The organism is Ruegeria sp. CL3 (assembly GCF_056536505.1).
Map to the genome: position 1 here is coordinate 1 of NZ_JBQFPT010000009.1, position 55447 is coordinate 55447.

General features: G+C 60.2%; 57 protein-coding genes and 1 pseudogene (1 of these 58 cut by a window edge). 26 read left to right on the forward strand and 32 right to left on the reverse strand.

Annotation, left to right across the window (positions count from 1 at the left end; genetic code table 11):
* Together gcvT and ACR0NO_RS14150 are read right to left on the reverse strand one after the other, a co-directional pair.
* Positions 1-121: pseudogene (gene gcvT, locus ACR0NO_RS14145) on the reverse strand (glycine cleavage system aminomethyltransferase GcvT); the annotation flags it as partial.
* Between the two features lie 287 nt (positions 122-408).
* Complete coding sequence (locus ACR0NO_RS14150) at positions 409-1605, reverse strand: Zn-dependent hydrolase (protein WP_480724402.1); 1197 nt, start codon at positions 1603-1605, stop codon at positions 409-411.
* A gap of 135 nt (positions 1606-1740) precedes the next feature.
* On the opposite strand from ACR0NO_RS14150, the gene ACR0NO_RS14155 reads away from it, so the two are divergent.
* The 4 genes from ACR0NO_RS14155 to ACR0NO_RS14170 are packed head-to-tail and all read left to right on the forward strand — an operon-like array spanning position 1741 to position 5229.
* Complete coding sequence (locus tag ACR0NO_RS14155) at positions 1741-2391, forward strand: histidine phosphatase family protein (RefSeq protein ID WP_480724403.1); 651 nt, start codon at positions 1741-1743, stop codon at positions 2389-2391.
* Between the two features lie 10 nt (positions 2392-2401).
* The gene (locus ACR0NO_RS14160) at positions 2402-3016 is read left to right on the forward strand and encodes a glutathione S-transferase family protein (RefSeq protein WP_480724404.1); all 615 of its coding nucleotides are present in this window, start codon (positions 2402-2404) and stop codon (positions 3014-3016) included.
* 14 nt (positions 3017-3030) lie between these two features.
* Positions 3031-4083: a saccharopine dehydrogenase gene (locus tag ACR0NO_RS14165; RefSeq protein WP_480724405.1), complete on the forward strand. Its 1053-nt coding sequence runs from the start codon at positions 3031-3033 to the stop codon at positions 4081-4083.
* A 3-nt stretch (positions 4084-4086) separates the two neighbouring features.
* Entirely contained in the window at positions 4087-5229 is a 1143-nt protein-coding gene (locus ACR0NO_RS14170) for a saccharopine dehydrogenase family protein (RefSeq protein WP_480724406.1), read from the forward strand.
* Between the two features lie 103 nt (positions 5230-5332).
* Here ACR0NO_RS14170 and ACR0NO_RS14175 read toward each other — a convergent pair whose 3' ends face one another.
* From ACR0NO_RS14175 to ACR0NO_RS14190, 4 genes are all read right to left on the reverse strand, one after another.
* A complete protein-coding gene (locus tag ACR0NO_RS14175; RefSeq protein ID WP_480724407.1) occupies positions 5333-5464 on the reverse strand; it encodes a hypothetical protein in 132 nt (43 codons plus the stop codon).
* Positions 5465-5592: 128 nt separating this feature from the next.
* Entirely contained in the window at positions 5593-5820 is a 228-nt protein-coding gene (locus ACR0NO_RS14180; RefSeq protein WP_170379288.1) for a DUF1127 domain-containing protein, read from the reverse strand.
* A gap of 139 nt (positions 5821-5959) precedes the next feature.
* Positions 5960-6277: a DUF3775 domain-containing protein gene (locus ACR0NO_RS14185; protein ID WP_170379290.1), complete on the reverse strand. Its 318-nt coding sequence runs from the start codon at positions 6275-6277 to the stop codon at positions 5960-5962.
* 87 nt (positions 6278-6364) lie between these two features.
* A complete protein-coding gene (locus tag ACR0NO_RS14190; RefSeq protein WP_480724408.1) occupies positions 6365-7135 on the reverse strand; it encodes a DUF1365 domain-containing protein in 771 nt (256 codons plus the stop codon).
* Between the two features lie 291 nt (positions 7136-7426).
* Here ACR0NO_RS14190 and ACR0NO_RS14195 point away from each other — a divergent pair, with 291 nt between their 5' ends.
* Genes ACR0NO_RS14195 through ACR0NO_RS14205 form a run of 3 tightly spaced genes read left to right on the forward strand, consistent with a single transcriptional unit; the run spans position 7427 to position 9053 of the window.
* A complete protein-coding gene (locus ACR0NO_RS14195) occupies positions 7427-7942 on the forward strand; it encodes a sigma-70 family RNA polymerase sigma factor (RefSeq protein WP_425084919.1) in 516 nt (171 codons plus the stop codon).
* Between the two features lie 10 nt (positions 7943-7952).
* A complete protein-coding gene (locus ACR0NO_RS14200; protein WP_170473205.1) occupies positions 7953-8603 on the forward strand; it encodes a ChrR family anti-sigma-E factor in 651 nt (216 codons plus the stop codon).
* Between the two features lie 45 nt (positions 8604-8648).
* The gene (locus ACR0NO_RS14205) at positions 8649-9053 is read left to right on the forward strand and encodes a hypothetical protein (protein ID WP_170379296.1); all 405 of its coding nucleotides are present in this window, start codon (positions 8649-8651) and stop codon (positions 9051-9053) included.
* Between the two features lie 4 nt (positions 9054-9057).
* On the opposite strand, the gene ACR0NO_RS14210 is transcribed toward ACR0NO_RS14205, so the two are convergent.
* The 7 genes from ACR0NO_RS14210 to ACR0NO_RS14240 all read right to left on the reverse strand — a co-directional run bounded on the left by ACR0NO_RS14210 (position 9058) and on the right by ACR0NO_RS14240 (position 17745).
* The gene (locus tag ACR0NO_RS14210) at positions 9058-10383 is read right to left on the reverse strand and encodes an adenylate/guanylate cyclase domain-containing protein (RefSeq protein ID WP_480724409.1); all 1326 of its coding nucleotides are present in this window, start codon (positions 10381-10383) and stop codon (positions 9058-9060) included.
* Between the two features lie 28 nt (positions 10384-10411).
* Positions 10412-11641: a DNA recombination protein RmuC gene (locus ACR0NO_RS14215; RefSeq protein ID WP_170459724.1), complete on the reverse strand. Its 1230-nt coding sequence runs from the start codon at positions 11639-11641 to the stop codon at positions 10412-10414.
* A gap of 57 nt (positions 11642-11698) precedes the next feature.
* The gene (gene mutL, locus ACR0NO_RS14220; RefSeq protein ID WP_480724410.1) at positions 11699-13561 is read right to left on the reverse strand and encodes a DNA mismatch repair endonuclease MutL; all 1863 of its coding nucleotides are present in this window, start codon (positions 13559-13561) and stop codon (positions 11699-11701) included.
* Between the two features lie 288 nt (positions 13562-13849).
* Positions 13850-14779, reverse strand: a complete 930-nt coding sequence (locus tag ACR0NO_RS14225) for a metal ABC transporter permease (protein WP_480724411.1) — start codon at positions 14777-14779, stop codon at positions 13850-13852.
* Positions 14776-15981, reverse strand: a complete 1206-nt coding sequence (locus ACR0NO_RS14230; protein WP_480724412.1) for a metal ABC transporter permease — start codon at positions 15979-15981, stop codon at positions 14776-14778. Before ACR0NO_RS14230 ends, ACR0NO_RS14225 begins: the two co-directional genes overlap by 4 nt.
* A gap of 3 nt (positions 15982-15984) precedes the next feature.
* A complete protein-coding gene (locus tag ACR0NO_RS14235) occupies positions 15985-16788 on the reverse strand; it encodes a metal ABC transporter ATP-binding protein (protein ID WP_170679364.1) in 804 nt (267 codons plus the stop codon).
* A 3-nt stretch (positions 16789-16791) separates the two neighbouring features.
* Positions 16792-17745: a metal ABC transporter solute-binding protein, Zn/Mn family gene (locus ACR0NO_RS14240; RefSeq protein WP_480724413.1), complete on the reverse strand. Its 954-nt coding sequence runs from the start codon at positions 17743-17745 to the stop codon at positions 16792-16794.
* Between the two features lie 202 nt (positions 17746-17947).
* Between ACR0NO_RS14240 and deoC the strand changes: the two genes are divergently transcribed.
* The 3 genes from deoC to ACR0NO_RS14255 are packed head-to-tail and all read left to right on the forward strand — an operon-like array spanning position 17948 to position 22162.
* Positions 17948-18946 (forward strand): deoxyribose-phosphate aldolase, encoded by a 999-nt coding sequence (gene deoC, locus ACR0NO_RS14245; RefSeq protein ID WP_480724414.1) that lies wholly within the window; start codon positions 17948-17950, stop codon positions 18944-18946.
* A gap of 47 nt (positions 18947-18993) precedes the next feature.
* On the forward strand, positions 18994-21327 hold the full coding sequence (locus tag ACR0NO_RS14250; protein WP_480724415.1) for an aldehyde dehydrogenase family protein: 2334 nt from the start codon (positions 18994-18996) through the stop codon (positions 21325-21327).
* A gap of 25 nt (positions 21328-21352) precedes the next feature.
* Entirely contained in the window at positions 21353-22162 is an 810-nt protein-coding gene (locus ACR0NO_RS14255) for an SDR family oxidoreductase (RefSeq protein ID WP_480724416.1), read from the forward strand.
* Between the two features lie 52 nt (positions 22163-22214).
* Here the strand turns inward: ACR0NO_RS14255 and ACR0NO_RS14260 are convergent, their stop codons facing one another.
* The 8 genes from ACR0NO_RS14260 to ACR0NO_RS14295 form a co-directional block, all read right to left on the reverse strand.
* Entirely contained in the window at positions 22215-22379 is a 165-nt protein-coding gene (locus ACR0NO_RS14260) for a hypothetical protein (protein ID WP_480724417.1), read from the reverse strand.
* A 208-nt stretch (positions 22380-22587) separates the two neighbouring features.
* Positions 22588-23892, reverse strand: coding sequence for a M16 family metallopeptidase (locus tag ACR0NO_RS14265; RefSeq protein ID WP_480724418.1), 1305 nt, complete (start codon positions 23890-23892; stop codon positions 22588-22590).
* Positions 23889-25229 (reverse strand): M16 family metallopeptidase, encoded by a 1341-nt coding sequence (locus ACR0NO_RS14270; protein ID WP_480724419.1) that lies wholly within the window; start codon positions 25227-25229, stop codon positions 23889-23891. The genes ACR0NO_RS14265 and ACR0NO_RS14270 overlap by 4 nt, the downstream gene beginning before the upstream one ends.
* Before the next feature lie 82 nt (positions 25230-25311).
* Entirely contained in the window at positions 25312-25827 is a 516-nt protein-coding gene (locus ACR0NO_RS14275; RefSeq protein WP_480724420.1) for a DUF3035 domain-containing protein, read from the reverse strand.
* Between the two features lie 50 nt (positions 25828-25877).
* Positions 25878-26348, reverse strand: coding sequence for a signal peptidase II (gene lspA / locus ACR0NO_RS14280; RefSeq protein WP_480724421.1), 471 nt, complete (start codon positions 26346-26348; stop codon positions 25878-25880).
* Positions 26348-27937 carry a bifunctional phosphoribosylaminoimidazolecarboxamide formyltransferase/IMP cyclohydrolase gene (gene purH / locus ACR0NO_RS14285; RefSeq protein WP_480724422.1) on the reverse strand — a complete coding sequence of 530 codons (1590 nt, stop codon included), beginning with the start codon at positions 27935-27937 and terminating at the stop codon, positions 26348-26350. Before purH ends, lspA begins: the two co-directional genes overlap by 1 nt.
* A gap of 22 nt (positions 27938-27959) precedes the next feature.
* Positions 27960-29699: a heparinase II/III family protein gene (locus ACR0NO_RS14290; protein WP_480724423.1), complete on the reverse strand. Its 1740-nt coding sequence runs from the start codon at positions 29697-29699 to the stop codon at positions 27960-27962.
* A 90-nt stretch (positions 29700-29789) separates the two neighbouring features.
* Positions 29790-31046 (reverse strand): RsmB/NOP family class I SAM-dependent RNA methyltransferase, encoded by a 1257-nt coding sequence (locus ACR0NO_RS14295; protein WP_480724424.1) that lies wholly within the window; start codon positions 31044-31046, stop codon positions 29790-29792.
* 90 nt (positions 31047-31136) lie between these two features.
* On the opposite strand from ACR0NO_RS14295, the gene ACR0NO_RS14300 reads away from it, so the two are divergent.
* Positions 31137-31319 (forward strand): DUF1674 domain-containing protein, encoded by a 183-nt coding sequence (locus ACR0NO_RS14300; protein WP_170643653.1) that lies wholly within the window; start codon positions 31137-31139, stop codon positions 31317-31319.
* A gap of 4 nt (positions 31320-31323) precedes the next feature.
* Here the strand turns inward: ACR0NO_RS14300 and ACR0NO_RS14305 are convergent, their stop codons facing one another.
* Positions 31324-32178, reverse strand: a complete 855-nt coding sequence (locus ACR0NO_RS14305) for a LysR family transcriptional regulator (RefSeq protein WP_480724425.1) — start codon at positions 32176-32178, stop codon at positions 31324-31326.
* A 99-nt stretch (positions 32179-32277) separates the two neighbouring features.
* On the opposite strand from ACR0NO_RS14305, the gene tmpA reads away from it, so the two are divergent.
* The 3 genes from tmpA to ACR0NO_RS14320 are packed head-to-tail and all read left to right on the forward strand — an operon-like array spanning position 32278 to position 34666.
* The gene (tmpA, locus tag ACR0NO_RS14310) at positions 32278-33414 is read left to right on the forward strand and encodes a 2-trimethylaminoethylphosphonate dioxygenase (protein WP_480724426.1); all 1137 of its coding nucleotides are present in this window, start codon (positions 32278-32280) and stop codon (positions 33412-33414) included.
* Complete coding sequence (gene tmpB / locus ACR0NO_RS14315) at positions 33411-34001, forward strand: (R)-1-hydroxy-2-trimethylaminoethylphosphonate oxygenase (RefSeq protein ID WP_480724427.1); 591 nt, start codon at positions 33411-33413, stop codon at positions 33999-34001. Before tmpA ends, tmpB begins: the two co-directional genes overlap by 4 nt.
* A complete protein-coding gene (locus tag ACR0NO_RS14320; RefSeq protein WP_480724428.1) occupies positions 33998-34666 on the forward strand; it encodes an ureidoglycolate lyase in 669 nt (222 codons plus the stop codon). Before tmpB ends, ACR0NO_RS14320 begins: the two co-directional genes overlap by 4 nt.
* 3 nt (positions 34667-34669) lie before the next feature.
* Here the strand turns inward: ACR0NO_RS14320 and ACR0NO_RS14325 are convergent, their stop codons facing one another.
* Both ACR0NO_RS14325 and dapB read right to left on the reverse strand, forming a co-directional pair.
* On the reverse strand, positions 34670-35779 hold the full coding sequence (locus tag ACR0NO_RS14325; protein ID WP_480724429.1) for an NADase-type glycan-binding domain-containing protein: 1110 nt from the start codon (positions 35777-35779) through the stop codon (positions 34670-34672).
* Between the two features lie 94 nt (positions 35780-35873).
* Positions 35874-36683: a 4-hydroxy-tetrahydrodipicolinate reductase gene (dapB, locus tag ACR0NO_RS14330; protein WP_480724430.1), complete on the reverse strand. Its 810-nt coding sequence runs from the start codon at positions 36681-36683 to the stop codon at positions 35874-35876.
* 91 nt (positions 36684-36774) lie between these two features.
* Between dapB and rbfA the strand changes: the two genes are divergently transcribed.
* The 6 genes from rbfA to rpsO all read left to right on the forward strand — a co-directional run bounded on the left by rbfA (position 36775) and on the right by rpsO (position 40910).
* A complete protein-coding gene (gene rbfA, locus ACR0NO_RS14335) occupies positions 36775-37170 on the forward strand; it encodes a 30S ribosome-binding factor RbfA (protein ID WP_170379347.1) in 396 nt (131 codons plus the stop codon).
* Complete coding sequence (locus ACR0NO_RS14340; RefSeq protein ID WP_480724431.1) at positions 37167-37901, forward strand: phosphodiester glycosidase family protein; 735 nt, start codon at positions 37167-37169, stop codon at positions 37899-37901. Before rbfA ends, ACR0NO_RS14340 begins: the two co-directional genes overlap by 4 nt.
* Before the next feature lie 60 nt (positions 37902-37961).
* Entirely contained in the window at positions 37962-38867 is a 906-nt protein-coding gene (gene truB, locus ACR0NO_RS14345) for a tRNA pseudouridine(55) synthase TruB (protein ID WP_480724432.1), read from the forward strand.
* Positions 38868-38888: 21 nt separating this feature from the next.
* Positions 38889-39392 (forward strand): DUF1643 domain-containing protein, encoded by a 504-nt coding sequence (locus ACR0NO_RS14350; protein ID WP_480724433.1) that lies wholly within the window; start codon positions 38889-38891, stop codon positions 39390-39392.
* A 97-nt stretch (positions 39393-39489) separates the two neighbouring features.
* The gene (locus ACR0NO_RS14355; RefSeq protein WP_480724434.1) at positions 39490-40497 is read left to right on the forward strand and encodes a calcium-binding protein; all 1008 of its coding nucleotides are present in this window, start codon (positions 39490-39492) and stop codon (positions 40495-40497) included.
* Positions 40498-40640: 143 nt separating this feature from the next.
* Positions 40641-40910: a 30S ribosomal protein S15 gene (gene rpsO / locus ACR0NO_RS14360; protein WP_170379357.1), complete on the forward strand. Its 270-nt coding sequence runs from the start codon at positions 40641-40643 to the stop codon at positions 40908-40910.
* Positions 40911-41017: 107 nt separating this feature from the next.
* Here the strand turns inward: rpsO and ACR0NO_RS14365 are convergent, their stop codons facing one another.
* Positions 41018-42619 (reverse strand): BCCT family transporter, encoded by a 1602-nt coding sequence (locus ACR0NO_RS14365; RefSeq protein WP_480724435.1) that lies wholly within the window; start codon positions 42617-42619, stop codon positions 41018-41020.
* Positions 42620-43045: 426 nt separating this feature from the next.
* On the opposite strand from ACR0NO_RS14365, the gene pnp reads away from it, so the two are divergent.
* Together pnp and ACR0NO_RS14375 are read left to right on the forward strand one after the other, a co-directional pair.
* A complete protein-coding gene (pnp, locus tag ACR0NO_RS14370) occupies positions 43046-45193 on the forward strand; it encodes a polyribonucleotide nucleotidyltransferase (RefSeq protein WP_480724436.1) in 2148 nt (715 codons plus the stop codon).
* Positions 45194-45280: 87 nt separating this feature from the next.
* Positions 45281-45670, forward strand: coding sequence for a nuclear transport factor 2 family protein (locus ACR0NO_RS14375; RefSeq protein ID WP_480724437.1), 390 nt, complete (start codon positions 45281-45283; stop codon positions 45668-45670).
* 3 nt (positions 45671-45673) lie between these two features.
* Here the strand turns inward: ACR0NO_RS14375 and ACR0NO_RS14380 are convergent, their stop codons facing one another.
* The gene (locus tag ACR0NO_RS14380; protein WP_480724438.1) at positions 45674-46309 is read right to left on the reverse strand and encodes a DUF1326 domain-containing protein; all 636 of its coding nucleotides are present in this window, start codon (positions 46307-46309) and stop codon (positions 45674-45676) included.
* 200 nt (positions 46310-46509) lie between these two features.
* On the opposite strand from ACR0NO_RS14380, the gene ACR0NO_RS14385 reads away from it, so the two are divergent.
* Complete coding sequence (locus ACR0NO_RS14385; RefSeq protein WP_480724439.1) at positions 46510-47241, forward strand: glycosyltransferase family 25 protein; 732 nt, start codon at positions 46510-46512, stop codon at positions 47239-47241.
* 69 nt (positions 47242-47310) lie between these two features.
* Here the strand turns inward: ACR0NO_RS14385 and ACR0NO_RS14390 are convergent, their stop codons facing one another.
* Positions 47311-47961 (reverse strand): peroxiredoxin, encoded by a 651-nt coding sequence (locus ACR0NO_RS14390; protein WP_170459651.1) that lies wholly within the window; start codon positions 47959-47961, stop codon positions 47311-47313.
* Between the two features lie 203 nt (positions 47962-48164).
* Here ACR0NO_RS14390 and ACR0NO_RS14395 point away from each other — a divergent pair, with 203 nt between their 5' ends.
* Positions 48165-49604, forward strand: a complete 1440-nt coding sequence (locus tag ACR0NO_RS14395; RefSeq protein ID WP_480724440.1) for an aldehyde dehydrogenase family protein — start codon at positions 48165-48167, stop codon at positions 49602-49604.
* Positions 49605-49662: 58 nt separating this feature from the next.
* Here ACR0NO_RS14395 and ACR0NO_RS14400 read toward each other — a convergent pair whose 3' ends face one another.
* Both ACR0NO_RS14400 and ACR0NO_RS14405 read right to left on the reverse strand, forming a co-directional pair.
* Complete coding sequence (locus ACR0NO_RS14400; protein ID WP_480724441.1) at positions 49663-50097, reverse strand: glyoxalase superfamily protein; 435 nt, start codon at positions 50095-50097, stop codon at positions 49663-49665.
* A gap of 177 nt (positions 50098-50274) precedes the next feature.
* Positions 50275-51117, reverse strand: a complete 843-nt coding sequence (locus ACR0NO_RS14405) for a methylated-DNA--[protein]-cysteine S-methyltransferase (RefSeq protein ID WP_480724442.1) — start codon at positions 51115-51117, stop codon at positions 50275-50277.
* A 118-nt stretch (positions 51118-51235) separates the two neighbouring features.
* Here ACR0NO_RS14405 and nth point away from each other — a divergent pair, with 118 nt between their 5' ends.
* Positions 51236-51880 carry an endonuclease III gene (gene nth / locus ACR0NO_RS14410; protein ID WP_170379832.1) on the forward strand — a complete coding sequence of 215 codons (645 nt, stop codon included), beginning with the start codon at positions 51236-51238 and terminating at the stop codon, positions 51878-51880.
* Complete coding sequence (locus tag ACR0NO_RS14415) at positions 51877-52866, forward strand: adenosine kinase (RefSeq protein ID WP_480724443.1); 990 nt, start codon at positions 51877-51879, stop codon at positions 52864-52866. Before nth ends, ACR0NO_RS14415 begins: the two co-directional genes overlap by 4 nt.
* A 175-nt stretch (positions 52867-53041) precedes the next feature.
* Here the strand turns inward: ACR0NO_RS14415 and ACR0NO_RS14420 are convergent, their stop codons facing one another.
* The 3 genes from ACR0NO_RS14420 to ACR0NO_RS14430 all read right to left on the reverse strand — a co-directional run.
* A complete protein-coding gene (locus ACR0NO_RS14420) occupies positions 53042-53884 on the reverse strand; it encodes a DUF547 domain-containing protein (RefSeq protein ID WP_480724444.1) in 843 nt (280 codons plus the stop codon).
* Complete coding sequence (locus ACR0NO_RS14425) at positions 53881-55254, reverse strand: radical SAM protein (RefSeq protein WP_480724445.1); 1374 nt, start codon at positions 55252-55254, stop codon at positions 53881-53883. Before ACR0NO_RS14425 ends, ACR0NO_RS14420 begins: the two co-directional genes overlap by 4 nt.
* Positions 55255-55320: 66 nt before the next feature.
* Positions 55321-55447, reverse strand: the 3' portion of a protein-coding gene (locus ACR0NO_RS14430) for an RNA pyrophosphohydrolase (protein ID WP_480724446.1). It continues 359 nt past the right edge of the window; only the last 127 of its 486 coding nucleotides appear in the window; its start codon lies beyond the right edge, outside the window; its stop codon occupies positions 55321-55323.

Sequence of the window (55447 nt, forward strand, 5' to 3'; positions counted from 1 at the left end):
GCTCCCCCATAATCCCCAACGGATACTGAACAGGCATCTCCCAGCCCGCAAAATCAACCATCTTTCCACCCAACTCAACATGAAGAGAGTAAAGTGGAGTGCGATTCGGTGCGTCGGTCATGGCAGATACCTTTTCGTATCGAGTGGTCGGAACGCATACCCGTAAGTTTGCCCCAAGCTGGATCTAATGCAACGATTCAGCCTTGGTGTTTCGGCCCAGAACCGCAGCCAGAGCGGGCATGTATACGAGCGCATGCATCGGCAATGTTCCTATAGGAAACTTTTTTCCGTTAGGCAACAGACGATATTCCCTGCGCTGGTAACTGGCACATTTGCGAAGCTGCACATTTAACTCGGAGTTTGGCTATAGTCATGCAGACAATTGAGAATTTGTGTATTCGCTACAGCTCACTGCGGTTGCGACTGCAACCTTTGAACGGCGTAATCCAGCACATGAAGCCCGGCGATCAGGTCACTTTCGGCGGTATCCTCGGCAAAATCGTGACTGATTCCGTTGATAGACGGCACAAACAGCATTGCAACCGGCATCAAGCGCGAGACGTTGGTGGCGTCATGAAGCGCCCCCGAGGGCATCCTGCGCCACTTGCCGGGCGCGACCTGTTCCGCCCCATGCTCGAACGCAGCGCGGAGCGAGGAGTCCATGGCCACCGGCTCCAACCCCAGCATCGGGCCGTAGCTTAAGCCCACGCCCATCTCTGCGGCGATCTCGGCGGCTGTGGCGCGAATGACCTCCTCCATCCTTGCAAGACGGTCGGCATCTCCGTCACGCCATTGCATCGAAAACCGCACCCGACCCGGTACAATGGACGAGGCGTTGGGGTGCAGATCCACATGCCCAATGGTCCAGACAGTTTGCGGCGCAACCACGTTTCGGAACCGGTCGTTCAGACGGGTGTTGAACACAGACAGAGCCTGAAACGCGTCGCGACGCAGGTGCATCGGGGTGGTTCCGGCGTGGTTCTGCTGACCGTCGAACTGAACCACCATATCGCGTATGCCGACGATGTCGGTGACAACGCCGATTTGCTCTTTCTGGGTATCAAGCGTTGGGCCTTGCTCGATATGCATCTCGATGAAGCCTGTGAAACGGGTAGGATCGACAAAGCCCTCCGCCAGATCGCCCATCGCGCCCCGAGCCGCAGCAAACGGCACGCCTGCATGGTCGGTCAGTTTGTCCGCCTGATCCAAAGGCAGCCCGCCCGACCAGATGGCCGAACCTGTGGTGACGCCAAACCGTCCCTCTTCATCCTGAAAGCTGACGACCGAGACTGGCTGATCGCTACTGCGCGCAATCTCAAGCGCGGCGATCACGCCTAAAGCACCGTCGAGCCAACCGCCCTCGGGTTGACTATCGCTATGTGACCCCATCAGCAGGGACGGCCCTTCGGCCAAACCAAACAGGTTCCCGACCGGATCAAATTGCGGGGTCAGGCCCGCTTCGGCCATCCGGTTCGCCAGCCATTTCCGGGCGGCAATGTCGGCCTCGAAATAGGCAGGGCGGATGACACCTTTGCCCACGCCCGAGGCACCGAATTCGCGCAGCTTGTGCAGATCGGCCAAAAAGCGGTTTTCGTTGATTGCCATGAACTCCCCCCAAACGTCTTGCGCGGCCAACCATAGCGCCCGGGCGGCAACCTGCAATCACCCTTCGATTTTTGCCAAACCCCTCTGGCCCCGGCCCGGAACCTGCCCTAAGACTTGCCAGCAAGAGGGACCGCCATGTCACATATAACACTGGTTCGTCACGGTCAGGCCAACACGGCAGCGCGGGACGAGGCAAACTACGACAAGCTCAGCGATCTGGGCCACCAGCAAGCGCGCTGGCTGGGCGCGCATCTGCGCGACACGCGCGCGCATTATCCTCGCGTCTATTGCGGCACGCTGACCCGGCATGTCGAAACCGCCTCGAGCATGGGGCTGCCTGAGCCGGTTCGCGACGCACGCCTAAACGAGATCGAGTATTTCACCCTGGCGCAGCTGTTTCACGAACAGCACGGCGTGGCGATCCCGACTGATCGCGAAGGGTTTGTTGATCACCTGCCCCGCACCTTCGCTGCGTGGGCCGATGGCGACATCCAGGATGCGCCCGAAAGTTTCGAACAGTTTGAAACCCGCGTCAGTGACGCCCTGCATGAAATCGGAACCGAGGGTGGGCCGGCCATTGTTGTAACTTCGGGCGGGTTGATCTCGATGGTTGTGCGGCAGGCGATGGGTCTGGATATCCCGTCGATGGCGCGGGTGGCCCTTGCCATCATGAACACCTCGATGCACCGCCTCCACCCGATTGGAGCGCAGCTCAGCCCGGTTCTGTTCAACGCGACCCCGCATCTGGAAGCGCCAGACCGTCAGTTCGCCCAGACCCATCTGTAAGGAGGTCTCGATGCAGCTTTACTACGCTCCCCGCACCATCTCGGTCGCTGTCGCAATAGCGCTGGAGGAGGCCGGTCTGGAGTATGAGGCGATCCGGTTGGACTTTGCCAATGGCGAACAGACCAAACCCGCCTACAAGCAGATCAACCCCAAGGGCCGGGTTCCGGCGCTGGCGGTGGATGGCGGTATTCTGACCGAGACCGGCGCGTTGCTGGACTATATCGCAACTATCGCCCCGCAGGCCGGGTTGGTCCCCGAAGACCCGGTCATGGCCGCGCGGATGCGCGAGGTGATGTACTACCTCGCCTCGACCATGCATGTGAACCATGCCCACAAGATGCGCGGGCACCGCTGGGCCGACAAGAAATCCAGCTGGAAAGACATGAAGGACAAGGTCGCGCAGACCATGACCGCGTCCTGCAAATACATCTCGTCGAACGGGCTGCGCGGGCCGTTTGTACTGGACGAGACCTTCTCACTGGCCGATGCCTACCTCTATGTGGTGTGCAGTTGGCTGGAAGGCGACGGCGTAGACGTCTCGGCCTTTCCCAAGATTCTCGCCTTCCGCGAGGCGATGGAAGCGCGGGGTTCGGTTCAGGCGGTGCAGGCCGCCGGAATGCTCTGACAAAAGGAAATATGATGACACATCTCTGGGTCCGGGCAGAACAGCGCCCGAACGAAGAACGGGTCGGCCTGACCCCCGAAGGCGCCGCCGCGCTGATCGCGGCAGGCATCCGTCTGACGGTCGAAGAAAGCTCTGTCCGCGCCATCCCGCTGGACGGTTACAAGGACGCAGGCTGCGAGATCGCGGCTGAAAACAGCTGGCCCGAGGCCCCGCAGGACGCGATCATCTTCGGCCTGAAAGAGCTGCCCGAGGACGGCACCCCCCTGCCTCATCGCCACATCATGTTTGGCCATGCCTACAAGGGCCAACATTCCGGTCGGGCACTGCTAGAGCGGTTCAAGGTGGGCGGCGGCACGCTTTATGATCTGGAATATCTGGTCGACGAAAACGGCCGACGTGTCGCCGCTTTTGGCTATTGGGCCGGATATGCCGGGGCAGCGGTCACGCTGAAAACATGGGCCGCACAGCAACGCGGACAGGAATGCCCGCCCGTTGGCGTCTATGCCAACAAAGACGCCCTGAACGCCGAATTGCTGGCCGAGTTGGACGCCATTGGCACCCGCCCTCGCGCCATCGTTATCGGCGCGTTAGGCCGAGTGGGTAAGGGTGCCGCAGATATGTGCGAAGCGATGGGTGTCAACGTCACCAAATGGGACATGGCCGAGACCGCCAGCGGAGGCCCATTCCCGGAAATCCTGGATCATGACCTGTTCCTGAACTGCATTTTCGCGCGCCCCGGCACGCCGGTCTTTGTCCCGCGCGAGGCGCTGACCGCGCCGCGTAAGTTGACCGCCATCGGCGACGTGGCCTGCGACCCGGACAGCAACTATAACCCGGTCCCGATCTATGACCGCGCCACCTCGTGGGAGGCTCCAGCCCTGCGCGTCGCCACCGACCCGGTGATGGATGTGATGGCCATCGACAACCTGCCCTCGATGCTGCCGGTCGAAAGCTCGCAAGACTACGCGGCGCAACTGCTGCCGTCTCTGCTGACGCTCACCGATCTGGACAGCGGCGTCTGGGGTCGGGCAGAAGCAACCTACAAAACGCATATGAGAGGGATCTGAGCGATGACGATTCACTGGTGTGGTACCGGCCTGTCGGCCATCCCCGGCCTGCGCCGCCTGATCGAAGGCGGGCACAAGGTCACCGTCTGGAACCGAACCATCGAGAAGGCAAAGGCCGAGGTTGGAGACCTGACCGACGACATCCGCGCCTTTGACATCGACGCTCTAGGCGCGGTGCTGGAGAAGGGCGACGTGATCGTCTCGATGCTGCCGGGCGACTGGCACGCGCCGCTGGCGGAACTGGCGATCTCGAAAGAAGCGAACTTCGTCTCATCCTCCTATATCGCGCCCGAGATGCGCGCTTTGGACGAAAAGGCACGCGAGGCTGGTGTGGCTTTGGTCAATGAGGTCGGGCTGGACCCGGGCATCGACCATCTGATGGCGCATGCTTTGGTGGCCGACTACCGCGCCTCGGACGCTTTTAATGCGCAAAACCATCTGAGCTTTATCTCTTATTGCGGCGGTATCCCCAAGAACCCGAACCCGTTCCGCTACAAGTTCAGCTGGTCGCCACTGGGCGTCCTCAAGGCGCTTCGCTCACCGTCAAAATCGATCCGCGACTACGCCCCGCTGGACGTCGCCCGCCCCTGGGACGCGATCAGCAGCTATATCGCGCCGTTGCCTACCCCGGAAAGCTTTGAGGTCTATCCCAACCGCGACTCGCTGCCCTTTATGGCCGAATACCAATTCGAGGATCACTGGCCGGTCAAAGAATTCGTCCGCGGCACTCTGCGCCTGAACGGCTGGAAAGACGCATGGGCCGACGTGTTCACCGAAATCGAAACCCTCTCAGGCCCCGAAGGTGACGCGCGCCTGAAAGAGATGTCGGACCAGTTCTGGGCCGAGAACGCCTATGACGAAGGCGAGCCCGACCGCGTGGTGCTTTGCGTTGGCCTGAAGGCCGAGAAAGACGGCGTTGAGGTTTGGCACAAAACCTACGTCATGGATGCCTGGGGCGATGAACGCGGCACCGCGATGGCGCGTCTGGTGTCGATCCCGGTTTCGCTGGCGGTTGAAGCCGTCCTGAACCGCGCCATCCCTGCTGGCGTTCACGCGGCACCCAGCGATCCGAAACTGGTGCAAGGCTGGATGGGTGAAATCGACACGCTCTCGCAGCATCTACAAATCGTGGATCACTTGGGTTAACCAGCCGGTAAAAAGAAAAAGGCCATCCCAGCATGTCTGGAATGGCCTTCAATCTCGTATTTTTTCCATCTCTTAGTCTGGCTTTCCTTACGACGCCCGAGCGTCAGATGTATCGATTGATCGTGTCCTCGATATCGCTGCGGTTTATGCCCAACTCGGCCAACTGATTGTCGCTCAGGCCATCCAGATACTGCGCAGCACGCACAATTTCCGGACTTATGGCCCTGATACGCATTGCGCGATCAAACAGAAGTAGAGCCGTAGCGGATGGCGTTGGCTGATTCGCGGGCGGGATGACATCAAACATATTCGTTACCTCACTCATTATATAAACGGCGTTTGTGAACGGTCGCGGACCCTGTTTCATTGCCGAAGTGGGGCACCGTTGAAAACGCTCTCATAGGCGCGCTGTTTGATCTCGCTCCGATCAATCCCGATATCCGCGAGTTGGTGATCCGAAAGTCTTTCCAGATTGCGCACCGTGTTCGAGAAAATGCGTCTCCGAAAAAACTCGACCTTTGCGTCCGCGTAGTTCGAGAACAAACCGTCAAAGAGGCCAGTCCGGGCTTCTGCAGTATGTGTATGTGCCATTTCTTTTCCTCCTAAATTTGATTTTCAGTGCAGTACTGACATCAAATAAAGGGACGCTGCGTTAACCAAAAAGCAGCGTTCCATTAAAGTTTCTTTAGGAAGATGGAGCACGATGGCACGCGCTATCCGGAGCCTTTGGCTACATCAGATCGTTCTCGATATCCTCAGCCGATATGCCCAACGCATCCAACCCGTTCTCAAGGTGGTCCGACAGATGCGGTGTGCCGATCAGATAATCGGCGCAGGGGGTTGAGGCCTCGGATTTGGCGGTGGCAATGGCCTCGGCAAGATCCTCGGCGAAAAAGCTTTCGCGCCCGATCCACATGATGGCGACCAACTCGGCTTGCTCATCCTCGCTCATCCGGTCGACAAAGGCGCGCAACTCACCTTCGGCCCGTCCCAGCTCACGTCCCATCATGGCAACCTGAGCCACTTTCCTTGCCGAAATTTCCAACATGCCTTCAGCTCCTCTTGTTCGCGGTTTCGACACATCAGACCCCGACACGCGCCCTGAGTCTTTGATCTTACGCAAACAGAGGGGCAACTATCGCCGAACCCGCGACACCGGTTGATCCGGAACAGGCGCAGTGCGGAACGGACGAAAGCGGGCTTTTTTGATCCACAGCTTGATTGCCTGCCATACGATCAGCGCAAAGGTGCGCCGCGCACCAAACGGACGCCGCAACAACGACCATAGTATAGAGCGGTTGGTCAGCGGCTGACGCGGACCCGTCAGCGTGGCGATCAGCCCGCCTCCTTCCCGCCCATAGTCGATCCATACCCCAACACGGTCGGGGCGATAGTCGAAGCGGAACGTGTAATTCCCCTCAATCTTCTGGAAGGGCGACACATGCATCAGCTTGTCCGCCACCACCCGGTCCGAAGGGTCGATGACCGCGAAACCCGGCTTGTGGCAGACATAGCTGTGGCGCGTCCCGTAAGTGTTGGTAACCTCAGCGACCACGGCGTAAAACTGCCCATCCCGATCAAAACAGAACCAGAAACTGACCGGGTTGAAAACATGGCCCAGAACCCTCGGCTGCGTCAGCAACATGATCTGCGCCGGCTGGGGTACCTCGAGTTCCTCAAACCGGGCGCGCAGCCATGGGGCTCCGATCCCCTGCCCCGGTTCACCGCCATGATCTGACCTGCGCCAATTGGTGATGTTCACGCGGTCGACTGAAAAAAGCAGCGGCGTGGACAGATCGGCCTCGGGGTCCAGCAGGATGTAGTCGACCGAATAGCGAAAGGCGTTTTCAATCGCCCCTTTGCGACCGTGGTAGGTGTAACCTGCTATGTGGTCGATATTTTTCATTCCGCCGCGCGTCCTGCTTTGCCTGTAAATTGTTCGACTTGCGCCCTTTTCAGAAAAGAGACGTTATTTGAAATACGGAATCCACCCCGGTTTGGACTTTTTTTGTCGCATGAAAGTGATCCGCCTTGGTGCCCCCCGCGTAATCCGGTTATGTTTACCGAGATCAATACCGTGACCTTGGACGAACCTGCGGCCGAACAGGCCGCCCCTCAGCCTTGGCGCGCAAAGAAACGCATCAAGGGTAGACAGGTGAACGGAACGAACGGCAGTTGCGACACCAGGACCGAGTGGGTGGAACATGTCAGGCGCATCCGAGACGCGCAGGACCAGGCGGCTTTTGCCGAGCTGTTCCAGCATTTCGCGCCGCGTATAAAGGCGTTCCTGATGAAGTCAGGATCAGACGCCGCGCTGGCTGAGGAATGCGCGCAAGAGGTGATGGCGACCTTGTGGCACAAGGCCCATCTGTTCGATCCGTCACGGGCCACGGTGGCCACTTGGGTCTTCACCATCGCTCGGAACAAGCGCATTGACGTCCTGCGCAAGCAACGCCGCCCTGAACCCGAGGAACTGGGATGGGGCCCCGAAGCTGAGCCGGACCAGGACGATGTCCTTGCGCTACAACAGGAAACCGCGCAGCTGCGCACCGCCATGCTGGCGTTGCCCGAGGCGCAGAGAGAGCTGATCGAGAAGGCGTATTTCGGTGATCTGAGTCACCGTGAGATTGCGTCTCAGACCGGGTTGCCCCTGGGAACGATCAAATCACGTATTAGGTTGGCGCTGGACCGCTTGCGCCACGCGATGAACTGAGATGAGCAAGATGAGCCAGTCGATTAAACACCACCTGACAGATGAGCTGCTGATGGCCTATGCCGCCGGCTCTCTGCCCGAGGCATTCGACCTGATGGTCGCAACCCATCTGTCGCTGTGCGACCACTGCCGTGCGCGCGCCGAAAGTTATGAGGCCGTGGGCGGACATGTCCTGGACGCACAACCCGATGCTGTCAGCATGAGCGACACATCCCTTGCCGCCACGATGGCCCTGATTTCTCAAGGCGCACCGACCCCCAAGCCCGCTCGTCCGGGCTGCGCCATCCTGCCGACCCCCCTGCAAGACTATGTCGGTGGGACAGTTGATGACATTCAGTGGAAACCGATTGGCATGGGCGTGAAACAGGCGATCCTGCCGACCAGCAAGGAGGCCACTGCCCGCTTGCTGTTCATCCCTGCAGGTGTCGCCGTCCCGGATCACAGCCACAACGGTACTGAATTGACGATGGTTCTTCAGGGTGCCTTTTCGGATGAGGTTGATCGCTTTGCCCGTGGCGATGTCGAGATTGCAGATGAAGATCTGCATCACACGCCGACGGCCGACATCACCGAGGATTGCATCTGTCTGGCCGTTACGGACGCACCGCTGAAGTTTAGCAAACTGATGCCGCGCCTTTTCCAGCCCTTCCTGCGAATCTGATCGTGTATGGTTCGGATCAGAACTGCCTCTGACAGGAGATATTTCATGAACCGAACAAGCTTGATTGCGCTTGGCTTTGCGTGCTTTGCCACGATTGCGTCTGCCCAGATGAAGGCTGATGTGAAGTTCGAGCCAGGCAACTTTGGCACAATGGTCAACGGTACCGTGACCGGAGATGAGTATTTTGACTACTCGCTCGGCGCGAAAGCCGGGCAAGAGATGTTTGCCGACCTCAAGGTCAGCGATACCAACGGCAATGGTGTGGTCTATTTCAACATCCTGCCCCCCGGTAGCGATGGCGTCGCGATCTATAACGGCTCGATTGACGGCAACACCGCCCGGATCGATCTGCCCGAGGACGGGGACTATACGATCCGCGTGTACTTGATGGGCAATGACCGAGATACAGGCAAAACCGTGGGCTACAATCTGGACCTGTCGATCCAGTAAGGTGCTACATGGCCTCGCTGTCGACTTCGGCGTTTTCAGACCGAATGGGAACCCCCAACAGCTCTAACGCGCCGCTGCGGCCCTTGACCTCGATCGGGGGGATGCTGACCAGTCCGTCCAAGAGGCCCGGCCCTCCAGCCGCTGTCACAAGGTCGTTCGAGACGATCAAGTCCATTTCCAGATCGCGGGTCAGGCTTTCAAGTCGTGCGGCTATGTTCACCGCGTCTCCAAACACCGAAAACTCCAGCCTGTCCTGATCGCCTATCACGCCGAGAAAAACCTCACCCCAATGCAAGCCGATTCCGGTGCCAAGTGACGGAAGGCCCGCCGATTTGCGCTCGGCAGTCCAGCGGGCCATTTCGTCCAACAGTCCTGCGCCGCAGTTCAGGCAGCGTTTTGCGGCCTGCTCGCCGTCAAACACGATCATGACGGCGTCTCCGATGAACTTGTCGATGATACCATTTTCCCGACGCACGACGGTTGAGACCCGACGCCTGTAGTCTGAGACCAGTTCAGAGACCTCATCCGGCTTGAGCTGTTGCGACAGTGTCGTGAATCCGCGTAGATCGATGAAAATCAAACCGGCCTTTTGGCGGCGTCCGTTTTTCAAAGCTGCCAATCCGCTGTCGCCGAGGTCTTGAACGACCTGCGAGGGCAGGTAGCGCGTCAGGTTCGCGCGACGCTGCGCCTCAGTTATGGATTGGAACAGCAACTTGTGAACCCGCCTTGCGGCGACGATCAGAACCACCCCGGCCAGAGCGATCATGAAGACGCGGATCAGGTTGGGCGGAGGCGCCAAAAATAGCCAGATGGGGCTGTCTGTGTGGCCGCGCGCGGATCCTGCATTTATCCCGATCAGGAACAGAAACCCAAGCGACAGCAAGACAACCTGCATCAACATGACCTTGGGGTTGCCGCGCAATACTCCGAAAGCCAGGACTACAGGGACCAGCCAGACGGCGGGCAAAACGAAGACCTCGTCCCCGACAAGGCCGGTATTGAGCAAGCCCAACCAAACCGAGACAATCAGGAACACAGAATCCGCGCCCGACACAGGCCAGGCCATCCAACCCGAAAAGCGCCCCTTGCGGGCCGCGATCCATGTCACAAACCCAAGCAGGAAATAGGCAAAGAGGGTTCCGAACGCGAACGCCCATTGGCGCTCCAGAACCGCGTGTCCACTGTTTGAAACCGGTTGGATCGTGACGAGGAAAAAGACGCCAAGACCCGCTGCAACACCCATCCGCAACAGGCCAACGATCTGCTCCGCGTCCTGTTCGGCCGTTCTCAGCAGTTGGTCAATTTCAGGCGGGTGCGCCGTGTTTTTCATTCAGCAACCTGTCTGTCAGGATGCGCATTCAGCCCTCGTGCCGCGTTAAAGGGACGACCTCCGACGGGGCCTCTGGCGCCAGTTCCTCAAAATCAAAGTTATCAAGCCGTTGCGCCCTGCGGCCAGCTTTTTCCGCGCTGATCTTGATGTCCGAGATATCCTTGGCCGCCTGTCCGAAATGGCGATCCAAATTGGCAACGCGGTCGCCCAAACGCTCGACATCCTTGTGCAGCATCCCAAGTTCTTTGCGGATGGCGCCTGCTTGTTCGCGCATCCGCGCGTCCTTGAGGATCGCGCGCATCGTATTCAGCGTCGCCATGCAGGTGGTCGGCGACACGATCCAGACGCGTTTGGTGAAACTCTCCTGCACCAATTCGGGGAACTTGGCGTGCAACTCGGCATAGACCGCCTCGGACGGTAAAAACATCAGCGCGCCATCGGCGGTCTCACCGTCCAGAATGTACTTCTCAGCGATATCGTTGATGTGTTTGCGCACCGTGCTGCGGAACATCTGAACCGCCGCCTTCAACTCGGCATCATTGGTCGAGCCAATCAGCGCCTCATAGGCCTCCAACGGGAATTTACTGTCGATCACAATCGGCCCCGGAGGGTTCGGCAGATGAATCAGACAATCCGCCCTGCGTCCGTTCGAGAGGGTTGCCTGTAACTGGAAACTGTCATGCGGCAGCGCTTTGGAGACGATGTCATTCAGCTGAATCTCACCAAACGCGCCCCGCGTCTGTTTGTTCGACAGGATATCCTGCAGCGACAAAACATCGCCGGACAGCTTGGTGATGTTGTCCTGCGCCTTGTCGATGGCGGCCAACCGCTCCTGCAGCTGAGTCAGCGAGGTCGCGGTCTGCTTAGAGGACCCGTGCAGAGATTCCTTCATCCGCTCCTGCATCTCAGCCAGCGCGCGAGCTGATTTCATGGCATTGTCGGCCAGCCGGTCATTCATCTGCTGCTGTACCGAGGACAAGCGGGATTCGACCGTTTGGATCACCTGCACCTGCGCATTGGCCTGAGTGTCCGAGACGTGCTGCAGCCCTCCGCGCAATTGCTCCTGCCCCTGCCCCAAAGCCTGCACATGTTGCCCCAGATGCGCCATCTGACGCGCCAGAGGCTCCGCCATTCGCGCGGAACGCTGAGACGCCCGCAGCGACAGGAACAGCAACAAGAGGATCAGCGCCAGAACACCACCCGCAACGAGGATTACGGGGTCATTCAGTGCATATTGGGTGCCTGCAATCTCGATCATATAAACCTGTGTGTTCTCGTTTTGTTTCTATCTTCTTAAACGCTTCGCGAGACCGGATCAACTGCGCCCGAACAGGCGCTCGATATCGCTGAGTTTCAGTTCAACATAAGTGGGTCGCCCGTGGTTGCATTGGCCGGAATGCGGGGTGGCCTCCATCTCGCGCAGCAGGGCGTTCATTTCCTCGGCCCGCATCCGGCGGCCAGAGCGGATTGAGCCATGGCAGGCAACGCGGCTGAGGATCGCCTCAATCCGCGCCTGTACCATCTGACTGTCGCCCTGATCGGCCAGCTCATCGAGGATATCCAGGATCATCGCGCGGGCATCGACCTCACCCAGAATGGCGGGGGTTTCGCGCACGGCAATGGCACCGCCGCCAAAAGGCTCCAGCGTCAGACCAAGGCGCGAGAGGTCATCGGCCACTGCCATCAACCGTGCGCAATCGCCTTCGGACAGCTCGACGATCTCGGGGATCAGCAAAGCCTGCGCGGCGACACCGTTCTCGGCCATTTGCGTTTTGAGCTTTTCATAAACCAACCGCTCATGCGCCGCGTGCTGGTCGACGATGACCATCCCGTCGGCGGTTTGTGCGATGATGTAATTTTCATGCACCTGACCGCGTGCTGCCCCCAAGGGCAGGTCCTGAGGCGCGGGTTCTTCAGCGGTCACCGGGGTCACAACCGGGGTCGGCTCAACGATGCTGCCGCTATAGTCCCTTGCCAATTCAGCAAAGCCGGGGGATTGCGCCCGATACGCGGCTTGCCGGGCCGCCTGCGACGGCCGGTCCATCTGGTAGACCCGCGCAGGGGTAGGCTGCGGCGCCTCGGGCCGCATCGCGCCCAAAGTCGCGTTGGCAACGGTCGAGGACGCCCGATGTCCGGCTTCGGCCAGCGCGTGGCGCAGGGCGGATACGATCAAACCACGCGCGACGCCGGGATCGCGGAACCGAACCTCTGACTTGGCGGGATGCACGTTCACGTCCACCAGCGTCGGATCGCAGTCGATGAAAAGCGCCGCAGCAGGGTGGCGGTCACGGCTGAGAAAGTCGAAGTATGCGGCCCGAAGCGCGCCCGTGAGCATCTTGTCACGGACCGGACGGCCATTGACGAATAGGTATTGCGCGACAGCAGCCCCGCGCGAATAGGTCGGAAGGGCAGCATAACCGTACAACCGGATGCCTTCGCGGGTCGCATCGATCTGCAGGGCGTTTTCGGCGAACTCGCGCCCGATCACGCGGGCCAGACGGGCGTGAAGGGCATCAAAAAGATCGCCATTCTCGCGGTCGGCGCGGAAGGTCACGCGGCCCTCACCTCCGCCCGAGACGTCGCGCAAGATGAACGTGACGGAAGGCTCAGCCATGGCGAGGCGCTTGACCGTATCACCGATGGCCTGCGCCTCGGCCCGATCGGTGCGCATAAACTTTAGCCGTGCCGGCGTGGCGAAAAACAGATCGCGCAGCTCGACCACTGTGCCTGCACGAAGGGCGGCGGGCTTCACCGCCTCCATCTTGCCGCCCGATACCGCAATCGACGCCGCATTCGCCCCCGGAACGCGGCTGGTGATCGACAAACGACCTACCGCGCCGAGCGAGGGCAAAGCTTCACCCCGAAAGCCGAAGGTGTGAATGTTCAAAAGGTCCGACCCGTCGATTTTCGAGGTCGCATGGCGCGACAAGGCCAGCGGCAGATCCTCGGGCGCGATACCACAGCCATCATCGGTGACACGAATCAAGGTCTTGCCCCCGTCCGCGATATCTATGGCAATACGGGTGGCTCCGGCGTCGACGGCATTCTCGACCAGTTCCTTGACGGCCGAAGCCGGACGTTCGACCACTTCACCCGCGGCGATGCGGTTGATCGCAGCATCGTCGAGCTGCCGGATAACGGGTCGTGTTTCGCTGATATTGGGGGTCGTCTGCGCCATACCACCAGACCTAGCACATCACGGCCCGATTCTGCCACCGGATTGAACCGTAATATCGGCCGATCTTTCAGATCAAGAAGGGAGGGGGGCCGGACAGTGTTCGGGGGCTGGCTGCGCCGCCCTCACCGAACCCTGCCCGGACTTACCGAAGTGAGTGGTAGTTGTTAGCCGGTAATGTAGTTGACCTAACATGCAATTAGTTAAATTGCTTATTAAGAGTCATCTTTATTTACTCTGGGCAAAGTTCAGCCGATGAACTGCGGGAACCAGTGGCAGGAAAGTGCCGCTTCACGCAGGTGTGTGTGCACCCACTCGGGTGCGGCACCGGCCGAAGAGGGCAGTCAGGGCCAGAATCACGCCGGACATTGTGGCGATCATCCCGGCCGCACTGACGGCGTCCGCCGCGCCCACCCAAAGCGGGCCATACCCGGCCAGCACATAGCCCGACACGGCTGAGAGGATGGCGAACCCCACGCTCCAGGCGACTTGCGTCTCTAGCCGGTTGGTCATCATGCGTGCTGCAGCCGGGGGGCAGATGAACATGGCAATCACGATGATCGATCCGACGGCATCAAAGGCGGCAACAGCGGCGATCGCGGCGACAATGACCAACGCCAGCCCTAGCGCGCCCGTGCGGATGCCTATGGTGCGAGCGAACCCCTCATCGAAGGTCGAGATTTTCAGCGGCCGCCAGAACAGCCATGTGAACATCAGAACACCCAGCATCGTCACTGCAATCCGCGGCAGTTCAGGCGGCAGTCCGGCCAAGGCCTGCAAGTCCCAAAGCGAGGACCAGCCCGTCGCATCCAGCCAGATCAGGCTTTCTAAATTGCCATAAAGCGCATGTTCCACATCCAGATGTACGGTTGAGGTATCCGTCTGCTCCAACAGCAGCACGCCTCCCGCGAACATGGTGGTAAAGACCACGCCCATAGCCGCACCCGGTTCGATCTGGCCCAGCCTCCTGATCGCCTCGATCAGAACAACGGCCACGATCGCCGCTCCCGCCGCGCCCAGCATCATGGGCCAGGTTGAGATCGCTCCGGTCAGCAGAAAGGCTACAACGATGCCGGGTAGAACCACATGGCTGATCGCATCCCCGATCAGCGCCTGTTTGCGCAGCACGAGGAAGTTGCCGGGCAAGGCGCAGGCAATCGCTGCAAAGGTGCCAATCAACAGTGGCGTCAGCGACAGTGGTACGAATTCCTCACCGCTCATGCCGGAACCCCCTGTGGTCCGCCGATGCGATTGTCTATTTCCGCGATCTGATCCTTGGTCAGTACGGTTTCGATGTCACGCAGGCCATCGTATAGCGCGGCAGTCGCTTCGTGCGCCTGATCTGCGCGAACGACCTCCCACCGCTTTTCATCGCGCAACGCTTTGGCAGCGCGAGCTTTGCCAGCCTCGGTCGCCACGCCATCAGCACGAACAAGATCAGCGCGTCGCAACAGGCGCAGGGTTAAAGGTTCGTAGATTTTCTGGCCTTGCGCCAAAGCCAACAGCCCTTGTCGGATATGCACCCGACGTTGGAACCTCAGATGGCGCAGAACGGCGGCCAGAACGCCTCGAACCGGGGCGAGGAACAGGGACAGGACAAAAAAGGCGAAGCTGACCAGGACTATGATTGGCCCAGTCGGCAGATTCGGCGCAGTGGCCGACAGGGCAGCGCCGATAAAGCCTGCCAAACCACCCGCGAGACCGGCCAGCAAGACAACGCGATCCGACCGCTCGGACCAGAACCGCGCAGTGACCGGAGGGATGATCAGCAAAGCCACGATCAGGATCAGGCCAACGATCTTCAGCCCAACCACAGTGACCGCCATCACCAACCCCATCATCGCTAGGTCAATGCGATGCACGGGCAAGCCACGGGCGGCGGCATATTCGGGGTCAAACGCCACCAAAGTCATAGGGCGACGCAGGATCATCACCAGCACCAGGGTCGCCGCGCCTCCGATTGCGATGATCAAGGCATCCGCCCACAGCATCCCGGCCGTTGAGCCCAGCAGGAACCCCTCCAACCCCGCTTGCCGACCAACGCCCATGGTTTGAATGACGGTCAGCAGGACGATGCCAAAACCGAAGAACACCGATAGAACCGCGCCGATTGCCGCATCCTCGGCCAGTCGCGTGTGGCGAGTCAGCCAGTTCAGGCAGAGAAGACCAACCCAAGCCGAGACCGCCGATCCCGCCAGCAGACCCAGCAGGTTGCGCCCGTCACCACCAAGGGCGACCAACAGCATGAAGGCCAGACAGACCCCTGGCAAAGTCGCATGGCTGATCGCGTCACTAACCAGCGCACGTTTGCGCAAAAACAGAAAGGTGCCGGTCACTCCGGCCGAGACTCCCAGCAAACTCGCACCAATAGCGACCAGCGTGGCGTTGTAGCCAAGCTGCAGGCTGAGCGCATCCCAGAGCATTCCCTACCCCAGCGCGCGCGAAATCTGGTCGATTTGCGCGGTGGCCAAGCGGCCTCCGTATGCGGACTGAAGGGTTTCAGCGGTAAAGGCCAGCGCCACCGAGCCTTCGGCGATCTTGCGCGTGTTGATCAGGAAGACATGATCAAAGTAGTCCGTGACCGTGGCCAGATCGTGATGGACGACTACCACGGTCTTGCCCGCCTCCTTCAGCGATTTCAGCACTGCGATGATGGCTTTTTCGGTGGCCGCATCGACACCGGCGAAGGGCTCATCCAACAGGTAAAGATCGGCGTCCTGCGCCAAGGCACGGGCTAGGAACACCCGCTGTTGCTGGCCGCCGGACAGCTGGCCGATCTGACGATCTGCAAAATCGCGCATGCCAACGCGGTTCAGGCAATCCATTGCAGCCGCTTTGTGCCGCGCGCGGACACGGCCCAACAGGCCCAGTTGACGCGACAGGCCCATGAGAACCACGTCAATAACGCGGGTCGGGAAATCCCAGTCAACACTGGCGCGCTGCGGGACATAGGCGATCCGGGCACGTTGTTCCTCGAGCAGTTGACCAAATACAGTCACCTGCCCGGACAAGGGCGTCACGATCCCAAGCGCCGCTTTCAGGAGTGTTGATTTCCCTGCCCCGTTCGGGCCGATAATCGCCGTCATCGCCCCCGGCTGAACTGTCATATCCACCGAGAATACAGCAGGCTTCTGACCGTATGAGACTGTCAGACCACGCACCGCCAGCGGGCTGGCCTCAATCCCTTGGTCTTCGACGGAAACACCCTGAACCGCTGCAAGCTCTAGCATCACTCAAAACCCCGCAGACAGTTTGCCGTTCAGACCCTGATCGGGGACATCCGCCCCCAAGGCCCCTGCGATCACGGTGATATTGTGATCCAGCATGCCGACATAGGTGCCCTCATAGGTACCTGGCTCGCCCATGGCATCGGAATACAGCTCACCCCCGACCGAGACTTTGTGCCCCTTGGCCGCCGCGCCTTCGATCAGCGCGCGCATAGACCGATCCGACACCGAGCTTTCTACGAACACGGCCGTCAACTGGCGGTCGACCAAAGTGTCGACCAATTCTCCGATCCGGTTCAGACCGGCCTCGGACTGGGTCGAGATGCCCTGAACGCCCATCACCTCATAGCCATAGGCCGCACCGAAATAGCCGAAGGCGTCGTGGGCGGTTAGCAGTACGCGGCTGTCCTCGGGCACTGCGGTCAGGGCCTGTTCAGCATAGGCTGTCAGGGCGTCCAGCTCGGCCAGATGCGCCTGTGCGTTCGCGGCAAAAATCTCGGCAGCTTCGGGGCGGGCCTCGGTTAGCGTCTCTTGGACCTTGGTGACCACATCGGCCCAAAGGGCCGGGCTCATCCAGATATGTGGGTCATATTTGTCGGCATAGTCATCATGCGCACGTAGCTTCGATTTATCGACGCTTTCGGCCACGGCAACCACGGTCTGCTTGCGGCCGAGGTCTTCAAAGAAATCTTCCATCTGCGCCTCAAGGTAGAGACCGTGCCACAGCACCAGATCCGCGCGGGTCATGGCGACGATATCGCTGCGGGTCTGGCGATAGGCATGCGGATCAACGCCGGGACCCATGAGGCCCTTTACCTCAACCTGATCGCCGCCGACCTGTCGCACGGCGTCGGCAATCATGCCGGTCGTAGCCACGACTTTCAGCGGCGCCTGCGACCATGCAGCAAGCGGCATAGCGGCGGCGATTGCGAGAGCAGCAAGAAAATTGCGACGAATCATAGTTGATCTCCGGAGTTCGGACCCTGTTGCGGTGAAATATGAGAACGACTCGCAACTAAGTCAATGCTATTGCGAATTAGTCGCAACAAAATCCCGCTTTATTTGTCCAAATGGTCAAAAAACTGCCATGAGACCGCTCTGCTGCCTTCCATTTAAGGCCAAGCCGTGCGATTTTGGCGCAAACCTCCCAAAGGATGTGAGAATGGAACCGCAGCGCTCAGACAGCCCCGTGCGCACCGCGCATCTGCCGCAAGTAACCGAACCCAGAAACCCCGGAATGGATCTTGATCTAGATTGGGTTCGGGCCGTGCAGGCCAATACCTCGGCGATCGAACGCCGGGCGGCAACCCTGCCCGGTAGGCGGTCGGTGAAGAAGGACTATCAGGCCGCGTGGCTGCTGAAGGCGGTCACGATGATCGACCTAACCACCCTGTCAGGTGACGACACGGTGGGACGCGTGCGCCGTTTGTGTGCCAAGGCGCGCCAACCGGTTGCGCCAGCAACTTTACAAGCGCTGGATATGCCCGCAATCACCACAGGGGCCGTCTGCGTCTATCACGACATGATCGAGACTGCCGTTGCCGCTTTGAAAGGCACTGGGATACCCGTGGCTGCCGTCTCCACCGGGTTTCCGGCAGGCCTGTCGCCATTCCACCTGCGCGTGGCCGAGATCGAAGAGAGCGTGAAAGCCGGAGCGGAAGAGATCGACATTGTCATCTCGCGCCGGCACGTGCTGTCGGGGAACTGGCAGGCTTTGTATGATGAGATGAAAGCCTTCCGCGCCGCCTGCGGCGATGCCCATGTCAAAGCCATTCTGGCGACCGGAGAGCTGGGCAGCCTGCGCAACGTCGCGCGCGCCTCGCTGGTGTGCATGATGGCGGGGGCAGACTTCATCAAAACCTCGACCGGTAAGGAAAGCGTCAACGCCACCCTGCCCGTCTCGCTGGTGATGATCCGCGCGATCCGCGACTACTATGACCGCACCGGGTATCGTGTGGGGTACAAGCCTGCGGGTGGTATCTCCAAGGCCAAGGATGCCTTGGTGTACCTGTCGCTGATCAAGGATGAACTGGGCGACCGCTGGCTGGAACCCGACCTGTTCCGCTTTGGCGCATCGTCGCTGCTGGGCGATATCGAACGGCAGTTGGAACATTATGTGACGGGCGCGTATTCCGCCGGTTATCGTCATTCACTCGGCTGAGCCTGCGGCACGCACGGGACAATGAGTATTTGGGAAAAGATGAAGTCATGACAGTCAAAGAAATCTTCGGCACCATGGATTACGGCCCCGCCCCAGAAAGCGCGGCCGAGGCGCTGGCCTGGCTGGTCGATCAGGGCGACAAGTTCGGTCACTATATCGACGGGAGTTTCACCAAACCGGGCAAAGGGTTCGAAAGTCGCAACCCCGCGAGCGGAGAGGTTCTGGCCAAGCTGACCCAAGCCAAGCAGGCGGATGTGGACGCCGCCGTCGCCGCTGCCCGCAAGGCACAGCCCAAGTGGGAGAAACTGGGTGGCGCAGGCCGGGCGCGGTATCTCTATGCCATTGCGCGACTTTTGCAGAAACACGCGCGCTTGTTCGCCGTGCTGGAGAGCATGGATAACGGCAAGCCGATCCGTGAATCGCGTGACATCGACATCCCTCTGGCGCAACGCCACTTCTACTATCACGCCGGTATGGCGCAATTGATGGAGAGCGAGCTGCCCGAAGCTGAGGCCTTGGGTGTGTGCGGGCAGATTATCCCGTGGAACTTCCCGCTGCTGATGCTGGCCTGGAAAATCGCGCCCGCGCTGGCGATGGGGAATACGGTGGTTCTGAAACCGGCCGAATATACCTCGCTGACTGCGCTGCTGTTCGCTGATATCTGCTCACAGGCCGGGCTACCCAAGGGCGTCGTCAATATCGTGACCGGTGACGGTGCGGTGGGCGAGATGATCGTAAACGCGGACGTGGACAAGATCGCGTTTACCGGCTCGACCGTTGTGGGGCGGCGTATCCGCGAGGCAACGGCTGGTTCGCGTAAGGAACTGACTTTGGAGCTGGGCGGCAAGTCCGCCTATATCGTGTTCGACGACGCCGATATTGATTCCGCTATCGAAGGTCTGGTCGATGCGATCTGGTTCAATCAGGGTCAGGTCTGCTGTGCGGGCTCCCGCCTGCTGGTGCAGGAGGGCATTGCCGACCGCTTTCACGACAAGCTGCGCGCCCGGATGGACGGCTTGCGCATCGGTGATCCGCTGGACAAGTGTATCGACGTCGGCGCGGTTGTAGACCCGGTTCAGCTGCAGACGATCAAATCCATGGTCGATAGCAACACCGCAGGCCATGTCCACCACGCAGCCTGTGAGTTGCCGGAAAACGGCTGCTACTATCCGCCGACACTGATCTCGGGACTCGAGACCTCGGACCCTCTGATGCAGGAGGAGATCTTTGGCCCGGTTCTGGTCTCCTCGACTTTCCGCACCCCGGCTGAGGCGGTCGAACTGGCGAACAACACCCGCTACGGGCTGGCCGCGACGGTCTGGACCGAGAATGTGAACCTCGCGCTGGATATCGCGCCCAAGCTGGTTGCTGGTGTGGTCTGGGTGAATGCCACCAACCTGTTCGACGCCGCCGCCGGGTTCGGCGGTGTGCGCGAAAGCGGTTTTGGACGGGAAGGTGGCTGGGAGGGGCTGACGGCCTATACCAAGCCCAAAGGCAAGGCCAAGCCGTTGACCAAGGTCGAGGCGACCGTCGGCGAAGGGGCTCCGGTCGATCCTATCGACCGAACCGCCAAGATGTATGTTGGCGGCAAGCAGGCACGGCCCGATGGCGGCTATTCGAAACCTGTCTGGGGCAAGTCGGGCCTGCTGGGCCATGTAGGTCTGGCGAACCGCAAGGACGTCCGCAACGCGGTAGAAGCCGCAGCAGGCGCGAAAGGCTGGTCCAAGACAACCGGTCATCTGCGGGCACAAATTCTGTACTATATCGGCGAAAACCTCTCGGCCCGCGCGGGTGAGTTCGCCGCCCGGATCGACGCCATGACCGGCAAAAAGGACGGCACGAAAGAGGTCGAAGCTTCGATCCAGCGCCTGTTCACCGCAGCCGCCTGGGCCGACAAATATGACGGTCAGGTGCATGGCGTTCCGATCCGGGGCGTGGCAATCGCCATGAAGGAACCCGTCGGCGTGATCGGCGCGCTCTGCGCGGATGAGGCGCCGCTGCTGGGTCTGGTCTCGGCGATGGCCCCTGCGATTGCGATGGGGAACCGGGTGGTGTTGGCGGCTTCGGAGCCGTATCCGCTGGCCGCCACCGATTTCTATCAGATCCTCGAAACCTCGGACGTGCCCGCAGGTGTGGTCAATATCCTGACCGGCAGCCATGCGGAATTGGCGAAACCACTGGCCTCACACCTGAACGTGGATGCGGTCTGGTCGTTCTCTTCGACGGATCTGTCAAAAGAGATCGAGGTCGTCTCAGCCGGGAACCTGAAACGGACCTGGGTCAATAACGCGACGGCATTTGACTGGAGCATGGACCATTCGCGCCGCTTCCTGCAGGCTGCGACCGAAGTGAAAAACATCTGGGTGCCCTACGGCGAGTAGGGCTCCCGCATCACGGGAGGCCCACATGGACTTTGCAAAAAAAACCGTCATCGTCATAGGCGGCACCAGCGGTATCAACCGGGGCATTGCCGAGGCCTTTGCGGCCTCGGGTGCCAAACTTGCCGTTGCCAGCCGTTCACAAGAAAAAGTGGATGACACGGTCGCGGCGCTGAAAGCGGCAGGCGCGGCAGAGGCCATGGGTGCGGCGTTTGACGTGCGCGATCCGGACGCCGTGGCGGCGGGGTTGAAACAGTTCCATGACGCGTTTGGCGATTTCGACGTGCTGGTGTCAGGTGCGGCGGGGAATTTCCCAGCGCTGATGTCCGAGATGTCGGTCAATGCGTTCAAGACCGTAGTCGACATCGATCTGATGGGCACCGTTCATGTTTTGAAAGGGGCCTACCCTTACCTCAAACGGCCCGGTGGCAGCATCATCAACATCTCGGCCCCGCAATCCTATCTTCCGTACGAAGGGCAGGCTCATGTCTGCGCGGCCAAGGCGGGTGTTGATCAGATCACCCGAACCCTGTCCATGGAATGGGGCGCAGAAGGCATCCGTGTGAACTCGGTCGTGCCTGGTTTCATCGAGGGCACCGAAGGGGCCAAACGCCTTGCGCCAACCCCCGATGCGGGCGAAGCGCTGCGCAAGGACGTTCCATTGGGTCGTTGGGGCCAACCGCAGGACGTGGCCAACGCTTGCCTTTTCCTCAGCTCTGATATGGCCAGCTATATCAGCGGCACGGTCATGGCGGTTGATGGAGCCTTGTATCAGCGCGGCTCGGGCAAGTTTGGGCAGATGATGGGCCAGATGCTGCGGGCGGCGAAAAAGGGCTAAAGCTTGAAGGCTGAATGTTCAGGCGTAGGACTTTGTTTCGGCTATAGCTCGTTCAAGAGCTTCTGAAATAGATCCCTGCGGCAACCAGCAGCGAGGTCAGGACGCCGGCCACCACGTAAAGAGCAAAGGCGCTGAGCAGGGATTGGCCAAGAATCAGAGCAGCAGTAAAGGTCAGCAACCCTGCAACTGTTCCCAATCCCATAATCGCAACTACCATAGCGTCACTATCCATCCCAAGCTGTGACAAGACATGAGGACCAAAGGAATCTCATCTCATGTCCCGACTAACACAGAATCCTCGACATTTCTGGCGAAAGTATGGCCGAGACGCGTTAACGGCTAGTTAAGGCGGAGAGTCGCCGATCCGGTAAGCGGCGCATCGCTCGTTATCAATAGGTATCCTGCCCTCAGCGTGGGGGACGGTGTCAGCCGTCCACCCCTTCGGGTTTTCCGACAATGGTAAAGTGCAGGCCCTCTGGGTCCAGCAGTTCAGACGCGACGCGATTGATCTCATCCAGCGTCACCGCATTCACCTTGTCGTTGCGAGTCGCGATATAGTCGATCGGCAGACCCTGCATCTGCATCCCGACCATGATCCCGGCAATACGGCCGTTGCCATCAAACCGCAAAGGATAGGCACCTGTCAGATAGGTCTTGGCGTCGTCCAACTCCTTCTGGGTTACACCCTCGGACGCTGCTCGGGCCCATTCGTCGCGGATCACCTCGACGGCTTCGGCGATGCGATCGTTGGAGGACGACACCGAACCCAGATAGACCGAGGCAAGGTCCTTGGGCGCAAGATAGGAATAGACGCCGTAGGTCAGGCCGCGCTTTTCGCGCACCTCTTGCATCAGGCGGCTTTCGAAACCGCCGCCGCCAAGGATGTGATTCAGCACAAAGGCCGCGAAGAAATCGGGATCATCACGGTCGATCCCTTTCTGCGAGAACAGCGCCACGGATTGCGGCGTGTCGAATTCGACCACGCTTACGCCACCCTCGATCTGAACCTCGGCTTTTTCCGGGATCGGTTTGCCTGTCTCTGGCAGGTCCAGCAGCAAGGTATCCAGCAGCGCGCCGAGCTCTTCGGCGGTGATATCGCCGACAGCGCCCACATAGAGGCGATCCTTGGCAAATACGCTGTCATAGGCGGTGACTACATCGTCGCGTGTCAGCGCCGCCACGGTTTCAAGTGTGCCTTTGCCCTCAGACCCGTAGGGATGATCGCCATAAGCCATAGCGGCAAAGCTGCGACCGGCTATATCGTTAGGATCGGTCTGGTCCGAGCGCAGGCCGGACAGGATCTGCGCCTTCACACGTTCCACCGCGTCTTCATCAAAGCGCGGCTCAAGCAAGGTTGTGCGCAGCAGATCAATCACCTCGTCCCGGTTTTCGGTCAGGAAACGGGCCGAGATCGAAACTGAGTCGTCCCCGGCATTATAGGTGAATGAGGCGGCCAGCGACTCCAGCTCGCGCGCATAGGTGCGGGCATCCATATCACCCGCGCCCTCTTCAATAAGGCCGCTCATCAGGTAAACCGCGCCACGCTTGTCCGGGTCATCCAGCGAGGTGCCGCCGCGAAAGCGCAACTCCAAAGCCGCGAAGGGGATCGAGTGATCCTCAACCAGCCATGCTGTGATGCCACCGGGCGAGGTGACCTCCTCAATCTCAATCTCGGCCCATGCGGGAAGCGCGATGACAAAGGCGATCAGGGTTGCGAAGATGCGTTTCATTGGGTCACCTCATCATCCTTCATCAGCCAGCCGGTAACCGAGCTTTCCAGTTGCAGAACCTCACGGGCGACGGCGATGATTTCATCTCCGGTCACGGCCTGCAAAACGTCGGGCCAGGCCTGTACATCCTCAACCGTCAATCCGCTGGTCAGGGCACGGCCGTAGCGGTTACCAATGCCGTCCACATTGTCACGGGCGTAGGTCTGCGAGGCGCGCAGCTGCATCTTGATCCGATCAAGATCTTCTTCGTTCACGCCCTCGGCGATGAACTCAGCCACGACCCGATCCATGGCATCCTCGGCCTCTTGCAGCGAGACGCCTTCGGCCGGAACCACCAGCAAGTCAAAGGTGGTGTCATCCAGCGAGACCCCCCGGTAGAACGCGCCTGCATAGGTAACGACCTGATCTTCGAATTGCAGTTTCTCGTTCAGATAAGAGGTCGTGCCGCCCCCAAGAAGCTCGGCCAACAGAAATAGGGCTGCCGCTTTCTCCTGTGCGCCCGGATCGCGTTCCGGGGCCAGATAGCTGCGCTGCACATAGGGTTGCGACACACGCGGGTCTTTGTAGGTCAGGCGACGTTCCGCGGTTTGCGGAGGCTCCTGCGAGCGCACGCGTTCCGGCAGGTCCGGATTGGCCGGGATCACGCCGTAATACTGATCCGCAAGGCTGCGCACCTCGTCCGGGTCGACGTCTCCGGTCACGACAAGGATGGCGTTATTGGGGGCATAGTGGGTCTGGTAGAAGGAGAGCGCGTCCTCCATGTCCAGCGTCTCCATCTCATGCCGCCAGCCGATAATCGGGACGCCGTAGCGGTGGTTGAGGTACTGTGCCGCGTTCATCTGCTCGCCAAAAAGCGCGCGCGGGTTGTTGTCAGTGCGCTGGTTTCGCTCTTCCAGAATCACGTCGCGTTCGGTGGCAATATCGTCTTCGGACAGGCGAATATTGCGCATCCGGTCCGATTCCATCTGCATCATCAGTTCCAGCCGGTCGGCTGCGACGCGCTGGAAATAGGCCGTGTAGTCATAAGAGGTAAAAGCGTTGTCATTACCCCCATTGGCCGCAACCGTGGCCGAGAATTCGCCCGGTGCCAGAGTATCGGTGCCCTTGAACAGCAGATGTTCGAGGAAATGCGCCACGCCGGACGACCCGATCGGCTCGTCTGCCGATCCGGCGCGATACCAAACCATGTGCTGCACGACCGGCGCGCGGTGATCCTCAACCACGACGACATCCATGCCGTTGTCCAAAGTGAAGGTTGTGACCGCCTCTTTCCCGTCCTCGGCCAGGACCGGGGTGGCTGCCATCAGGGCGGCAGATAGTGCCAAAGCCCGAACCATGGGGCATCCTCCGTTTCGTTTCTAGACTTCAAACTACGGTGGAGCCCGGCGGGATCAAGGGAGATGACAGAAAGTTAAAGAATTATTCATTCGGAGGTGAAGACGGAGTCTCTATCCCAATGCGACGGGCTGCATCGGTCTCGACAAAGGGATCGATCGACTGACGTTCGTAAACCTGCTGGTAGCGATCGACCGGGAACAGGCGCAGACCGGTCCAACGACCACGGCGCTTGCGGAAGGCTTCGTCGTCAGCCTCGACCACGGCGCGCGCGTTTGCCGGCACGCCATATCGGCTTGAGGCTGTTACAAGCGCGGCATCCGACGATGGGATCGCCGCATTCGGGTTCAGCGCCGACGCGTTGCCCCCAAGGGCCACCACAGCGTCTGCGTTCGGGTTCGGATCCGTCAGGTTGCCACCGCCCGGTGTGGGGGCCGGCAGAAACGCATAGTCCTTCGGCTGGGTCAGGGGTTTGACCGGCAGCACGGAGAACTCATCCGGGCCTTCCCCGGGAGGGTCAAGATCGCGCAGGCCGGGGTTGTTGCAGCCTGCAACGGCTGCACCAAGGATCATGGCAAGTAGGGCGCGCGACAACCGCATCAGAGTCTCCAACCTGTTTCAGGTGCTTTTAACGCATCTCTTCCGGCGCGTCACGAGGCCTTTTTATTGTCGAACAACACAAGTCCGATGGCACCGGCAAAGATGAACACATCGGCCAGATTGAATACGAAGGGATTGTTGATGCCACAACAGGACATGTTTAGGAAATCCAGAACATAGCCATACAGCACCCGATCAACCACATTCCCCAGCGCCCCGCCGATCAGCAGCCCGCCACTCAACAGCATCACCTTGGTTGGGGCCGACCGCCACAGCCAGATCGCAACCGCGATGCAGACGGCAACCGAGATACCAATCAGAACCCACCGCGCAGCGTCCGAGTTCCCTTGAAACAGGCCAAAATTGATCCCGCGATTCTCGCCGTACTTGAAAACAAGCAGCGGCGGCAGAACGTCGATATTACCCTCAGCCACGCGCATCACGTGAACGACCAGATACTTGCTGATCTGGTCGATCAGAAATGCCGTGAGTGCGGCCCAGAGCAGAAGACGGCTGCGCATCAGTGGCGGAAGTGGCGCATGCCGGTGAAGACCATGGCCAAACCGGCCTCATCCGCCGCCGCAATCACTTCGTCATCGCGCATTGAGCCACCGGGTTGAATCACGCAAGTGGCGCCGGCCTCTGCGGCCTCCATCAAACCGTCAGGGAAAGGGAAGAACGCATCCGAGGCTACGGCTGAGCTGATAGTCAGCGGCTGTGGCAGTCCCAGCACGTCAGCCATACGCTCGGCTTTCTTGGCCGCAATCAGCGCCGAGTCGACGCGGCTCATCTGGCCTGCGCCAACCCCGACGGTCGCCCCGTCCTTGACGTAGACGATAGCGTTGGATTTGACGTGCTTGGCGACTTTCCACGCAAACAGAAGGTCTCGCATCTGTTCGTCGGTCGGAGCTTTCTTGGTGACCACTCTCAGGTCATCCATGCCGACAAACCCGTTATCCTTGTCTTGGACCAGAAGGCCACCGGCCACCTGACGCACGGTTTTCCCACCGGCGGTCACGTCCGGCAGACCCTCAGTCGTCAACAGGCGCAGGTTCTTCTTGGCGGCAAAGATCTCCTTGGCCTCATCCGAGGCACCGGGGGCAATGACGACCTCGGTGAAGATACCGGTGATCTCATGCGCCGTTTCCGCGTCCAGTGGCTGGTTCAACGCAACAATCCCACCAAAGGCCGAGGTCCGATCGCAATCGAACGCCGCTTTATACGCGTCCAGCAAGGTTGCGCCGGTGGCGACACCGCAGGGGTTGGCATGTTTGATGATCGCGCAGGCGGCAGTGTCGGCAGGGTTGAACTCGGCAACCAGTTCGAACGCGGCGTCGGTGTCGTTGATGTTATTGTAGCTGAGTTCCTTGCCCTGATGCTGCAGGGCGGTCGCCACACCGGGACGGTCCGTACCGTCGGTATAGAACGCCGCTTGCTGGTGGCTGTTCTCGCCATAACGCAGGGTCTGTTTCAGCTCACCGGCAAAGGCACGGCGCTTGGGGGCCTCCAGCTGCAGGGCATCAGCCATCCAGTTCGAAACAGCTGTGTCATAGGCCGCTGTGCGGGCATAGGCCTTTTGCGCCAGCCATTGGCGGAACCCATATGACGTCTTGCCATAGTTCTCTTCCAACTGGTCCAGCAGCGATGAATAGTCTTCGACATCCACAACCACGTTCACAAAAGCGTGGTTCTTGGACGCCGCGCGGATCATCGCAGGACCGCCGATATCAATATTCTCGATGCAGGTGTCATAGTCGGCCCCTTTGGCCACGGCAGCCTCGAACGGGTAGAGGTTCACGACCAGCAGGTCGATCGCGCCGATGCCATGTTCATCCATGGCGGCGACATGGCTGTCATTGTCGCGCAGAGCTAGAAGGCCACCATGCACCATCGGGTGCAAGGTCTTGACCCGACCATCCATCATCTCGGGGAAGCCGGTGATCTCGCTCACGTCCCGAACCTCAAGCCCTGCATCGCGCAGCGCCTTGGCGGTTCCACCAGTGGACAGCAACTCAACCCCGCGCTCGGCCAGCGCCTTTCCCAGTTCGATCAGACCTGTCTTGTCGGAAACGGAAAGCAACGCGCGGCGCACGGGGTGAAAGTCGGTCATGGGTCCAAAGGTCCTTTTGGCGTCAGTCGAATTCGGGTTCGTCCCGGTGCATGTCGCGCACGGCATAGGCTGTATCCTGCGCCTTGCTCAACGTCCACTGGATGCGCGTCGCATACTCCATTGCGCGGCCAGATAGAACGATCTGTTTTGTCGCGCGCGGCTTTAAACGCCCTTTTTCAAGGTAAACGCTTGGCTCGACGGACAATTTTCCCACGCCATCATGGCGGAAAACCCAGATCTCACCACTTTTGAGGGCCATCGACACCGCCGAACCGCCCAAATCCACGGCCGCATCCACATCCGGGTGCAGATGAAACCTGATATCAAACCCGACACCTGAAAGACCCGAGGCATCCATCGCCTTCTCAAACTGCCGCTTGGATTTGTCGCTTGTTGTCAGCAGGATATCCTCGCCCGTCAGCTCACGCCCGTCAAAGCGCAGCTCGAACGTGCGCGCGTGGGTCAGGCCGAAAACCTTGGTATAGCCATCGTTGCCAACCATGAAGCGGATGCCCTCGAACGCGTCCTCGAAATCCACGGGGACGTCTTGCGGCGCATCCACCAGCGCCTGCCGCTCGCTACCCGTCACAGGTTTGGAGAGACGCGCGCTGGAATATCCATCCAGACAGAGCGTGGAATGAGACGGCGTGGCCCGTCCCGCCCGGCGCCAATCCAGTCCAAAACTGGCGCCAGAGCCGCAATTCACGATAAGCGGACGCCGGCCCGAGGTCAGCTCGAACGCCGTGGTTGAGGCATGCGCGTTCAACGAGGCCGCGCCAGCGGGCGGAGGGCTGGCATCCACAATCACTGTCGTGCGGGCGGCAGAGAGCCGGGCAAAACCCATGGGCAATTCCGTTGCCGCCTTGTGCTTGACCCCGCTTTGGGCCAACGCCTGTTCCAACCGGCCTTCAACCCCGCGCCCGCCGCCATGGAACCGGGCCAGAGCGCCATCCGCATGGCGCAAACTGCGCAGGGTGGGCGCAATCCGCTTGATCGCCGCGGCCTGCGCCACCGGTGTGCCACGCCCAAGATCGCTGAGGGCGGCGGAAGTCCAGCCGAGTAGCGTAAACACCTCAAGCAGTTCTTCGGGGTTGCGCGTCGGGATGCCGCCCTGTTTGTCGACCTGCCGTTCGCATTCGCGCGCCAAGGCACGCAGGGCGGGATCGGCCATCCCCTCCAGCCCTTGAAGGGCCAGTCCGGCCTGGACCAGACCGGCCAGTGCCTCGAACCTCGGCAAACCCGGCGTTGCGGCATGGGCACGTTTCGACAGAAACCATGTTTGTTGCGCGAGAGACCGGAAAAACAGCTTGGTCTGCGCCTCGTCAGCGCCGCGCAGCAAGAACGACGCGTGGTTGATCCAGCGCATGACACGCCGTCCGGTCAGATCGGGCACCCATCCCGGCCCCTGCCCGCGCCCATGCGCCTCGATCCATCCCCAGACCCAGCGCTGCGCCTTGTCCCGCGCCCGCATATCGCCGACAGCCGCCAGATCATCCAGCCAGGCAAAGCCGTGCCTCTCATCGTCAAAGCCCAGACTGGGGGCTGTGACCTCCCACAGGCCGGTATCCTGCGCCTCGACGAGATATCCGGAGAACAGCAGATTGCCCGCCACCAACTGACGACCACGGGCAAAAGACCCAACGGTGCGCGGCTCAGGCTGCGTGACAAACCCCGTGACCGCCTTTTGCCGTTGGCTCAGGCGCGCATAGAGACGGTTCTGGAACCGCATCCACCGGCTGGTCATGGTGTCCGTATCTGACATGACGATCGTTACTCTGCCTCTTGCGCTCTGCTGGCGCTTGAGACCCAACGATAGACCGCGCCGATCGTCAAGTCATCGAAAAGCATGCGCTCAGGCGGATTTGTTCAGGCAGGCGATGTAGAATCCATCCATCCCGCCGCGATCCGGCCAATAATCGGGGCGCAGACGCAGGCCGCCTTCCTCGGTGATCCAGTCCGGTTCAACCCCGTCAATGTTCAGCGCGTCGCGATCCACGGACATGTCCGGGTACATGTCCAGCGCCTCTTCGACCTGGACCTCGCCTTCGTCAGGCAGCAAAGAGCAGGTGCAATAGACCAACCGCCCGCCCGGCTTGAGCAGGCTCCAGGCATGGGCCAGCATCTGCGTCTGCAACTCGATCAAACCGCCGAATTCCGAGCCATCCTTGGCAAAGGGCAGATCGGGGTGGCGGCGGATCGTACCGGTTGCAGAACAGGGCGCATCCAGCAGGATCGCATCATACTGGCCCTGATGGTCCAGTGCGTCACCCGCGATGACAGTTGCCTCCAACCCGGTGCGCATGAGGTTTTCCCGCACCCGCTCCAACCGCTGCTCCGAGATATCCAGCGCCGTCACCTCGGCACCAGCAGCTGCCAGTTGCAGCGTCTTGCCCCCCGGTGCTGCGCAAAGGTCGAGGATTCTCTCACCGGCCTGCGGGGCCAGCACGCGCACCGGCATCGCCGCCGCCGCATCCTGCACCCACCAATCGCCCGATTTGTAGCCCGGCAAACCCGAAACCTGCCCCGCATCTTGCACGCGCATTGACCCGGTCGGCAGGGCCTGACCCGGCGCATCCGCCCCCGGCTTGACCGTCAGATCCAGTGGGGCAGCCGCGAAATGCGCCTGCTCCATACCAGCAACGGCCTCCGCCCCCCACGCCATGACCAGCGGATCACGCAGCCAGTCCGGCAGACGCGGCACGCGCATCTTGGGCCAAGCGTCTGGCCCTTCGGCGGCCACCTTGCGCAGCACTGCATTCACCAATCCCTTGAGACGCCCATGCTTGCGCGAACGGCCAACAATCTCGACCATGGAATTCACCACGCCATGCGCAGCCTCGCCGTGACAAAGTTCGACCGCGCCCAGACGCAACGCGTTGTGGACGGTCAGCGCGGGGGTACGGTTGAGGTGATTGTCGAGCAGCCGGTCCGCGCGCTCAAGCCCGCGCAGGGTTTCCAGCGTCAGGCGTTGCGCCCGCGCCCGGTCTTCCGGGGCTAACCGGTCCAGCGCGCCTGCGGCCAGACACTCGGACAAAAGCCGCCCTTCGCCCAAAATCTGATCCAGCAGATAGATCGCGCTGCGTCGCGCCGCTGTTGCATTGTCGGACATGGAACCGCCTTTTGATGTGCTTGTGGTCCGCATTGCCTTTGGCGGACGGTGGCGTATATCAAGACCGTGACCGGAAAGGAACCCGATGTCATGAGTGACGATACCAAAGATCTGCCGCCCGCAGCCCAGCGCGCGCTGGCCGAGGCCGCCGAGCGTCGCCGCAAGGCCGAAGCTGAGGCAAAAGACATGCCGAAAGAGCTTGGCGGACGTGATGGCCCGGACCCGGCGCGTTATGGCGATTGGGAGAAAAAGGGCATCGCCATCGACTTCTGATGGTTCATCCCCGCAGCGCTTGCAGGAAATCATCCAACAACGCGCGCTGCTTTTTCGATTTGGCACGATCCTCGGGCCATGTCAGCCAATAGCCATCCTTGGTCTTCAGCTCTGGCAGGTCGAGCCTGCGCAAACGCCCCGACTGCAAGCTTTCAGCAGCGAGGGGCACCGAGCCCAGAACAACCCCCAATCCCTGCCGCGCCGCCTTCATCGCATGCCCGACGGAATCAAAGCTGATCCGGCCCTGCGGCAGGTCCTTGATCCCCACACCCTGCGCCCAATCCTGCCAGCTGGGTCGCTCGCCCCGCAGATCAATCACCGGCGCGCCCCACGACACATCCGGCGCAGCCATCGGGGCCAGCACCTCGGGCGCGATCAGCTTGGCCTTGCGCCCCGGCCAAACTCCGCGTCCGTAGCGGATTTGAAGCCATGTCCGCTCTTCCTCCAACGACGTTCTGCGCGTCACCGAATCTGTCATCACCCGCACCTTGGGCCGCATGTTCAGAAAGGCAGGCAAGGCTGGCAGAACCAGTGCGTGGATATGTGAGGAAAGCCCCGCGACCCGCAGCTCTCGGGGGGACTTGCCGAACAGGTCTTCGGTGTTGCGTTCCAACGCCTGCAGGCTGTCCTGCACCAGCGGCAGATAGCTTTCGCCTTCGATGGTCAGCGACACGCCCCGCGCCTCGCGCACAAAAAGAGTGCGCCCGAGCCATGCCTCAAGGTTGCCAATCCGCTGGCTGACCGCGGCCTGTGTCAAACCGAACTCACGCGCAGCGGCCGAGAAACCGCCCAGTCGACCAGCCGCCTCGAACACCCGCAGCCAGTCCAGAGGCGGCAAACCGATCTTTTCCTTAGCCATTAGAAAAACCAACCCTCAGACGAAATAAGCATTAATTGTTATTATGTCACGGGACGCGTATCCCCTCAAGCAAAGCCCGCGCTGAACAGGAGAGACCCCATGCTGCGCTCTGCCACCTTTGACCCTTCGGTTGTGACTGTTGAGTTCACCGACGGACCCTCGGCCCGATTTCATGCCATCTGGTTGCGCGACAACGCGCTTGACCCCGACACCCGCGCACCAGGCAACGGGCAGCGCCTGATCACCATTGGCGACATCCCCGAAAACACCTCAGTCAGCACGGCCGAAGTGATCGACGGCGATCTGAGCGTCACCTTCCAGCCAGAGGATAAAACCGTCACCTTCCCCGCCGAATGGCTGGCCGATCATGTTTACGATCTCAATCAAAGCGCCCCGTTCGGGCGCATCGCCCCCGGCATCACCACATGGGAAAGCGGCATCGCAGCCCCCAGCGGCGACTGGAACGCGGTCCACGCCGACCCCGGCGCCAAACGCAACTGGCTGGCCGCTGTGGCCGAATACGGTTTTGCCAAACTGACCGACGGTCCGACCGAGCCCGAGTCTCTGCTGAAGGTGGCCGACCTGTTTGGCTATGTGCGTGAGACCAACTACGGCCCTTATTTTGAGGTTCGGACCGAGGTGAACCCGACCAACCTCGCCTATACCGGACTGGGGTTGCAGGCCCATACCGACAATCCCTATCGCGATCCGGTGCCGACGCTGCAAATCCTCTACTGTCTTGAAAACTCGGCGGAGGGTGGTGATTCCATCGTCGTCGACGGTTTTCGGGCGGCGGAAAAGCTGCGCGACCAGAACCCCGAGGGCTTTGCGATGTTGGCAGGCTTCCCGGCGCGATTCGAATACAAAGGCTCGGACGGGGTTTGCCTGCGCTCACGCCGTCCGATGATCGAGCTGTCACCCGATGGCGAAATCATCGGCATCCGGTTCAACAATCGCTCCTCCGCGCCCTTTGTGGATGTGCCCTTCGACAAGATGGAGGCCTATTACGCCGCCTACCGCCAGCTGGGGGACATCATCGACGACCCTGCGATGGGCGTGTCGTTCAAGCTTGAACCGGGCGAGAGCTTCATCGTCGACAACACCCGCGTGCTGCACGCGCGACTTGGCTATTCGGGTGCAGGGTCGCGGTGGCTGCAAGGCTGCTACGCCGACAAGGACGGGTTGCTGTCCACTCTGGCCGCTATGGACATGGCACAGCCGGAGGCGGCGGAATGAAACCCGATTTCACGACCCTGAACCGCGACAATATCGTGGCCTTCATCGGCGATATCTTCGACCGCCGCGGCGGCGAGGAATATCTGGGCGAACCCGTGACCATGGCCGAACACATGCTGCAAGGGGCCACCATCGCCGAACAGAACGGCATGCCCGAAGAGATCATCGTGGGTGCCCTGCTGCATGACATCGGCCACTTCACTTCGGAATTCGGAACCTATCACCCGGATGACACCGAAGACCGCCATCACGAAGACGCAGGCGCCGAAGTGCTCGAGCAGTTCTTTCCGTCGGTCATCACCGATTGCTGCCGCTACCATGTGGCGGCCAAACGGTATCTTTGCGCCACAAAGCCCGAGTATTTCAACCGGTTGTCCGCCGCCTCGGTCCACACTCTGGAACTGCAAGGCGGCCCGATGAGTTCCGAGGAAGTGACCGCGTTCGAGGCCAACCCGAACCTTAAAGAGATCATTCAGGTGCGATATCTCGATGAGGCCGGAAAGCGCGCGGATATGGAAACCCCTGACTTTGCACATTTCGCCCCGATGGTGCAGCGTATGGTCGACAAGCATATGGGTACGCCATGAACGCCCCGGAATATATCTTTGAAGCCAGCACCAAACCCTCGCTGCCGTGGCACGAGGTTCCTCTGATCCGCGCCACGGACGCTTCGGTCAAAGGCTATGGCTGTCTGGTCGATGACCCTGAAGGGTTCGAGATCGAGATCACCCGCTGGCCGCAGCAAGGCTGGCGGCCCATCGACGAAGGCACCGGAGACGAAGGCGGCTGGGTCGAAGGCACGTTCCATGGGCAGTGGAAAGGCGATGTCCTCTATGGCCGGAATGAGGCCGTGGGCGGCCACTACGTTCTGGGCTGGTCAACTGATCCTCAGCAGGCACAGGTCGAGCGGCAGAGCGCACCGCGCGATCAAGTCCTTTTGTGGCACATGAACTACCACCCCGATGGCGGACAGATGTTCTGGCCGCTGGACAACAAGCCCTTCATCGTGCCCGCCGCCCTGCCGGGCGATAATCTGACACCGGAAAGGGTGGTGGCCTTTTGGTGCGATGGGTCTCGCGGCCTCTATATCCATCCTGGCATTTGGCATGAGGGGATTTTCCCGGTCGCAGACAACCAGCGCTTTCTCGACCGGCAAGGCGCGGTTCACGCCCGCGTCAGCGCGGATATCGGCAAGGAATTCGGCGTCTATCTCGCCTGCCCGCTGCGCGCGGACAAGGTTAAGGATCTTTGACGATCACTCGAAGACAAGCTCGGTAATCGCCGTGTCCTGATAATGCGTGCCGGGGTAGACATCGGTGATCTCGAACACGACCCAGGATACGGCACCATAGTTGGCCAAAGCGCTGGTCTCTTGCCAGTCTGATGTGTCGTCGATCGTGAAAGATGTCGTCGAACCATTCGAAAAGCTCAACTTCAGCTCGCGCACTCGACTGTTGCGGATGAAGGTCCGTTCCGATTTGGCATAGCCGTTCCGAATTGCCCAGCGGTTGATCCGCGTGGGTGAATCAAATGCCAGAACGAATGCTTCACCGTAGCCATGCCCCGGCGCGCCTTCCACCCAAGCGGTGCGGTTGTCTTGGTCCGTCACATTTCGAGGGCCGTAGTTGTTGCTGCCTTGCGCCTTCAAAACTGAACTGAAACACAAATCCGCCCACTGCCCGGCAACAGAAATACCGGTGCAACTGTTCATAAGCCAACCCGGTGGCGGTGGCACTTCGGGTGCAGGCGGCTCAGCCGTTGGTGTCGCCGTGGATGGTGCCTGCCCATTGCGTCGCAGCCATCCGCGCTCAACCGCTGCAAGGCGCTGATGGCGGGGCGGATGGGTCGCTGAACCTTGTGCAGGCAAAGTCTCCCACAGGGACTGAGCCTGTGTCAGGTTGGCCCCAAGTGCAGCGAGAACGAATCCGGCATATTCATCTGCCTCCAATTCGGTGGGCGGGCGCGACCCTCCTTCGATGATCGTATGTCCCTGAAGATGATGACCGACCTCATGGGCGATCACACCATAAAGCTGCCAATAGGCGTTCGGGTCCGCTTCGTATTGCGACAGCCAGTCCGGGTTGAATGCCAAGTACCGTTGTTCTTTGAAGATTACAGCCGCTGCGTTATCGACCTCGGTGGTTTCAAGCACCTCGAAATTCGGCAACAGGCCAGACACGGCCAGGATACTGTCCACCACACCCCAAACTTGTTGCACCGAAAACGCGCTGGATTCGCTGAAGCGAGGCTTTTGCAACGTGATTTCCTTGCAGCCCTCGACCGTGCAAACCACCTGTTGGCCCTCGGCCAAAACGCTGCCAGCGGCCAGCGAAAGCAGAAACGCCCCTGCAACAGACTTGACCAATGCACTCTTCCCCCTTGCCTTACGAGGCAAGCATGGATCGAGTCCCGGCGTCAGGTAAAGCCCATGTTCAAAAAATCCTATTGGTTGTGTTGGTTTAGAGCCCCAGCACATCCACCATGTCATACTGACCCGGTGCCTTGCCCTGCCCCCAAAGCGCCGCCTTCAGCGCGCCGCGGGCAAATATGGCGCGGTCGGTGGCCAGATGGCGCAAAACGATCCGTTCGCCTGGCGCGGCGAATAGGACGTCATGTTCGCCCACAATGTCTCCGCCGCGAATGGCATGAAAGCCTATGTCTCCGCGTTTACGGGCGCCGGTGATGCCATCGCGGCCCCGGTCGGCCACATCCGACAGCTTGACGCCACGCCCTTCAGCAGCAGCCTCACCCAGCATCAGCGCTGTGCCCGAGGGCGCATCGACCTTGTGGTGGTGATGGCCTTCGATCACCTCGATGTCGAAATCCTCATCCAGCGCAGCGGCGACTTTTTTGGTCAGTTGCACCAGCAGATTGACGCCAAGGCTCATATTCCCCGCCCGTACAATCACGGCATGACGTGCGGCCGGTTCCAGCGCCGCGATCTGTTCTTCGGTCATGCCGGTGGTGCCGATCACATGAACACACCGCGCCTGCGCAGCCAAAGCAGCAAACTCCAGCGTCGCTTCGGGCGCGGTGAAGTCGATCACGGCCTGCGCCTGTGCGAACGCCTCCAGCGGATCGTCCGTCACAGTCACGTCCAGCGCCTGCCCGCCCATCGCGGTGCCCACGTCCTGACCGATCCAATCGTGGCCCGCGCGTTCGACCACACCAACCAGACGCGCCTGATCGCTGTCAGTCACGGTCTTGATCAGCATCTGCCCCATACGGCCCGAAGCCCCTGTGATGACGATCCCCGGAATATGGGTCATTGCGCTGGTCCTTTTCGCTAAGTCGGCTCAAAGCCTCCTACCCGGTTCGCGCCCGCTTGGCAAAGGCTCGGTTAGGGCTTAGATCGTCGGTATGGCAAAGAACAAATTCCACGATGGCCCCGGCCCGTCCCAACGGCAACTGCGTGTCGGCGAACTGATCCGCCGCACCCTGTCCGAAGTTCTGGCGCGCGGAGATGTCCACGACCCCGACCTGAACCGTATGTCGATCACCGTGGGTGAGGTCCGCACCTCGCCCGATCTTAAGATCGCCACCGCCTATGTGCTGCCGCTCGGTGGCAAAGGCCAAGAGGATGTGATCGACCTGCTCGCTCGCAACAAAGGCGAACTACGGCGCATGATCGGCAAAAAGCTGAACCTGAAATTCTCACCCGATTTGCGGTTCCGTCTGGATGACACGTTTGACCGTCTGGACGACACCCGCCGTATGTTCGAACAGGACGCGGTGCGCCGCGATCTGGACGAGTGATCCGGGCATTCGTAACAATAGGCGCGGTTCTCTGGGCCGCGCAGGCCCATGCGGTCACCTGTGAGAAGCTGATCCATGAGGACAAGCGGTATACGGTCTGCGAGGTCGATGCCTCGGAAGACATACGCCTGTTTCTGAACGATGACGAAGGCGATCTGCTTGGGCATTTCTCATCGGTGAACGACACGCTCGCGCCCGAAGGCAAACGGCTGGCCTTTGCGATGAATGCGGGCATGTATCACGACGACCGCTCGCCCGTCGGCCACTATGTGGAAAACGGGCAAGAGAAGATGCGCGTGATCCCGAATGCCGGGCCCGGCAATTTCGGATTACTGCCCAACGGGGTGTTCTGCATTCGTGAAAGCCGAGCCGACGTGTTCGAGACACTCTCCTTCGTCGATCAGGCCCCGCAGTGCCGATTTGCAACCCAATCTGGCCCGATGCTGGTGATCGACGGCGAACTGCACCCCCGGTTCCTGCCTGATTCGACCTCGCGCTACATTCGCAACGGTGTGGGCACCAGTGCCGATGGCACGCGCACGGTCTTTGCGATCTCTGAGGATTACGTGACCTTTCATGAATTCGGCAGGCTGTTCCGAGACGTGCTGGAAACGCCGAATGCGCTGTTCCTCGATGGAAATATCTCGCGCATGTATGAGCGCGCCAGCAACCGGTCGGATATCGGGTTCTCACTGGGGCCAATCGTAGGCGTCGTCGAAGACGCGCCGTGAGTTTGACAGCGGTAAAACGATCCGCTAACCCGCGCGCCTTAGCAAAAGGCAAGGTGCAAGATGGGACGCAAACGCAAAGGCCGCGACATTTCCGGTTGGCTGGTGGTGGACAAGCCTGCGGGCATGACCTCGACCACAGTGGTCAACAAGGTGCGTTGGGCGATGGACGCCAAGAAAGCGGGCCATGCGGGTACTCTGGACCCTGAGGCGACCGGCGTTCTGGCCGTGGCTTTGGGTGAGGCGACCAAAACCGTTCCATACATCACCGATGCGCTGAAAGCCTACACTTTCACCGTGCGTTTGGGTCAGGCGACCAACACGGACGATGCTGAGGGCGAAGTGATTGCGCAAAGCGATGCGCGCCCTTCGGACGCGGATATCAAACTGGCGCTCGCCCCGTTTCTGGGGGATATCATGCAGGTGCCGCCTAAGTTCTCGGCCGTGAAGATCGACGGGCAACGCGCCTATAGGCTGGCCCGCGACGGCGAAGAGGTAGAGCTGTCCGCCCGCCCCCTCTGGGTCGAAGAACTGATCCTCGTTGACCGCCCTGACGAAGACCATGTGGTGCTGGAGATGACCTGTGGCAAAGGCGGATATGTCCGCTCGATCGCGCGGGATCTGGGTGAGGCTTTGGGATGCCACGGCCACGTAAAGGAACTCCGGCGCATCTGGTCCGGCCCTTTTGAGGCCGAAGATGGGTTGTCCATCGAACAGATCGACGAGATGGCCAAGACCACCGCGCTGGACGACTACCTGCACCCGCTGGAAACCGGCCTGTCGGACCTGCCCGAGCTGAAATGCACCCCCGAAGGCGCCACCCGTCTGCGCAACGGCAATCCGGGCATGGTTCTGGCCTCGGACGTGGAATATGGCGATGAGGCCTGGGCCTCGCTCGACGGCAAGGCCGTGGCGGTGGGCATCTACAAATCCGGCGAGCTGCACCCAAGCCGGGTGTTCGTCACCTGAACTCCGTGTTAGGCGAAGGGCATGATTACCCGAACGCATACCAAGGGCGATGCGCCCTCGACCGCCGTCTACTCGGATTGCGAGAAATACCGCTATAGCCTGACCCGTGTTTGGGATCCGGCAGGGCGTAAGGCGCTGTTTGTGATGCTGAACCCGTCAACCGCGACTGAGGTGCAGAACGACCCGACGGTCGAGCGCTGCGAACGCCGCGCGCGGGCGCTGGGGTTCGGGGCGTTTCAGGTCACCAACATCTTTGCCTGGCGCGACACAGATCCGCGCAAGATGCGCGCCGCCACTGATCCGGTCGGTCCGGCAAACGACGCGGCCATTCTGGAAGGCGCCCAATGGGCCGATCAGGTCATTGCCGCCTGGGGCACCCACGGCGCGCATCTGGACCGCGGCCCGGCGGTTGAGGCGCTGCTGCGCGGCACCGGGCAGCCTCTGTTTCATCTGGGCCTGTCCAAAGCCGGGCACCCCAAACATCCGCTTTACATCGCCTATACTCAGCAACCCGAACCCTGGTGACAAAGGGTTAACCACTCGGCCAGCTATGCTTTGACCGACGAACCGTTCGGATGGGACAGTGCCGCCAAGGCGTCTCATTTCTTTCGGAGGGTTCGATATGTTTCTGGCCGGGTTGATCGGATTGGCCGCCGTCGGCGGCGCGGCATACGCCATTGGCGATGTGTTCATCGAAGAAGAAGATGAGCAGGACGAGGGCGCGGAGGACGAAAGCCAGACCGAGATCAGCGAAGGTGAGTTCCTTGATGTGGGCGAAAGCGTCGAGCCTCCGCAGGACAGCGACGACACGACCACCGGCGGAACGGTGATTTCTGAACATGAAGGCGATCTGGTGATCGCCGGAAGCGACAACGCCGATGTCACAACCGGGCAGGACGGCACGGACCAGATCAACGGCTATGGCGGTGATGACCACATCATGGGAGGCGATGGCGACGACGTGATGCACGGAGCCGAAGGTCAGGACACTCTGTCCGGCGGCCAGGGCGATGACCTTCTGCATGGTGAGGCAGACGATGACACCCTGTTCGGGGATGAGGGCGATGACAGGCTCTACGGTCATTTCGACGACGATCATTTGCAGGGCGGCAAAGGCAGTGACGCTCTGTATGGCGGTCAGGGTGACGATGATCTGAACGGCGGAGACGGCAATGATGCCCTACATGGCGGCTATGGCGATGACACTCTGACCGGCGGCGCGGGCGAGGATGTGTTGTTCGGCGGCGAGGGCGACGACCTGCTGCTGGGCGATGAGGATAACGGCGAGACGGACTATCTGAACGGCGGCGCAGGTGAGGACACGATACTGGCCAAAGACGGCGACGTCGCGACCGGAGGCGCAGGCGCGGATGACATCATCGCCGACACGGAGAACTCCGAGGTCACCGTGATGGGTTTTCGACCCGGTGAGGACCGACTGCTGATCACCTGGGAAGATCAGGACCCACCCGAGATCGACATCGAACAAGACCCCGAGAATGAGAACCTGACCCGTGTCAGCCTCAATGGCCACGAAGTCGCGCATCTGTTCGGGGCCGACGGGTTGACAGTGGACGACATCCATCTCCTGACCGAGGCCGAGTTGGCGGAATACCTGCCTGCTGGCTGAGCCGTCAGAATCCCTTTGCCATTCACGTCAAAAGCGCCTATACGCGCTCATCCGCATCGGAATCGGTGCGGTTTTCTCCATGGGCCTGTGCTGGACGACATCCCGGCCTGCGCCATTAACTCTAACCTTTGAAGGAGACCCCGATGTCGATTACTGCCGCTGAAAAAGCACGCGTCATGAAAGAATTCGGCACCAAAGAGGGCGACACCGGTTCGCCTGAAGTCCAGGTTGCCATCCTGACCTCGCGCATCACCACCCTGACCGAGCACTTCAAGACCCACAAGAAAGACAACCACGGTCGTCGCGGTCTGCTGAAAATGGTCGCCCAGCGCCGTAAGCTGCTGGACTACCTGAAGGGTAAGGAAGAAGCACGCTATCAGGACCTGATCAAAAAGCTGGGCATCCGCCGCTAAGATCAGAGCTGATCAAGCTGATATCAAAACGCCCGCCGAAACAGCGGGCGTTTTTTTGGCCTTGCCATGTAGCCAGGGCTGGGAGGCCCCGCGTGCAACTTGCGCCGCTACATCTTGGCTCTTTCCGATTTAAGCGCCAGCCACAGGCAGTAGCACATCATCAGAACCACCAGTGTGAATGGGATGCCTGTTGACACCGCTGCGCCTTGTAGAGCCGCAAGACCGCCGCCCAGGAGCAAGGCGATTGCCACCAGACCCTCGAGCGTACACCAGAACACCCGTTGGATCACCGGTGCATCCATCTTGCCTCCGGCGGTAATCGTATCAATCACCAACGAGCCTGAATCCGACGAGGTCACAAAGAACACGACGATCAAAATCAGGGCGATCGGCGCGATGATGCCGTAGAGCGGCAGTTCCTTTAGGAAGCCGAACAGGGCGCCCTCGGGGGCATAGCTGTCGATCACGGTGGCGCGCACGCCTTCGGCTCCGCCTGCGTTCAGCATGTCGATAGCGGCGCCGCCGAAGGTCGACATCCACAGGGCGCAAACCGCCGTGGGGGCCAGTAGCGCGCAGAGGATGAACTCACGCACTGTGCGGCCCTTGGAAATGCGGGCGATGAACATGCCCACAAAGGGCGACCATGCGATCCACCAGGCCCAGTAGAAGGTCGTCCAACCGTGGAAGTAACTGGTGTCTTCTCGCCCGAACGGATTGGAGAGTGCCGGTAGATGGGTCACGTAGTCCACCATCACGTTGAAATACCGCGAAATGGCTGTACCCACACCGGTGACAATGATGACGAAAAGGAACAGACCAACGGCCATGATCATGTTGATCTCACTCAACCGTTTCACGCCCGCATCCATGCCCAGCAGGACTGAACCAAGCGCGATCAGCGTAATGCCGATGATCAGCAGGACGGTGACGGTTGGGCTAGGTTCGATACCGAACACCTCGTACAACCCAGCAGCAACTTGCTGCGCCCCAAGACCCAGAGAGGTCGTCAGACCGAACAGCGTGGCAAACACCGCCAGAGTGTCGATCAGGTGACCCCACCAGCCCCAGACACGCTCACCCAGAAGCGGATAGAAGGCCGAGCGCAAAGTCAGAGGCAGGTCAAGGTTATAGGCAAAGATCGCAAGGCTTAGACCAACGGCGGCATATACCGCCCAGCCTTCAAGGCCCCAATGGTGGATCGTGCCGACAATACCAATATACTCATTGCCGGGCACTGCGATGTCGATACCCAGGGGCCGGGCGTTCCCACCTTCGGCAAAGTTGTAGTAAACCGGCTCCATCACGCCGAAAAACAGCAGACCGATACCAATACCGGCGGCGAACATCATCGCGATCCATCCGGCATAGGAATAGTCAGGCTTGGCGTCCTTGCCGCCGATCCTGACTTTGCCAACAGGCAGAACGATCAGAACCAGACAGAACAGGGTGATGGCGTTAACTGACAGGACGAGGAACCAGTCAAACGTGCTGGTGAGCCATGGTCTGAGCCAGCCAAAAAAGGCGGCCGCGGCCTCTTGGTTGGCCAATGCGATCAAGACGAACGCAAAGATCAAAATACTCGAGATCAGGAAGACCGGGTTGTGGATATCCAAACCGAATGGCCGGACGTTGTCCTGACCCAATTCATACTCGGTTTCGAAATCGTAGATCCGCGGATCCGGATCCAGCATTTTCTTGGTTTGAGCCATACTTTGCCCCTTTGCTCGCAAGCTGCAAACGCCAAGGTAGTCGGCCGGCTGACGGATATGAGTATGTTACCCCCTTGGCGTATTCCCGTCTCTTCGACCGTGGGTTCAGTGTTAACAGTCTACACTGCATACAGTTTTTTCAAAACTCATTCATTTTTTTGAAACTTACGCCCCTTGGGAACTGACGTTTCGCAGCCTCAAAAATGACGCTGCGCAGAGTGCTCAAATTCGAGTCTGCACGTTTCTGCCAATCGCAGCGGTTCCCCTTTCCTTTCAACGCATTCTCATGTATGCGCGCGGGTATCTGAGACGTTGTGCCCTGACCCCGGCACTCGAATGGAAGATAAAGTGGGGTCGGCGGCAATGGGGCCGCCATGCAAACCGGAGACCCGCAGGGGCGGGAGTGCTCCGTTCTAGGATACGCATATGTTTGATGTAACTAAGAAATCTATGCAGTGGGGCGAAGAGACGCTCACACTGGAAACCGGCAAGGTTGCCCGTCAGGCAGACGGCACCGTGATCGCCACGCTGGGCGAAACCAGCGTCATGGCCAACGTGACCTTTGCCAAGCAGCAAAAGCCCGGTCAGGATTTTTTCCCGCTGACCGTCCACTACCAAGAGAAATACTATGCCGCCGGTAAAGTTCCGGGTGGCTTCTTCAAGCGCGAGGCGCGCCCGACCGAGAAAGAGACGCTGACCGCGCGTCTGATCGACCGTCCGATCCGCCCGCTGTTCGTTGACGGCTTCAAAAACGAAGTTCTGGTGATGTGCACCGTGCTGAGCCACGATCTGGTCAACGATCCCGATATCGTTGCAATGATCGCGGCGTCTGCTGCCCTGACCATTTCCGGCGCGCCGTTCATGGGCCCGATCGCCGGTGCCCGCGTTGGTTTCGTGGATGGCGAATATGTCCTGAACCCGACCGTGGACGACATGCAGGACCTGCGCCTGAACCCTGAGCAGCGTCTGGATCTGGTTGTTGCCGGTACCAAAAACGCCGTGATGATGGTGGAATCGGAAGCTTACGAACTGTCCGAGGCTGAAATGCTGGGTGCCGTGAACTTCGCGCACGAGCAAATCCAGCCGGTTCTGGACCTGATCATCGATCTGGCCGAAGAAACCGCAAAAGAGCCGTTTGAGTTCGTCGCCCCCGATTACTCTGAGCTTTACGCTGCTGTTTCCGCAGCAGGTGAAGAGCAGATGCGCGCCGCATTCGCAATCACCGACAAGCAAGAGCGCACCGCCGCTGTTGCCGCGGCCCGTGAAGCGATCAAAGAAGCGCTGACCGAGGAACAGCTGGAAGACGCGAACCTCGGCTCGGCAATGAAAAAGCTGGAAGCTGGCATCCTGCGCGGTGACGTTGTCAAAGGCGGCAAGCGCATCGACGGTCGTTCGACCACCGACGTGCGCGCCATCGAAGCCGAAACATCGCTGCTGCCGCGCACGCACGGTTCCGCACTGTTCACCCGTGGTGAAACTCAGGCACTGGCCGTGACCACGCTGGGCACTGGTGACGATGAGCAGTTCATCGACGCATTGCATGGCAACTTCAAATCGAACTTCCTGCTGCACTACAACTTCCCTCCGTATTCGGTTGGTGAAGTGGGTCGCGTGGGTTCGCCCGGCCGTCGTGAGATCGGTCACGGCAAACTGGCATGGCGTGCGCTGCAGGCGGTTCTGCCTGCGCCGACTGACTTCCCCTACACCGTTCGCGTGGTGTCCGAGATCACCGAATCCAACGGCTCGTCCTCGATGGCTTCTGTCTGCGGCGGTTCGCTGTCGATGATGGATGCGGGTGTCCCGCTGAAAGCACCGGTTGCCGGTGTGGCCATGGGACTAATCCTGGAAGATGACGGTGACTACGCTGTTCTGACCGACATTCTGGGTGACGAAGACCACCTGGGTGACATGGACTTCAAAGTGGCAGGGACCGAAAACGGCATCACCTCGCTGCAGATGGACATCAAGGTCGCGGGCATCACGCCGCAGATCATGGAAACCGCTCTGGCACAGGCCAAAGAGGGCCGGATGCACATTCTGGGTGAGATGGGCAAAGCCCTGTCCGAGACCAACGAATTCTCGGTCCACGCTCCGCGTATCGAGACCATGAACATCCCGACCGACAAGATCCGCGAAGTGATCGGCTCGGGCGGTAAGGTCATCCGCGAAATCGTTGAGGTTTCGGGCGCCAAGGTCGACATCAACGACGACGGCGTCATCAAGATCGCCTCGCCGGATGGTGAATCGATCCAGAAGGCCTATGACATGATCTATTCGATCGTGGCCGAGCCGGAAGAAGGTCAGATCTACACCGGTAAAGTGGTCAAGATCGTCGACTTCGGTGCCTTCGTGAACTTCTTTGGCAAGCGCGACGGTCTGGTCCACGTGTCCCAGATCGAAAACCGCCGCCTGAACCATCCGTCGGATGTTCTGAAGGAAGGTCAGGAAGTAAAGGTTAAGCTGCTGGGCTTCGACGATCGCGGCAAGGTCCGCCTGTCGATGAAAATTGTCGATCAGGAAACCGGCGAAGAGATCGTTCCTGAGAAGAAAGAAAAGAAAGAAGACGCAGAGTAGTCTGTGCTACTTTCAAATGATGAAGGCCCCGGTGAAACCACCGGGGCCTTTTTTGTGCTACAGTGCCGCCCAGCAGGAGGGTTGGCGATGTCTAACAAGGACCAGATGGATGAACTGGCGCGGCTTTACCTACAAGCCATCGAAAGCGGCGACCTGCCCGCGATGCTGAACCTGTTTGCCGAGGACGCGACGGCAACCTCTCCGATATCGGGCAAGCAACCGGCGCGGGACTTCTATACCAACGTGATGAAGATCACGAGCGACCGGTCCACACTTCACAAGAACACCTTTGCCGACACATCCGGCGCGCCGCAGATGGCGGTGCATTTCAACTACACCCGCACCATCCGAAACGGGCACCCTGAAACGATTGAATGCGTAGACCTGTTTGAACTGACCGAGGATCAAACCCGATTCCAATCGGTGCGGATCATCTACGACACCGCACCGGTTCTTGTGGATTTTGGAGAAGCCTGATCCTTAGTGCGCCACCCCCGACGGCCCGTGCTTCATAAGATGCCACTGCCCGTAACTGTCGTTCAGGTCCAGCTTGATCGCCGCGTCGGCCTTGGTCGAGGCACTGCCGATCTCGGCCAAAGTGAATTCAATCCCGCCGGGAATGTCGATCCGCACGCGATGTGGGCCACCACCATGCGGCGCTTCAATAGGACGGCCAGTCGAATTCAGCACATCACCGATAGACACCTTGGCCGTACGCTCCTCCATATCCATCTCGAAATCTATCGGCAGAAACAGAGTCTCATGCACGGTTTTGCACATCGCACGGAAGACGAACCAATGGGTCGCCATCTCTTCGGTCTCTTCCCCGTGGAAGACCTTTTCTAGTGCGGCCCTCTGAGCATCTGAGGCGCTTGGATCGATGATCACCTGCATCTCGCCGCCGCCCTCAAAGATCGGACCCGGCCAGGCATAGATCAAAGCGGCCTTGGCACCCGCTAAGTCGGTATCTCCAAAATGGCCTTTCGAGACTTCAATCACTTCGAACCCACGGCAATTGCCCTGTGTTGGAACTTCCTCGAACTGGCAAGGGCACGCGTAACCGCAATTACAGTTCCCAAAAGCATCACCTTCAACATACCAATCTGTAAAAGCCATCGTCTTCTCCTGTATTTCACAGTGTGATCGCCCGATTGTGCGGATGCCTGGTTCGTCTGCCTATCGCACCCTAGCATATTTCTGCCCTTTCAAGAACCGGTCGCCGACACCGCTCGCACTGGTTCGGCTTGCAGAAAATGAAGGCCCATTTCTCTCGCGTTGCTCTTTCCCCACACGCGCCCGTGTTCTATGCACGCATAATGCGATCTTTCATCATCCATATGTCCTCCAGCACGGCTCGCCGCGCCAACGCAGACCAGCTGTGCAAGGACCTGCCGAATGCCGAACTCTTCGAGGCTACCAATGGGCGCGACCCGGACCAGATCGCAGATGTGCGCCTGCATCCCGGTACTTTGCACAAACCGCACTACCCGTTCGAACTGCGACCCGCGGAAATCGGCGTATTCCAAAGCCACAGACGTCTCTGGCAGAAACTGGTGGATGAAGAGATCGACCTGGCCATCATCACCGAGGATGACCTGAGCGTCGATCCTGACAAAATGGCCCAAGCAATCAAAATGCTGCACGCCGTCGCCACCCCGGATCACTATATCCGCATCCCCGTCAAACAACGCGAAGTCGCGGCCCACACACTGGCCGATCAAGATGGCCTTAGCCTGATCCTGCCCAAAGTGATCGGCCTGCAATGCGTCTGTCAGATGGTCGGCTGCAACGCCGCCAAACGGCTCCTAAAGGCGACCGATCAAATCGACCGCCCCGTGGATACATTCCTGCAAATGCATTGGGTCACCGGTCAGCCAATCCATGCCCTTCTGGGCAGCGGCAACCGCGAAGTGGCCCGCGATATCGGCGGCTCGACCATCCAGACGAAACCACCCTTCTCAGACAAACTGACCCGCGAAGTCAAACGCGCGGCCTATCGGGCACAGCTCCACCTGCACCCGCAGCGCCCGCCTGCTTCATCTGGCTGAAAATATCCTCGGGGGGAATTGCGCCTCAGGCGCAATGGGGGGCAGACAGCCCCCCTGACCCGACCTAAATCAGGACGGAGCCTTGGTCTTGCGAAGATACGGGAAGATCGTCTCGAACTCACCAAACTTTGCTTTGGCGTCTTCGTTCGAAACGGTCGGCGGGATGATCACATCCTCACCCGGCACCCAGTTCGCAGGTGTCGCAACACCCTTGGACGACATCTGAAGCCCGTCCAACGCCCGCAGGATCTCGGCAAAGTTCCGGCCCACGGTCATCGGATAAGTCATTGACAGCTTCAACTGCTTGTCGGGTCCGATGATGAAAACCGAACGCACGGTGGCGCTATCTGCAGGCGTTCGGCCATCGGGCAGGTAGGCCTCGGCGGGAAGCATGTCAAAGGCCTTGGACACCGCCAACCCGTCATCTGCAATGATCGGGAAACCGGGGTTGGCCTTGCCATAGGCTTCGATGTCTTTCTTCCACTTCTTGTGGTCCTCGACCCCGTCGACCGAAACACCGATCACCTTGGTATTGCGCGCCGCCCATTCGTCATTCAACTGGGCCACAGCCGAAAACTCGGTGGTGCAGACCGGGGTGAAGTCCTTGGGATGCGAGAACAGGATCGCCCAGCTGTCACCAATCCAATCGTGAAACTGAATGGTGCCCTGATCCGTCTCTGCGGTGAAATTCGGGACCGTGTCGTTGATACGCAAACCCATGGTGCAACTCCTTCTTTGGTTACTGACCGAGTCGAATGCTGTGAACCTAACCACTTTGCGCCAGAGTTAAACCTTCCGCAAAAGTCTTTTTCCGGGACATCGCCAAACAAATTTGATCAAATTACCCCCTTGCCGCGCCTCAGAGCGAATGACAGACTACGCGACAAAACCAGTCTTCGACATCACGGCCCGGAGGATACGCCATGATCGAAAAACGCGATTTCTACATTAACGGTCAATGGGTTGCCCCATTTGAGGCGAATGATTTCGAGGTTATCAACCCCTCGACCGAGGAAGCCTGCGCGGTGATCTCCCTCGGCTCTCAGGCCGACACTGACGCAGCCGTTGCCGCGGCCAAGGCGGCCTTGCCCGGCTGGATGGCCACGCCGGTCCAAGAGCGTATCGCCCAGGTTGAAAAGCTGGCCGATCTCTACATGACCCGGTCCGAGGACCTGGCGCAGGCCATGTCGCTTGAGATGGGCGCGCCGATCGACATGTCGCGCACGGCTCAATCCGGTGCCGGGATCTATCACCTCAAGAACTTCATCCGCGCCGCCAAGGCGTTTGAATTCGAGCGTCCCTTGGGCGATCACGCCCCCAATGATCGCATCATTTATGAAGCCGTGGGCGTCGCCGGTCTGATCACCCCGTGGAACTGGCCGATGAACCAGATCACCCTAAAGGTCGGCGCGGCGGCGATTGCTGGCTGTACGATGGTTCTGAAACCGTCGGAGCAGAGCCCCCTGAACGCAATGATCTTTGCCGAGCTGATGGACGAGGCAGGTTTCCCACCCGGAGTATTCAATCTGGTGAACGGCGATGGCGTGGGTGTCGGTTCGCAACTCTCTGCGCATCCGGATGTGGACATGATCAGCTTCACCGGCTCGACCCGCGCGGGTACCGCGATCTCAAAAAGCGCTGCCGATACACTGAAGAAGGTGCATCTGGAGCTGGGCGGCAAAGGCGCCAACGTAATCTTTGAGGATGCGGATGAAAAGGCCGTGAAACGCGGCGTACTGCACATGATGAACAACACCGGCCAAAGCTGTAACGCCCCCAGCCGGATGCTGGTGCAGCGCCCGATTTATGACAAGGCCGTGGAGACCGCAGCCGAAGTGGCCAACGCTGTCACGGTCGGTCCTGCGACGGAGGAAGGCCGACATATCGGCCCCGTTGTGAATGAGCTTCAGTGGACCAAGATTCAGGATCTGATCCAAGCTGGTATCGATGAAGGCGCGCGGCTGGTCGCAGGTGGTACAGGACGGCCCGAGGGGCTGAACAAGGGCTACTATGTGCGCCCGACTGTGTTTGCCGATGCCAACAACCAGATGACCATTGCGCGGCAGGAGATCTTCGGCCCAGTCCTGACCATGATCCCCTTCGACACCGAGGAAGAAGCCGTCGAGATCGCCAATGACACGCCCTATGGCCTGACCAACTATGTCCAGACACAGGACGGCACGCGCGCCAACCGTATGGCGCGGGTATTGCGGTCCGGGATGGTTGAGATGAACGGTCAGTCGCGCAGCGCGGGATCTCCGTTCGGCGGGATGAAGCAATCCGGCAACGGCCGCGAAGGCGGCGTCTTCGGCCTTGAGGATTTCCTTGAGATCAAAGCCGTCGGCGGCTGGGCAGCAGAATAGCCATTCAACCTGATCCAGAAGGTTTGGTGAGGCTCGTGCAGAGCCTCACCCTTTTTTTTTAGGCTGGACGCACAACCAGCTGGGGTTGCCCGTCCGACGTCCTTTGTGCTGAACGCCCATCCCAACCGATCACCCCGGTTACACGTCGGCGGTAGGCGGAAAAGCTCTCGAACTGCACCACATCAACCGGCGTTTCAAAATGCAGCGTAACCCTGCGGTTGGATCCATCGCCCAACAAGGTCATGCCGCGTATTTCGGCTGAGAACGGCTGCCCCAGATATCGCCCTTCGACCCGATCTCCGACACACAGGTGCATTCGGTTTCCGGCCTTGGCGTGCAGTGTATTCCAATCCCGAACGCCATATTGATGGGCCAGTATTTCCAACGCCTCGCTATGCGAAAGGGTCACATCTTTGGCGCGCAGGTCTTCACGCAAGCGTTTGGCTTGCGCTTTCAACTCGTCCACTGGAGGGATCGTTTTTTGTGTCGTCATCTTGTGCCTCGTTTCCTTGAACGGGCGCGAATTCAGGACGGGGTTCGCATTGCCATCCGCGCGCCGTGAAAGTGGCAACAGATGTTCATATTCAGGGTTTCACCAAAGCCAAAGCCCGCGAACAGCAGGGGACCCAAACCTTGCGAGTCCTTTTGCACTAGTTGGTTGCAGAGTCAATCAGGCATCCGCTTGCGCGGCCTCATAGGCCAGCATCGCGCGCTTCACCGGCAGACCCCAATGGTATCCGCCCAGACCGCCCGACTTGCGCAAGGCCCGGTGACAGGGGATCAGCCAGCTAACCGGATTGCGCCCAACCGCTGTCCCCACCGCGCGCACCGCCTGAGGCGACCCCACCCGCTGCGCGATCTCTGAATAGGTTGTGACCTGACCCGAGGGGATGTGCATCAGCGCCTCCCAAACCTTGATCTGCAGGGGCGAGCCGATCAGATGCAGTGGTGTCTCGGACCGGTCCGCGCCAAAGGAGGCCTCGACCCAAGGACGCAGCTTTTCGGTATCCTCGACGAAATTGGCCTTGGGCCAACGCGCGGTCATATCCTTCATCGCGGCGGCCTCGCCGGTTTCGGCACCGAAGGCAATTCCGCAAATGCCCTTGTCAGTCCCCATGACCAAGGCTGGTCCAAAGGGACTATCGAACCACCCCCAGTAGACCGCCAGCCCCGCGCCTTTTCGGGCGTATTCACCGGGGCTCATGGATTCCCATTTCAGGAACAAATCATGCAGCCGGCCGCTGCCGGACAGGCCGACGTTATGGGCGGTCTCCAACGTGGTGAACCGTTCCCGCAGCAGCGCCTTGGCATGGCCCAGCGTGAGATATTGCTGGTACCGCTTCGGCGACACCCCGGTCCAGCGCGAGAACAGGCGCTGGAAATGGGCGGGGCTCATGCCCATCTGACCGGCCAGTTCTTCAAGGCTGAGGGTTTCGCCACCCTGATCAATCAACTCGATCGCGCGGCGCATGACGTTGTAGTGGTATCCGCTTTCGGGGGTCTGGACGTTCATGGCTTTCACCTCATCTGTTGATCTGAACCATAACGCGCAGCTCACGCCCCTGCGACCCGGAACTTGCGCATTGGCTTTGGGCTTGTGTCATTGGCCCTTGGGCGGCATTAAGGCTCGGATGGCAAAGCAACTCGATTATCACACGATCCGCGAGATCTTTACGCGCTTTCAAGAGGCCGACCCGGAACCCAAGGGCGAGCTGGAGCATGTGAACGTCTATACTCTGGTCGTCGCCGTGGCGCTTTCGGCGCAGGCGACCGATGCGGGCGTCAACAAAGCCACGCGCGCGCTGTTCAAGATCGCAGATACGCCACAAAAGATGCTGGATCTGGGCGAAGAGGGGCTGATCGAGCACATCAAAACCATCGGCCTGTTCCGCCAGAAGGCGAAGAACGTCATTAAGCTCAGCCGTATACTGGTCGAGGACTATGATGGCGAGGTTCCAAACTCCCGCGCCGCGCTGCAATCTCTGCCCGGTGTCGGGCGCAAGACGGCCAATGTGGTTCTGAATATGTGGTGGCGGCAACCAGCGCAAGCGGTGGACACGCATATCTTCCGTGTCGGCAACCGCACTGGTATTTGCCCCGGCAAGGACGTAGACGCCGTCGAACGCGCCATCGAGGACAATATTCCAGCCGACTTTCAACTTCATGCACATCACTGGCTGATCCTGCACGGGCGCTATCACTGCAAGGCGCGCAAGCCGCAATGCCCGACTTGTATCATCCGTGATCTCTGTCAATTCGAGGACAAGACCCTATGAAAACCTACCAACTGACCGGCATCGGAAATGCCGTTGTGGATGTCATTTCCCAAGCCGATGACAGTTTCCTGGAACTGATGGGCATTGAAAAAGGCATCATGCAACTGATCGAGCAGGAGCGCGGCGAAGTGCTCTATGCCTCGATGGAGGGTCGGGTGCAGACGCCGGGCGGCTCAGTCGCGAACACTATTGCGGGCGCGGGTGCGCTCGGTCTGGATGCTGCCTTCATTGGCCGCGTACATGATGACGCATTGGGCCGGTTCTATGCCGATGCGATGAACGAAGACGGGGTGGATTTCGTGAACCCGCCTGTGCCGGGCGGCGAGCTGCCAACGTCACGCTCGATGATCTTTGTCTCGCCCGATGGCGAACGGTCAATGAATACCTATCTGGGGATTTCTTCGGAACTGTCGTCTCAGGACGTCTCGGACGAGGTTGCCGGAAACAGCCAGATCATGTTCCTTGAGGGGTATCTGTTCGACAAGGAAAAGGGCAAAGCCGCGTTTCTTGAGGCCGCGCGCGCCTGTCACAGAGGTGGCGGCAAGGCCGGTATCGCCATTTCCGATCCTTTCTGCGTCGAGCGTCACCGGGTCGATTTCCTGCTGCTGATCGAGAACGAACTGGACTTCGTGATCGGCAACGAGGCTGAGATCAAATCGCTGTTCGAAACCGAGGATCTTGAGGACGCGCTGGCCAAAACCGCCGCAATCTGCCCTCTGGTCGTCTGCACGCGTTCGGGCGACGGCGTGACGGTTCTGAACGGCGATGCGCGTTATGACGTACCGGTCGAGAAAGTGGTGCCCGTGGATGCGACCGGCGCAGGCGATCAATTCGCTGCCGGTTTTCTGTACGGCATGGCCACTGGCCGCGACTATGAGACCTGCGCTAAGATCGGCAATGTCTGCGCGCGCGAAGTGATCAGCCATATCGGCCCGCGCCCCGAAGCCAACTTGCAGGAATTGCTGCGCACCGAAGGGTTGCTGTAGCGCGCCGAGCCGCGCTGTCGCCAGACCGCGGGATGGCGATCAGAGGATTGAGCGGCGTGCCTTATGTCAGCCAAATACTGCAAACATTGTTTTTGCGAGCAACAGTCCAAAATCGCCAGCCCGTGCGGGTGGTCTGGCGATGGCGCGGCGGCCTGACGGCCTTGACTCTGCGCCTTCAGGATCCAGCGGCTGCGTCGTTCAGCGCCCAATCATATTCATAGGCATTCACACGTCGGGCTTGTTTGAGGCGCTGTTGCAACTCCGGGTCGGCGGCTGTTTCGAGATAGGCGATCACAGCCTGCTCATTCGGCCCGAAATCCTCGCGGAACCAGATGAAGATTTTCGATAGGATCAGCCGCCCCTGATCATCGAATCGCACCCCACGCGGGTCGTTGACATAGGCGCGCTCGGCTGCGGTGAGGTCGCGTTCCAGCGTCCTGGCCTCCCAAGCGCGGGCCATCAAATTCGGGCAACCGACCGCTGCGCAATTCAGCGCATAGTGGATGCGCGGCTCATTGAACGTTGGTCGGATGATGCGGTGCTCAATGTCGTTCAGGGTCAGGCTATTGCCCGACACCACGACCAAAGGGCGACCCCATGGACCGATCGACAGCGGCCCATCCTTGATGTCGCGGATCGAGGCGACAGGGTAAGCCTCAAGCACCACATCAATCGTCAGCGCGTTGTAGAGGTTGATCCAATAGGCCAATTGTTGATCGCGAGTCAGATCGGCCGGGTCAACGGCCTGCAGCCCGGTCAGATAGTCATCCAGCAGTGCGCTGTCGGCCGCGCTTACCTGCCCATAGGCCACCCGGTTCACGCCGCGCGCATCAGGTGCCACGTAGCGGGTCAGAAAGCGGGTCCAATCTCCATGATCCACCCTCTCTCCCGGAGGGGGCGCGGCGCGGGTCAGGGCCGTGTCGGGCAAGGGCGCCGCGGCAGGCAAGGCCAACCTCTCGACGCTGGCGCAGGCGGCCAGAAGCGGCAGCAGCAGCAGCAGGATCAGAACCTGTCTCATGAAGCGTCCTTTCGGCTTTGACGGGCAGCGCGCAACTGCCCTTTGAGGCGTTTCAGTGGGGCCACCCTAGGGTCTTTCAACGCGGGCAGATCCGGGCGCGCAGTCAGACCGCGCGTCGCCGCGTTCCACCAATAGGTGCCCATCGGACTGTCCACCCGATCCGGCGTGGCCAGATGCTGATCCCGCTGTGCGTTGTGAACGCACATGGAGAGCGGTCCGTTGGCCGTCGCCACCATGAACACGCAAGAGGCGCAGCGGTCTTCCTCTAACGCATCCGCAGCCATGAAATTGTGGATGAACACGGCCTGCCGCCGCACCGGCCCGCGGAGCACCCCAGACCCCAACCGCAGAAGGCAACCCGCCAGATGGCCAAGCACCCAAAGGGCCAGGAGTGGATGACGACGGATCAGACGTCCCACGCTGGGGCGGATGCGGATATGAGCGTCTTGGCCTGTATCCACCTCCTCAAGCGCCGCAATCACCCGCTGCACCAGGCGCTGGTTCGACAGCAAAGACACGGCCTTGCCCCCCGCCGAAACTACGCTGCCATACCGGTTGCAACTGGAATGCCCGACGGCCGCCGAGTCGAAATGCAAAGACGTGCCATAGCCCTGCTCGACCGCGCGGATGACGCTGTCTTGCGTGATTGCATCAGGCCGCGCCCGCAACACACCGCGCCCGGTATCCGCCTGCATCTGGAACGAGACAAAACTGACCTCGGGCTGATCCCGCAGGAACCGGGCCAAAGCCGGGATTTCAGCAAAATTACCCCCAAAAACGGTCGTGTTGAAGAGAATACGCAGCCCCAGGCCACGCGCCCGGTCGATATAGGTTTTGCGCACGCGGTTGAGCTCCACCTCGGAGGCGAACCCTTTGCGCTCTTGCGTCATGTCCACGTGAAAGGCCACGTCATCCAGCCCCGCTGCCGCCAATCGCGTCAGCATCGCCCGGCTGGCGCGGATACCGTTGGTCATCAGGCAGGAGCGCATGCCCAGCCGCCTGATCTCGCGGCAGAGCGCCTCAAGATCGTCAACCTTACGCAGGGTCGGGTCGCCGCCGGTCAATTGAACGGAAATACCCCGGCCATAGTGGCTGCGGATCGTGGCAATGCGCGCGAAGAGGACCGAGAGCGGGGGATCGTAGGTCATCTCGGCTCGGTCCGAGAGGTAGCAGAGCGTGCAGTCCAGATTGCAGCGCTGCGTCACCTCAAGCGCGACGCATGCCATCGGGTAGAACCGTCCCGCCGTCTGAGAGGGGCCGAACTCTCCGCAACCGCGTAATCCCTCACGCAGAGGCGCGCGCCGGTCCAAGCCCTGAAATCGCCGTCCGGCGGGTTTGATTGTGATGGGGTCTGGCAGGGTGTCTTTCATGCCCACAAGCTAGAGGCACGCCTTGACCCGAACCACGCCCCCTCACGGCAACGTGCAGGCTGGTGATCAGCTCAAATGATCCGCAAAAGCCGCGATTACCTGCTCATAAACCGCACGCTTGAACGGCACGATTTCTTTGACCAGTTGATCCGGGGCCTGCCATTTCCAGCTGGTGAATTCCGGATGGTCCGTT

Coding starts and splice junctions, on each gene's coding strand:
- ACR0NO_RS14175 (WP_480724407.1), bottom strand. CDS start 5,464: ATGCGTATCAGGGCCATAAGTCCGGAAATTGTGCGTGCTGCGCAGTAT.
- ACR0NO_RS14155 (WP_480724403.1), top strand. CDS start 1,741: ATGTCACATATAACACTGGTTCGTCACGGTCAGGCCAACACGGCAGCG.
- ACR0NO_RS14165 (WP_480724405.1), top strand. CDS start 3,031: ATGACACATCTCTGGGTCCGGGCAGAACAGCGCCCGAACGAAGAACGG.
- pnp (WP_480724436.1), top strand. CDS start 43,046: ATGTTTGATGTAACTAAGAAATCTATGCAGTGGGGCGAAGAGACGCTC.
- ACR0NO_RS14265 (WP_480724418.1), bottom strand. CDS start 23,892: ATGAAACGCATCTTCGCAACCCTGATCGCCTTTGTCATCGCGCTTCCC.
- ACR0NO_RS14275 (WP_480724420.1), bottom strand. CDS start 25,827: ATGCGGTTGTCGCGCGCCCTACTTGCCATGATCCTTGGTGCAGCCGTT.
- ACR0NO_RS14400 (WP_480724441.1), bottom strand. CDS start 50,097: ATGACGACACAAAAAACGATCCCTCCAGTGGACGAGTTGAAAGCGCAA.
- ACR0NO_RS14205 (WP_170379296.1), top strand. CDS start 8,649: ATGAACCGAACAAGCTTGATTGCGCTTGGCTTTGCGTGCTTTGCCACG.
- nth (WP_170379832.1), top strand. CDS start 51,236: ATGGCAAAGCAACTCGATTATCACACGATCCGCGAGATCTTTACGCGC.
- ACR0NO_RS14210 (WP_480724409.1), bottom strand. CDS start 10,383: ATGAAAAACACGGCGCACCCGCCTGAAATTGACCAACTGCTGAGAACG.
- ACR0NO_RS14350 (WP_480724433.1), top strand. CDS start 38,889: ATGATTACCCGAACGCATACCAAGGGCGATGCGCCCTCGACCGCCGTC.
- ACR0NO_RS14190 (WP_480724408.1), bottom strand. CDS start 7,135: ATGAAAAATATCGACCACATAGCAGGTTACACCTACCACGGTCGCAAA.
- lspA (WP_480724421.1), bottom strand. CDS start 26,348: ATGCGCAGCCGTCTTCTGCTCTGGGCCGCACTCACGGCATTTCTGATC.
- deoC (WP_480724414.1), top strand. CDS start 17,948: ATGGAACCGCAGCGCTCAGACAGCCCCGTGCGCACCGCGCATCTGCCG.
- ACR0NO_RS14255 (WP_480724416.1), top strand. CDS start 21,353: ATGGACTTTGCAAAAAAAACCGTCATCGTCATAGGCGGCACCAGCGGT.
- dapB (WP_480724430.1), bottom strand. CDS start 36,683: ATGACCCATATTCCGGGGATCGTCATCACAGGGGCTTCGGGCCGTATG.
- tmpA (WP_480724426.1), top strand. CDS start 32,278: ATGCTGCGCTCTGCCACCTTTGACCCTTCGGTTGTGACTGTTGAGTTC.
- ACR0NO_RS14290 (WP_480724423.1), bottom strand. CDS start 29,699: ATGTCAGATACGGACACCATGACCAGCCGGTGGATGCGGTTCCAGAAC.
- ACR0NO_RS14385 (WP_480724439.1), top strand. CDS start 46,510: ATGCGATCTTTCATCATCCATATGTCCTCCAGCACGGCTCGCCGCGCC.
- ACR0NO_RS14240 (WP_480724413.1), bottom strand. CDS start 17,745: ATGATTCGTCGCAATTTTCTTGCTGCTCTCGCAATCGCCGCCGCTATG.
- ACR0NO_RS14415 (WP_480724443.1), top strand. CDS start 51,877: ATGAAAACCTACCAACTGACCGGCATCGGAAATGCCGTTGTGGATGTC.
- ACR0NO_RS14295 (WP_480724424.1), bottom strand. CDS start 31,046: ATGTCCGACAATGCAACAGCGGCGCGACGCAGCGCGATCTATCTGCTG.
- rbfA (WP_170379347.1), top strand. CDS start 36,775: ATGGCAAAGAACAAATTCCACGATGGCCCCGGCCCGTCCCAACGGCAA.
- ACR0NO_RS14160 (WP_480724404.1), top strand. CDS start 2,402: ATGCAGCTTTACTACGCTCCCCGCACCATCTCGGTCGCTGTCGCAATA.
- ACR0NO_RS14200 (WP_170473205.1), top strand. CDS start 7,953: ATGAGCCAGTCGATTAAACACCACCTGACAGATGAGCTGCTGATGGCC.
- ACR0NO_RS14375 (WP_480724437.1), top strand. CDS start 45,281: ATGTCTAACAAGGACCAGATGGATGAACTGGCGCGGCTTTACCTACAA.
- tmpB (WP_480724427.1), top strand. CDS start 33,411: ATGAAACCCGATTTCACGACCCTGAACCGCGACAATATCGTGGCCTTC.
- ACR0NO_RS14405 (WP_480724442.1), bottom strand. CDS start 51,117: ATGAACGTCCAGACCCCCGAAAGCGGATACCACTACAACGTCATGCGC.
- ACR0NO_RS14380 (WP_480724438.1), bottom strand. CDS start 46,309: ATGGCTTTTACAGATTGGTATGTTGAAGGTGATGCTTTTGGGAACTGT.
- ACR0NO_RS14390 (WP_170459651.1), bottom strand. CDS start 47,961: ATGGGTTTGCGTATCAACGACACGGTCCCGAATTTCACCGCAGAGACG.
- ACR0NO_RS14150 (WP_480724402.1), bottom strand. CDS start 1,605: ATGGCAATCAACGAAAACCGCTTTTTGGCCGATCTGCACAAGCTGCGC.
- ACR0NO_RS14355 (WP_480724434.1), top strand. CDS start 39,490: ATGTTTCTGGCCGGGTTGATCGGATTGGCCGCCGTCGGCGGCGCGGCA.
- ACR0NO_RS14230 (WP_480724412.1), bottom strand. CDS start 15,981: ATGCTCTGGGATGCGCTCAGCCTGCAGCTTGGCTACAACGCCACGCTG.
- ACR0NO_RS14270 (WP_480724419.1), bottom strand. CDS start 25,229: ATGGTTCGGGCTTTGGCACTATCTGCCGCCCTGATGGCAGCCACCCCG.
- truB (WP_480724432.1), top strand. CDS start 37,962: ATGGGACGCAAACGCAAAGGCCGCGACATTTCCGGTTGGCTGGTGGTG.
- ACR0NO_RS14425 (WP_480724445.1), bottom strand. CDS start 55,254: ATGAAAGACACCCTGCCAGACCCCATCACAATCAAACCCGCCGGACGG.
- ACR0NO_RS14235 (WP_170679364.1), bottom strand. CDS start 16,788: ATGCTAGAGCTTGCAGCGGTTCAGGGTGTTTCCGTCGAAGACCAAGGG.
- ACR0NO_RS14170 (WP_480724406.1), top strand. CDS start 4,087: ATGACGATTCACTGGTGTGGTACCGGCCTGTCGGCCATCCCCGGCCTG.
- ACR0NO_RS14305 (WP_480724425.1), bottom strand. CDS start 32,178: ATGGCTAAGGAAAAGATCGGTTTGCCGCCTCTGGACTGGCTGCGGGTG.
- ACR0NO_RS14365 (WP_480724435.1), bottom strand. CDS start 42,619: ATGGCTCAAACCAAGAAAATGCTGGATCCGGATCCGCGGATCTACGAT.
- ACR0NO_RS14300 (WP_170643653.1), top strand. CDS start 31,137: ATGAGTGACGATACCAAAGATCTGCCGCCCGCAGCCCAGCGCGCGCTG.
- ACR0NO_RS14225 (WP_480724411.1), bottom strand. CDS start 14,779: ATGAGCGGTGAGGAATTCGTACCACTGTCGCTGACGCCACTGTTGATT.
- ACR0NO_RS14395 (WP_480724440.1), top strand. CDS start 48,165: ATGATCGAAAAACGCGATTTCTACATTAACGGTCAATGGGTTGCCCCA.
- ACR0NO_RS14215 (WP_170459724.1), bottom strand. CDS start 11,641: ATGATCGAGATTGCAGGCACCCAATATGCACTGAATGACCCCGTAATC.
- ACR0NO_RS14250 (WP_480724415.1), top strand. CDS start 18,994: ATGACAGTCAAAGAAATCTTCGGCACCATGGATTACGGCCCCGCCCCA.
- ACR0NO_RS14320 (WP_480724428.1), top strand. CDS start 33,998: ATGAACGCCCCGGAATATATCTTTGAAGCCAGCACCAAACCCTCGCTG.
- ACR0NO_RS14420 (WP_480724444.1), bottom strand. CDS start 53,884: ATGAGACAGGTTCTGATCCTGCTGCTGCTGCTGCCGCTTCTGGCCGCC.
- mutL (WP_480724410.1), bottom strand. CDS start 13,561: ATGGCGCAGACGACCCCCAATATCAGCGAAACACGACCCGTTATCCGG.
- ACR0NO_RS14180 (WP_170379288.1), bottom strand. CDS start 5,820: ATGGCACATACACATACTGCAGAAGCCCGGACTGGCCTCTTTGACGGT.
- ACR0NO_RS14260 (WP_480724417.1), bottom strand. CDS start 22,379: ATGGTAGTTGCGATTATGGGATTGGGAACAGTTGCAGGGTTGCTGACC.
- ACR0NO_RS14185 (WP_170379290.1), bottom strand. CDS start 6,277: ATGTTGGAAATTTCGGCAAGGAAAGTGGCTCAGGTTGCCATGATGGGA.
- purH (WP_480724422.1), bottom strand. CDS start 27,937: ATGACCGACTTTCACCCCGTGCGCCGCGCGTTGCTTTCCGTTTCCGAC.
- rpsO (WP_170379357.1), top strand. CDS start 40,641: ATGTCGATTACTGCCGCTGAAAAAGCACGCGTCATGAAAGAATTCGGC.